The sequence below is a fragment of the Levilactobacillus yonginensis genome, assembly GCF_003946265.1.
GTDB lineage: Bacteria > Bacillota > Bacilli > Lactobacillales > Lactobacillaceae > Levilactobacillus > Levilactobacillus yonginensis.
Window position 1 is genome coordinate 1 of sequence record NZ_RHNO01000012.1, and the last position, 57671, is coordinate 57671.

The 57671-nt window shown below is 48.4% G+C and carries 57 protein-coding genes and 1 other RNA gene (1 of these 58 running past the window's edge); 50 read left to right on the forward strand and 8 right to left on the reverse strand.

Features of this window, described 5'->3' with window-relative positions; genetic code table 11:
- Positions 1 to 224, forward strand: a 224-nt coding sequence (locus EKM87_RS12530; RefSeq protein WP_225428413.1) for a hypothetical protein, incomplete at its 5' end; no start/stop codon positions are given.
- Positions 225 to 421: 197 nt separating this feature from the next.
- Complete coding sequence (locus EKM87_RS07450; protein ID WP_125683398.1) at positions 422 to 634, forward strand: hypothetical protein; 213 nt, start codon at positions 422 to 424, stop codon at positions 632 to 634.
- Positions 635 to 693: 59 nt separating this feature from the next.
- Here the strand turns inward: EKM87_RS07450 and nrdF are convergent, their stop codons facing one another.
- The 3 genes from nrdF to nrdH form a co-directional block, all read right to left on the reverse strand.
- Positions 694 to 1689 (reverse strand): class 1b ribonucleoside-diphosphate reductase subunit beta, encoded by a 996-nt coding sequence (nrdF, locus tag EKM87_RS07455; protein WP_125683400.1) that lies wholly within the window; start codon positions 1687 to 1689, stop codon positions 694 to 696.
- A gap of 45 nt (positions 1690 to 1734) precedes the next feature.
- Entirely contained in the window at positions 1735 to 3900 is a 2166-nt protein-coding gene (gene nrdE / locus EKM87_RS07460; protein ID WP_125683402.1) for a class 1b ribonucleoside-diphosphate reductase subunit alpha, read from the reverse strand.
- A 104-nt stretch (positions 3901 to 4004) separates the two neighbouring features.
- Complete coding sequence (nrdH, locus tag EKM87_RS07465) at positions 4005 to 4232, reverse strand: glutaredoxin-like protein NrdH (protein WP_125583309.1); 228 nt, start codon at positions 4230 to 4232, stop codon at positions 4005 to 4007.
- 199 nt (positions 4233 to 4431) lie between these two features.
- On the opposite strand from nrdH, the gene EKM87_RS07470 reads away from it, so the two are divergent.
- The 16 genes from EKM87_RS07470 to tsaD all read left to right on the forward strand — a co-directional run bounded on the left by EKM87_RS07470 (position 4432) and on the right by tsaD (position 16107).
- On the forward strand, positions 4432 to 5034 hold the full coding sequence (locus EKM87_RS07470; RefSeq protein WP_125683404.1) for a class I SAM-dependent methyltransferase: 603 nt from the start codon (positions 4432 to 4434) through the stop codon (positions 5032 to 5034).
- Between the two features lie 67 nt (positions 5035 to 5101).
- Positions 5102 to 5593 (forward strand): nucleoside deaminase, encoded by a 492-nt coding sequence (locus EKM87_RS07475; protein WP_164506456.1) that lies wholly within the window; start codon positions 5102 to 5104, stop codon positions 5591 to 5593.
- A gap of 192 nt (positions 5594 to 5785) precedes the next feature.
- Positions 5786 to 5872, forward strand: an RNA gene (gene ffs / locus EKM87_RS07480) — signal recognition particle sRNA small type.
- A gap of 291 nt (positions 5873 to 6163) precedes the next feature.
- Positions 6164 to 7933 carry a DNA polymerase III subunit gamma/tau gene (gene dnaX / locus EKM87_RS07485; protein ID WP_125683408.1) on the forward strand — a complete coding sequence of 590 codons (1770 nt, stop codon included), beginning with the start codon at positions 6164 to 6166 and terminating at the stop codon, positions 7931 to 7933.
- Positions 7934 to 7953: 20 nt separating this feature from the next.
- Positions 7954 to 8271, forward strand: a complete 318-nt coding sequence (locus tag EKM87_RS07490) for a YbaB/EbfC family nucleoid-associated protein (protein WP_125683410.1) — start codon at positions 7954 to 7956, stop codon at positions 8269 to 8271.
- A 22-nt stretch (positions 8272 to 8293) separates the two neighbouring features.
- Positions 8294 to 8893, forward strand: a complete 600-nt coding sequence (recR, locus tag EKM87_RS07495; RefSeq protein WP_125683412.1) for a recombination mediator RecR — start codon at positions 8294 to 8296, stop codon at positions 8891 to 8893.
- A gap of 11 nt (positions 8894 to 8904) precedes the next feature.
- Positions 8905 to 9156, forward strand: coding sequence for a YaaL family protein (locus tag EKM87_RS07500; protein ID WP_125683414.1), 252 nt, complete (start codon positions 8905 to 8907; stop codon positions 9154 to 9156).
- A 356-nt stretch (positions 9157 to 9512) separates the two neighbouring features.
- The gene (tmk, locus tag EKM87_RS07505) at positions 9513 to 10154 is read left to right on the forward strand and encodes a dTMP kinase (RefSeq protein WP_164506455.1); all 642 of its coding nucleotides are present in this window, start codon (positions 9513 to 9515) and stop codon (positions 10152 to 10154) included.
- 25 nt (positions 10155 to 10179) lie between these two features.
- On the forward strand, positions 10180 to 10509 hold the full coding sequence (locus tag EKM87_RS07510) for a cyclic-di-AMP receptor (protein ID WP_125683418.1): 330 nt from the start codon (positions 10180 to 10182) through the stop codon (positions 10507 to 10509).
- Positions 10510 to 10518: 9 nt separating this feature from the next.
- The gene (holB, locus tag EKM87_RS07515; protein WP_125683420.1) at positions 10519 to 11532 is read left to right on the forward strand and encodes a DNA polymerase III subunit delta'; all 1014 of its coding nucleotides are present in this window, start codon (positions 10519 to 10521) and stop codon (positions 11530 to 11532) included.
- A 28-nt stretch (positions 11533 to 11560) separates the two neighbouring features.
- Positions 11561 to 11899, forward strand: a complete 339-nt coding sequence (locus tag EKM87_RS07520; protein ID WP_125683422.1) for a DNA replication initiation control protein YabA — start codon at positions 11561 to 11563, stop codon at positions 11897 to 11899.
- A 9-nt stretch (positions 11900 to 11908) separates the two neighbouring features.
- Complete coding sequence (gene rsmI / locus EKM87_RS07525) at positions 11909 to 12790, forward strand: 16S rRNA (cytidine(1402)-2'-O)-methyltransferase (RefSeq protein ID WP_125683424.1); 882 nt, start codon at positions 11909 to 11911, stop codon at positions 12788 to 12790.
- Between the two features lie 5 nt (positions 12791 to 12795).
- Complete coding sequence (locus EKM87_RS07530; RefSeq protein ID WP_125683426.1) at positions 12796 to 13536, forward strand: acyl-[acyl-carrier-protein] thioesterase; 741 nt, start codon at positions 12796 to 12798, stop codon at positions 13534 to 13536.
- Between the two features lie 174 nt (positions 13537 to 13710).
- Positions 13711 to 14433: a tRNA (adenosine(37)-N6)-threonylcarbamoyltransferase complex dimerization subunit type 1 TsaB gene (tsaB, locus tag EKM87_RS07535; protein WP_125683428.1), complete on the forward strand. Its 723-nt coding sequence runs from the start codon at positions 13711 to 13713 to the stop codon at positions 14431 to 14433.
- Positions 14417 to 15001, forward strand: coding sequence for a ribosomal protein S18-alanine N-acetyltransferase (gene rimI / locus EKM87_RS07540; RefSeq protein WP_125683430.1), 585 nt, complete (start codon positions 14417 to 14419; stop codon positions 14999 to 15001). The genes tsaB and rimI overlap by 17 nt, the downstream gene beginning before the upstream one ends.
- A 62-nt stretch (positions 15002 to 15063) precedes the next feature.
- Positions 15064 to 16107 carry a tRNA (adenosine(37)-N6)-threonylcarbamoyltransferase complex transferase subunit TsaD gene (tsaD, locus tag EKM87_RS07545; protein WP_125683538.1) on the forward strand — a complete coding sequence of 348 codons (1044 nt, stop codon included), beginning with the start codon at positions 15064 to 15066 and terminating at the stop codon, positions 16105 to 16107.
- Between the two features lie 607 nt (positions 16108 to 16714).
- Here the strand turns inward: tsaD and EKM87_RS07550 are convergent.
- Positions 16715 to 17545 carry a hypothetical protein gene (locus tag EKM87_RS07550; RefSeq protein WP_125683432.1) on the reverse strand — a complete coding sequence of 277 codons (831 nt, stop codon included), beginning with the start codon at positions 17543 to 17545 and terminating at the stop codon, positions 16715 to 16717.
- 222 nt (positions 17546 to 17767) lie between these two features.
- The gene (locus EKM87_RS07555) at positions 17768 to 19720 is read right to left on the reverse strand and encodes an ABC-F family ATP-binding cassette domain-containing protein (protein ID WP_125683434.1); all 1953 of its coding nucleotides are present in this window, start codon (positions 19718 to 19720) and stop codon (positions 17768 to 17770) included.
- 470 nt (positions 19721 to 20190) lie between these two features.
- On the opposite strand from EKM87_RS07555, the gene EKM87_RS07560 reads away from it, so the two are divergent.
- The 4 genes from EKM87_RS07560 to EKM87_RS07575 all read left to right on the forward strand — a co-directional run bounded on the left by EKM87_RS07560 (position 20191) and on the right by EKM87_RS07575 (position 25431).
- Positions 20191 to 20829, forward strand: coding sequence for a redox-sensing transcriptional repressor Rex (locus tag EKM87_RS07560; RefSeq protein ID WP_125683436.1), 639 nt, complete (start codon positions 20191 to 20193; stop codon positions 20827 to 20829).
- A 363-nt stretch (positions 20830 to 21192) separates the two neighbouring features.
- Positions 21193 to 21477 (forward strand): co-chaperone GroES, encoded by a 285-nt coding sequence (gene groES / locus EKM87_RS07565; RefSeq protein ID WP_125683438.1) that lies wholly within the window; start codon positions 21193 to 21195, stop codon positions 21475 to 21477.
- Between the two features lie 57 nt (positions 21478 to 21534).
- Entirely contained in the window at positions 21535 to 23160 is a 1626-nt protein-coding gene (gene groL, locus EKM87_RS07570) for a chaperonin GroEL (protein WP_125683440.1), read from the forward strand.
- A 435-nt stretch (positions 23161 to 23595) separates the two neighbouring features.
- A complete protein-coding gene (locus tag EKM87_RS07575; protein ID WP_125683442.1) occupies positions 23596 to 25431 on the forward strand; it encodes an APC family permease in 1836 nt (611 codons plus the stop codon).
- A gap of 189 nt (positions 25432 to 25620) precedes the next feature.
- Here the strand turns inward: EKM87_RS07575 and EKM87_RS07580 are convergent, their stop codons facing one another.
- Both EKM87_RS07580 and EKM87_RS07585 read right to left on the reverse strand, forming a co-directional pair.
- Positions 25621 to 26427 (reverse strand): LrgB family protein, encoded by an 807-nt coding sequence (locus tag EKM87_RS07580; protein WP_125683444.1) that lies wholly within the window; start codon positions 26425 to 26427, stop codon positions 25621 to 25623.
- Between the two features lie 45 nt (positions 26428 to 26472).
- Positions 26473 to 26913, reverse strand: a complete 441-nt coding sequence (locus EKM87_RS07585; protein ID WP_125683446.1) for a CidA/LrgA family protein — start codon at positions 26911 to 26913, stop codon at positions 26473 to 26475.
- A gap of 343 nt (positions 26914 to 27256) precedes the next feature.
- Between EKM87_RS07585 and EKM87_RS07590 the strand changes: the two genes are divergently transcribed.
- A complete protein-coding gene (locus EKM87_RS07590) occupies positions 27257 to 28354 on the forward strand; it encodes a glycosyltransferase family 4 protein (RefSeq protein WP_125683448.1) in 1098 nt (365 codons plus the stop codon).
- Positions 28355 to 28580: 226 nt separating this feature from the next.
- On the opposite strand, the gene EKM87_RS07595 is transcribed toward EKM87_RS07590, so the two are convergent.
- A complete protein-coding gene (locus EKM87_RS07595; RefSeq protein WP_125683450.1) occupies positions 28581 to 29243 on the reverse strand; it encodes a YigZ family protein in 663 nt (220 codons plus the stop codon).
- Positions 29244 to 29338: 95 nt separating this feature from the next.
- On the opposite strand from EKM87_RS07595, the gene EKM87_RS07600 reads away from it, so the two are divergent.
- From EKM87_RS07600 to rapZ, 27 genes are all read left to right on the forward strand, one after another.
- Positions 29339 to 30652: a DEAD/DEAH box helicase gene (locus EKM87_RS07600; RefSeq protein WP_125683452.1), complete on the forward strand. Its 1314-nt coding sequence runs from the start codon at positions 29339 to 29341 to the stop codon at positions 30650 to 30652.
- A gap of 41 nt (positions 30653 to 30693) precedes the next feature.
- Positions 30694 to 31326 (forward strand): ComF family protein, encoded by a 633-nt coding sequence (locus EKM87_RS07605; RefSeq protein WP_225428415.1) that lies wholly within the window; start codon positions 30694 to 30696, stop codon positions 31324 to 31326.
- A 138-nt stretch (positions 31327 to 31464) separates the two neighbouring features.
- Positions 31465 to 32019 (forward strand): ribosome hibernation-promoting factor, HPF/YfiA family, encoded by a 555-nt coding sequence (gene hpf, locus EKM87_RS07610; RefSeq protein ID WP_125683456.1) that lies wholly within the window; start codon positions 31465 to 31467, stop codon positions 32017 to 32019.
- Positions 32020 to 32218: 199 nt separating this feature from the next.
- Positions 32219 to 34582: a preprotein translocase subunit SecA gene (gene secA, locus EKM87_RS07615; protein WP_125683458.1), complete on the forward strand. Its 2364-nt coding sequence runs from the start codon at positions 32219 to 32221 to the stop codon at positions 34580 to 34582.
- A 150-nt stretch (positions 34583 to 34732) separates the two neighbouring features.
- A protein-coding gene (gene prfB, locus EKM87_RS07620) for a peptide chain release factor 2 (RefSeq protein WP_125683460.1) occupies positions 34733 to 35849 on the forward strand; the annotation gives its coding sequence in 2 pieces (ribosomal slippage) (positions 34733 to 34804 and positions 34806 to 35849; 1116 coding nt in all).
- Positions 35850 to 35970: 121 nt separating this feature from the next.
- A complete protein-coding gene (locus tag EKM87_RS07625; RefSeq protein WP_125683462.1) occupies positions 35971 to 37125 on the forward strand; it encodes a PDZ domain-containing protein in 1155 nt (384 codons plus the stop codon).
- 4 nt (positions 37126 to 37129) lie between these two features.
- On the forward strand, positions 37130 to 37837 hold the full coding sequence (locus tag EKM87_RS07630; RefSeq protein ID WP_125683464.1) for a response regulator transcription factor: 708 nt from the start codon (positions 37130 to 37132) through the stop codon (positions 37835 to 37837).
- A complete protein-coding gene (locus EKM87_RS07635; protein WP_125683466.1) occupies positions 37834 to 39177 on the forward strand; it encodes a sensor histidine kinase in 1344 nt (447 codons plus the stop codon). The genes EKM87_RS07630 and EKM87_RS07635 overlap by 4 nt, the downstream gene beginning before the upstream one ends.
- Positions 39178 to 39360: 183 nt before the next feature.
- Positions 39361 to 40245, forward strand: coding sequence for a phosphate ABC transporter substrate-binding protein (locus tag EKM87_RS07640; protein WP_125683467.1), 885 nt, complete (start codon positions 39361 to 39363; stop codon positions 40243 to 40245).
- Complete coding sequence (gene pstC, locus EKM87_RS07645; protein WP_125683469.1) at positions 40245 to 41174, forward strand: phosphate ABC transporter permease subunit PstC; 930 nt, start codon at positions 40245 to 40247, stop codon at positions 41172 to 41174. Before EKM87_RS07640 ends, pstC begins: the two co-directional genes overlap by 1 nt.
- On the forward strand, positions 41174 to 42058 hold the full coding sequence (gene pstA, locus EKM87_RS07650) for a phosphate ABC transporter permease PstA (protein ID WP_125683471.1): 885 nt from the start codon (positions 41174 to 41176) through the stop codon (positions 42056 to 42058). The genes pstC and pstA overlap by 1 nt, the downstream gene beginning before the upstream one ends.
- Positions 42059 to 42107: 49 nt before the next feature.
- Positions 42108 to 42896, forward strand: a complete 789-nt coding sequence (gene pstB / locus EKM87_RS07655) for a phosphate ABC transporter ATP-binding protein PstB (protein ID WP_125683540.1) — start codon at positions 42108 to 42110, stop codon at positions 42894 to 42896.
- A gap of 15 nt (positions 42897 to 42911) precedes the next feature.
- The gene (gene pstB / locus EKM87_RS07660; protein ID WP_125683473.1) at positions 42912 to 43670 is read left to right on the forward strand and encodes a phosphate ABC transporter ATP-binding protein PstB; all 759 of its coding nucleotides are present in this window, start codon (positions 42912 to 42914) and stop codon (positions 43668 to 43670) included.
- 11 nt (positions 43671 to 43681) lie between these two features.
- Complete coding sequence (phoU, locus tag EKM87_RS07665; RefSeq protein ID WP_125683475.1) at positions 43682 to 44359, forward strand: phosphate signaling complex protein PhoU; 678 nt, start codon at positions 43682 to 43684, stop codon at positions 44357 to 44359.
- Positions 44360 to 44475: 116 nt separating this feature from the next.
- The gene (locus EKM87_RS07670; RefSeq protein ID WP_125683477.1) at positions 44476 to 44811 is read left to right on the forward strand and encodes a PspC domain-containing protein; all 336 of its coding nucleotides are present in this window, start codon (positions 44476 to 44478) and stop codon (positions 44809 to 44811) included.
- 1 nt (position 44812) lies between these two features.
- Positions 44813 to 45184, forward strand: coding sequence for a phage holin family protein (locus tag EKM87_RS07675; RefSeq protein WP_125683479.1), 372 nt, complete (start codon positions 44813 to 44815; stop codon positions 45182 to 45184).
- A gap of 90 nt (positions 45185 to 45274) precedes the next feature.
- The gene (gene hprK / locus EKM87_RS07680) at positions 45275 to 46210 is read left to right on the forward strand and encodes an HPr(Ser) kinase/phosphatase (protein WP_125683480.1); all 936 of its coding nucleotides are present in this window, start codon (positions 45275 to 45277) and stop codon (positions 46208 to 46210) included.
- A gap of 5 nt (positions 46211 to 46215) precedes the next feature.
- Complete coding sequence (gene lgt / locus EKM87_RS07685; RefSeq protein WP_125683482.1) at positions 46216 to 47079, forward strand: prolipoprotein diacylglyceryl transferase; 864 nt, start codon at positions 46216 to 46218, stop codon at positions 47077 to 47079.
- 15 nt (positions 47080 to 47094) lie between these two features.
- A complete protein-coding gene (locus tag EKM87_RS07690; protein ID WP_125683484.1) occupies positions 47095 to 48108 on the forward strand; it encodes an NAD(P)H-dependent glycerol-3-phosphate dehydrogenase in 1014 nt (337 codons plus the stop codon).
- A gap of 31 nt (positions 48109 to 48139) precedes the next feature.
- The gene (galU, locus tag EKM87_RS07695; RefSeq protein ID WP_125683486.1) at positions 48140 to 49045 is read left to right on the forward strand and encodes a UTP--glucose-1-phosphate uridylyltransferase GalU; all 906 of its coding nucleotides are present in this window, start codon (positions 48140 to 48142) and stop codon (positions 49043 to 49045) included.
- A 65-nt stretch (positions 49046 to 49110) separates the two neighbouring features.
- Positions 49111 to 50052, forward strand: a complete 942-nt coding sequence (gene trxB, locus EKM87_RS07700) for a thioredoxin-disulfide reductase (RefSeq protein ID WP_125683488.1) — start codon at positions 49111 to 49113, stop codon at positions 50050 to 50052.
- A 129-nt stretch (positions 50053 to 50181) separates the two neighbouring features.
- Entirely contained in the window at positions 50182 to 50820 is a 639-nt protein-coding gene (locus EKM87_RS07705; RefSeq protein WP_125683491.1) for an HD domain-containing protein, read from the forward strand.
- Positions 50821 to 51348, forward strand: coding sequence for an acetyltransferase (locus tag EKM87_RS07710; protein WP_125683493.1), 528 nt, complete (start codon positions 50821 to 50823; stop codon positions 51346 to 51348). It abuts the gene before it with no gap.
- A gap of 164 nt (positions 51349 to 51512) precedes the next feature.
- Positions 51513 to 53519: an excinuclease ABC subunit UvrB gene (gene uvrB / locus EKM87_RS07715; RefSeq protein ID WP_125683495.1), complete on the forward strand. Its 2007-nt coding sequence runs from the start codon at positions 51513 to 51515 to the stop codon at positions 53517 to 53519.
- 20 nt (positions 53520 to 53539) lie between these two features.
- A complete protein-coding gene (gene uvrA / locus EKM87_RS07720; RefSeq protein ID WP_125683497.1) occupies positions 53540 to 56410 on the forward strand; it encodes an excinuclease ABC subunit UvrA in 2871 nt (956 codons plus the stop codon).
- Between the two features lie 304 nt (positions 56411 to 56714).
- On the forward strand, positions 56715 to 57260 hold the full coding sequence (locus tag EKM87_RS07725) for an HdeD family acid-resistance protein (protein WP_125683499.1): 546 nt from the start codon (positions 56715 to 56717) through the stop codon (positions 57258 to 57260).
- A gap of 250 nt (positions 57261 to 57510) precedes the next feature.
- Positions 57511 to 57671, forward strand: partial view of an RNase adapter RapZ gene (rapZ, locus tag EKM87_RS07730; protein ID WP_125683501.1) — the 5' portion only. The gene runs 724 nt beyond the window's last position; the window shows 161 of its 885 coding nt (coding positions 1-161); it begins with the start codon at positions 57511 to 57513; its stop codon lies off the right edge, out of view.

Sequence of the window (57671 nt, forward strand, 5' to 3'; positions counted from 1 at the left end):
ATACCGCGGTGAAGCCGCTTAATCAAATCTACAAAAATTATAGTATTTCATCCGTCAACTTGACAGGGACTAGTACAAAGATGTACAATGATACTTTTTATCGTTACGGTTATGACGGCGTCAGAGATAATCGGGTAATCTTCGTAAGATTTTTCCTGGATGATGCTACTCATGGATCGAGAATTGATGTGAAGATGAACGGGCAACTACATCAAGCATATTAGGATTGATGCGAAAATTCCCCAAAAATAATCATATTAAAAACATGATTCTGGTTGTTTAAGAATCATGTTTTTAATTGTGCACTGGTGCCGGTTTGAATAAATTTATATCTTTGTTCTATTATCTTCTCGCGTGAATTTGAGAGCAGGTTTCGGCTGCTACCAATGAGCGGTCAAAATTCAGAAAGAAGTGATCTGATATGCGATTCAAGCAAGTATCACGTGAAGGTGATATGAAGTTTTACTATAAGCTTTTTAAGGCAGGCAAACAGTTAGTCAATGCCCCTATCGGAAAGTTAGCACTGACAAGTGCCGTTTTATTTACGATAGCGTTAGGCGGGGTCAATGCGGATACGGATACAACCGGAAGTGCTGATCCGACCTCAACACAAACGAGTTTTTTGGTTAAATGAATAAAAGCGCCGCAAACGATTGGTAATTTCTCAATCGTTTGCGGCATTTTATTTAGTGCTTATTTACTGGGATCTTGCGGATCAGCTGGCTCACCGATATTGTAGTCATCATCGTTCATGGCTTCAACGTTACCTAGGAGATAACCGTTCCCAACTTGGGAGAAGAAGTCGTGGTTGGCCGTCGACGTGGAAATACCGTTCATGACCACGGGATCGACGTCTTCAGCAGTGTCGGGGAACAAGGGATCTTGGCCCAGGTTCATCAAGGCTTTGTTGGCGTTATAGCGGATGAACGTTAGAACCTTGTCCGACCAACCAATTTGGTCGTAGAGGGTGTGGGTGTATTGTTCCTCATTCGCATAAAGCTTGTAAAGAAAGTCGTACATCCAGTCCTTCATCTGTTGTTGCTCGTTGTCCGTCAGTTCCTTCATGCCAAGCTGGAATTTGTAGCCAATGTAGGTGCCATGGACGGATTCGTCACGTAGAATCAATTTAATGATTTCAGCGACGTTATTTAGCTTGTTGTGTCCCAGGTAGTAGAGGGGCGTGAAGAAACCAGAGTAGAACAAGAAAGTTTCCAAGAAGACACTCGAAATCTTTTTCTTCAACGGATGTTCATCATCGTGATAGAGATCATAGATGCGTTTGGTCTTATTTTGGAGAAATTCTTCAGAATCACTCCATTGGAAAATTTCGTCAATTTCATCTGGCGTGTTCAGCGTGGAAAAAATGGTGGAATAGCTCTTCGCGTGAACGGATTCCATGAATTGGATGTTGTTCAGTACGGCCGTTTCGTGTGGGGTTCGGACATCCCGGCGCAGAGCGGCCATCCCATCTTGAGATTGGAGCGTGTCTAACAGGGTCAAACCCCCAAAGACGTGGCCCACGACCCATTTATGGTCGGTGTCCAGTGTGCGCCAGTCATCCAAATCGTTGGAAACGGGAATCCGGGTATCCAGCCAAAATTGTTCCGTGAGTTTTTCCCAGGTGGCCTTGTCGATTTCATCGGAAACTTGGTTCCAGTTGATTGCATTATAATTTTCAGTTCTTGCCATGATGCCACTCCTTTTTGCGGTCCGCTTTACAGGTGGGGGAGGTTCCTAAATAACACAACTCTCACACTGGTTGGCGCCGACTTCATTGTTGTCATCGGTAAATGTCCGGACATAGTAGATGGACTTGATGCCCTTGCGATAAGCATAGTTCCGCAAAATGCTGAGATCTCGCGTCGTCATCTTATCGGTACGGCCGTTTTTCCACTCGTACAGACCGGTTGGAATTGTCGAACGCATGAACAACGTTAGGCTCATTCCTTGGTCCACGTGCTTTTGGGCAGCGGCGTAAACGTCGATGACCCGGCGCATGTCGGTGTCGTAAGCAGACTTGTAGTAAGGCATGGTGTCGTTGTCCAGGTAAGGTGCTGGGTAGTAGATCTTACCGATCGTCTTTTCCTGGCGTTCTTCAATTCGGTTGATGATGGGGTGCAGACTAGCAGTCGTATCGTTGATATAGGAGATCGACCCGTTGGGGGCAACGGCCATCCGGTTCTGATGGTAGAGGCCATCACGCATGACGGCAACCTTAAGGTCAGCCCAGTCTGCAGGTGATGGTAACCAAACGTCAGCGAAGAGGTCCTGGACCTTTTCGTTGGTTGGTCGCCAATCCTGTTCCGTGTACCGGTCGAAGTAGGTTCCAGAAGCGTAAGCACTCTTAGCAAAGTTGTGGAACGTTTCGTGCTTTTCCTTAGCAATTTGGTTAGAGGCCTTTAACGTCCAATAGTTGAGTAGCATGAAGTAGGTGCTGGTGAAGGCCACGCTATCTTTGGAACCGTACATCATATGGTTCTTGGCAAAGTAGCTGTGCAGGCCCATGGCGCCTAATCCAATGGTGTGCGCGAGGTGGTTACCCTTTTGAATGGATGGCACGACGTCGATATCCGAATGATCGGTCACAAACGTCAAGGCCCGGACCATGGTTTCCACAGAATGACCGAAGTTTGGTGACGTCATCAGGTTAACGATGTTAGTCGACCCCAGGTTGCAGGAGATATCGGTACCGAGCTTGACGTATTCCTGCTGGTTGTTAACAGTTGACGGTGTCTGAACCTGCATAATCTCAGAACACAGGTTACTCATCACGATGCGCCCGTCAATGGGGTTCTCCCGGTTAGCAGTATCGATGTTGACGATGTATGGGTAACCGGATTCCTGTTGGAGCTTACCAATATCAGTTTCCAAATCCCGGGCCTTCATCTTCTTCTTGTGAATGTCGGGATTGGCGACCATGTTGTCGTACTCAGTTGAAATATCCACGTAGGAGAATGGCTTGCCATAGATTCGTTCGACGTCGTAAGGACTGAAGAGGTACATGTCTGCGTCCTGTTCACAGAGTTCGTAAAACTTATCGGGCACAGTGATGCCTAGTGAGAGTGTCTTGAGCCGAATTTTTTCGTCGGCGTTTTCCTTCTTGGCACTCAAAAAGGCCACGATATCTGGATGGAACACGCTCAGGTAAACGACCCCGGCACCTTGCCGTTGTCCCAATTGGTTGGAGTAGGAGAAACTGTCTTCCAGCAATTTCATGACTGGAACGACGCCTGAGGCAGCCCCTTCAATGTGTTTGATTGGGTCACCGGCCCCCCGTAAGTTAGAGAGACTGATGCCGACCCCACCACCGATACGGGAAAGCTGTAGGGCAGAATTGATGGTCCGACCAATGGTATTCATGTCATCAGTCGATTGAATCAAGAAACAGGATACTAATTCACCACGGCGTGAACGGCCAGCGTTCAAAAAGCTGGGGGTAGCGGGTTGGTACCGCTGATGAATGATTTCGTCGGCCAGGTCATGGGCCAATTGTTCGTTACCATCGGCGAAGTCTAAGGCGTTCATAGCGACCCGGTCAATAAAGTTTTCTAAGTAAAAATCATTGTCGTCAGTTTTCAGTGCATATTGGGCGTAGAATTTGTACGCTGCCATAAAGGATTTAAAGTGGAAATTTTGACCACGTAAGAAGGCGTACAGGTCTTCGATGAAGCTGAAGTCATACTGGTCAATGATGTGTTTTTCGACGTAATTATTGTCGACCAAGTAGTTGAAGCGGTCTTTCAATGAGGCGAACTTCTTGGTGTTGGGTTCGACATTTTCTTTGATGAAGGCTTGGAGCGCTTCTTGGTCCTTGTTTAACGGAATTTGGCCGTTAACGGGGATATTGATCTCGTTGTTTAAGTCGTAATACGTGACGTTCTTTAAGTCCTTTAGGCTCATACTAATCAACTCTTCTTTCTCTCAATAGGTGCGAAAAATCAAACAAAAAAGCGCCACCGTGAACAGACACGACGTCGCCAAGACGGGTTAGTGCCGAACTTAAATTAGCCCGCGATTTGGGTTAATTGATCAGGTCGGAAGCCATAAAAGGCTGGGTGACCGGGTGCTTCAATTACGGGAACCGCCTGGAAACCTTTTTCTTTTAGGTAAGTCACATATTCTGGATTCTGGTTAATATTACGTTCCTCGAATTCCACGTTGTGTTCGCTGAGAAAACGCTTTGTCATCTTGCACTGCATGCAATTGTTCTTTGAGTAAATCGTTACTTTCATTGTTGCCACATCCTCTAAATTTCATTATCAATGTGTTCAGTGTACACCAGATATGGAAAAATACAATCAAAAAAGACACCATATTTGGTAGTTGGAACATACAATAACTACTAAATGTGGTGTCTGAGCTGTTAAATTTATTTTGTTTGGCCTCGACCCGTTTTCTACGGTAAAATAGGTCTAAAAGGTGGCGGAAATATTGACTAATCATTATTATACACAAAATCCAGACGTTTTACACGAAGAACATCATTGGCCGTTTACTCTCTTAGGCAACGAATTGTTGTTTACCACCGACAACGGTGTCTTCTCGAAAAATCGCGTGGACTACGGTTCACGGGCGCTCTTAGCGGCCTTCAATGCCGACCAGACGCCGGCTGGCCCCTGGCTTGACTTGGGGACGGGATATGGTCCTATCGGCCTAGCATTGGCTAAGAAGTGGCCTGAACGACAGGTGACAATGGTCGATGTGAATGAGTTGGCGTTAGCGCTGGCTCGCCAAAATGCAGTGGCTAACCAAATTGAAAATGTTGAAATCAAGACGTCAGATATCTATGCGGACGTCACGGAGCGTTACGCGGCTATCCTTACTAACCCACCGGTTCGGGCTGGTAAAAAGGTGGTTACAGCGATGTTGACGGGGGCCAAAGAACACCTGCTACCAGGCGGAACATTGACCGTTGTTCTGCAAAAGAAGCAGGGGGCACCGTCAGCTGAGAAGACGATGAAAGAAACGTTTGGTAACTGTGCCATCATCAAGAAAGACAAAGGGTATTACATCTTAGAAAGCACACTGAATTAACTGTTAGCAATGAAAGGAGGCGGTCCGCGTGCGACAAGTCAGTTACAGTCCAATAGAACGACACTACATGCAAGAAGCACTCTTTGAAGCTGACCAGGCTGGCCTGATTGGGGAGGTGCCTATCGGTGCGGTCATCGTTCACGGTGATCAAATCGTGGGGCGTGGCCATAATCTCAGGGAACACGGAAATGATGCCACCATGCACGCGGAAGTCCGGGCCATTGAGGAGGCCTGTGCTACATTACATAGTTGGCGTTTAGAAGATTGCCAACTGTATGTGACGATTGAGCCGTGTCTCATGTGTAGTGGTGCCATTATCAATTCACGAATTCCGGTGGTCTACTATGGCGCCAGGGACCCCAAGGCGGGCGCGGTCGACAGCCTTTACGAGACGTTGACGGACAGTCGGCTAAATCACCGGGTGACGGTGTACGAGGGTCTGATGGCTAAGAGTGCTGGCGAACGCATGGTAAGTTTCTTCCAGGCAGCTCGTAAGCGACAGAAGGCGGCCAAAAAGGCCCGGAAAGCTGCTCAGCGGTCCCAGCAGGTTGAGGAGTAAGTGGGCTGCAGTGGCTGAAACGTGGTCGGTGAGGCAGCTGGTTCCGCTTAACCCCGTAAAAATAAGAATCCAAGCCCGGGATTCTCATTTTTACGATGTTAATGCTCACCAGCTAAGCGCCTCACCGACCACTCTTTAATAACATCCTAGACACTCCGCTAAAATCATGCTACACTAGTATTTGCCGTTAAGGCCTTGGAGCAAGGGTGGGCTTACGAATCGTGTCAGGTCCGGAAGGAAGCAGCACTAAGTTCGTTTCGCTTTGTGCTTCAAGTTTATGAGCTAATTCCAACTCCTAGTCCGTGGACTGGGAGTTTTTTTGTGCCTAATTTAGGGTGTTCAGCTATTTACCAGTGAAACTATCTATATGGAAGAAAAAATATTTTATTGTGGTAGCGGATACGGTTTGAGGCCCAACAGCGGTTGGCATGGAGACGGGGGGGATTCCCGAAATACTTGCGGTCAATCCGTGGCGGGGACCCCCGAAAAAGGCTATAATTGTTATCAGTGAATTTTAAAAATGTGTCACTTAAACAAATGATTTTAACCTCACGGAAAGGAACGGATTGCATGGCTTATCAAGCACTTTATCGGGTTTGGCGGCCCCAAAGATTTGACGACATGATTGGGCAAGAAGTGATTACCCGAACGCTTAAGAACGCGATTACCACGAATCAGATCAGTCACGCCTATCTCTTTGCCGGTCCTCGTGGAACGGGGAAGACTTCAGCGGCTAAGATTTTTGCCAAAGCCATCAACTGTCACCACCAAACGGACGGTGAACCTTGCAACGAATGTGAGGCGTGTCGGGCAATTACCGATGGGACTTTGAACGACGTCATTGAAATTGATGCGGCGTCTAACAACGGGGTCGAAGAAATTCGTGACATTCGGGATAAAGTAAAATACGCGCCAACGGTTGCCGACTACAAGGTATACATCATTGATGAAGTCCACATGTTGTCGACGGGGGCGTTCAACGCCTTACTGAAGACCTTGGAAGAACCGCCCGCAAATGTCATCTTTATTTTGGCGACGACGGAACCGCACAAGATTCCGGCAACGATTATTTCCCGAACGCAACGGTTTGATTTCAAACGGATTGCAGCGAGCGATAGTTACGATCGGATGATCTACATCCTGAAACAAAAGGATGTAACTTACGATGACCAGGCTGTTAAGGTGATTGCGAAGGCGGCTGAAGGTGGTATGCGGGATGCCCTGAGTATCCTGGATCAAGCGTTGTCCTTTGGCGACAACGAAATCACCCTGGATAATGCCCTCTTAGTTACAGGGAGCGTTACCCATGAACTCCTGGCGACCTACGTCCAACAGGTACTGGTCGGGGACACCAAGGCAGCATTAGCGACCCTACAGTCCGTACTGGAAGCCGGTAAAGATGCTGAGCGCTTTACCGAAGACGTGATTGGCTACGCCCGTGACTTATTGCTGTACCAGCAGGCACCACAATTGGTGGAAGAAGCAGAAATGGGCAGTGTCAGTGATGACTTTAAAGCCTTAGCGGAAAAGACGCCAGCCCAGACCATGTACGCTATGATCAATGAGCTGAACGCGATTCAGCAGCAGATGCGGTTTACGACCCATCCGGACGTTTATTTAGAAATTTTGACAATTAAGTTGGCTGAAATTGGTCGGCAATCGGGGACACCGGTGGCGACGCCGACAGCTGCGACACCCAATGCAGCCGCGCCAAGTGCACCGGCGCCCGCCGCTACTGAGGCGCAGGGAACACCAGCCGTGGCCGAGTTGCAACATGAAATCGATCAGCTACGTTCTGCGGTCAAGCACCTTGAACAAGCGCCCGCACCGACTAAGGCAGCTGCTCCGGCTAAGCCCCGGGTCAATAAGTCTGCACCGGCTAAGGAAGTCAACTTAGCTAAGATCTATCCCGTTCTGGGGAGTGCCACGCGAGAAAAGCTGAATCAGTTGCAGGAGGCTTGGCCAGACTTATTGAACAGTTTATCAGTCACTCAGCGGGCCGTGATGAAGGTTTCGCAACCCGTAGCGGCAGCGGATTCAGGCGTGATTGTTGCCTTTGACTACTCATTCTTGTATCAACGGGCAACAACCGATAATGAGCTGACGGATGCCTTAGAAAATGGGTTGGACCGCATGATCGGTGCCGCTCTGCCGGTGGTCTTTGTACCAAAGGATGAGTGGCCAGTTATTCGAAAGAATTACTTGACGGCGCATAAGGCTGAGTTGCAAAATAACGCAGAGGGTGAACCGGAAGAACCGGCGACACCCGCAGCCAATCCAGTTGTGACCAAGGCGGAAGAATTATTTGGTAAAGAGATTGTTGATGTGAAAAAAGATTAAATTTTGGAAGGATGATTAAAATGCGGAACATGGGAAATATGGGTAGCATGATGAAACAAATGCGCCAGATGCAAAAGAAAATGGAAGAGGACCAAGCTAATTTAAACGCCCAAAGCTTTACTGGGACGTCTCCTGATGATTTAGTGCAAGCAACCTTTACTGGCGAACGGAAGATGACTGATCTGACGATCAAGCCAGAAGCCATCGATCCTGATGATCCTGACATGCTGGCTGACTTAGTGTTAGCAGCTGTTAATGATGCTTTGGGCAAGGTTGATGACACGACGAAGCAGACCATGGGGAAGTACACGCAAGGCATGAACATCCCTGGTATGTAATTAAGAAAGGACGTTGTGAGGCATGCAGTACCCAGAACCAATTGCACAACTGATCGACAGTTACATGAAGTTGCCGGGAATTGGCCAAAAGTCCGCCACACGACTTGCCTTTTTCACGATTGATATGCAGGAAGACGACGTGACGGCCTTTTCAAAGGCGTTGGTTGCGGCCAAAAAGGATCTTCACTTTTGTTCGATCTGTGGCAACATTACCGAAACGGATCCGTGTGTGATCTGTGCTGACAAGACGCGGGATCAGTCCCACGTTTTGGTGGTTGAACAGGCCAAGGACATCATGGTCATGGAAAAGATGAAGGAATATCACGGCCTGTATCACGTCCTCCACGGGGTTATGTCGCCGATTGAGGGTAAAGGTCCTGAGGATTTGAATATTTCTAGCCTGATCAATCGGTTGCAACAGAATCCTACGATCAAAGAAGTGATCATTGCCACTAATGCAACGCCTGAAGGTGAAGCGACGGCGATGTATCTGTCACGTTTGATTAAGCCGGCCGGTATCAAAGTTACCCGGTTAGCTCACGGCTTATCCGTGGGGAGTGACATCGAATACGCTGATGAAATGACGTTGTTCAAGGCCGTAGAAGGCCGAACGGAAATGTAGGAGGTCTCCCGATGTTCGGAAGAAAGAAGCGCCAACTTCCTCGGCTCAAGGCGGCTTACGATGATCAGCTTTTAGCAACCATCGATGCTGCGAAGGACCGTTGGGACCATGCGAAGCAAACGGAAGAAGCCATTGCCGATGCGGACAATCAAATGACCGCGAATACGGCATTAGCGCGGCAGACGTACTTGTTTTTATACCGGGAAGCCCGTCGGCGCAAAGTCCGGGGCAAGCACATTTCAGCCGCTATTTTCCGCGACTAATAGGGCAACTAGTTGAAGAGTAACCAAATGGAGGTCGAGACATGTAGTCTCGGCCTCTTGATATCTAGAGGACATGTTAGGCAAAACTTATTGTGAGTGATCTCTTGGGTAGCGCTTTGAGATCGGTCTTGAGGTGACAACCCAGCTATTTAGGTGAAGTTTTAACAATTTGATGCTGAAAATGCCAAATTCAGTTAGATTAGCTAGTATGGGACGTATAATCTAGTCGTTGCTGGACGCTGGCTAAAATAACTTCTAATTTAATAGCTAAACTGTGATAAGCAATGGATGCAAATAGACATCAATTCTGAATTCAAGTACAATATAACTATCAATCAAAAATGGGGTCGAGTATCTTGTCAGGAACGTTTATTAGCTTTGAAGGACCAGATGGTGCGGGAAAAACGAGTGCACTGAAGGCAATAACGGCGCAGATTACACCGCTATTGGGTGACCGGTTGACGATTACCCGGGAACCAGGGGGCAATCCCATTTCCGAGAGTATTCGCGCGGTTATTTTGGATCGAAAAAATACGGCCATGGACTATCGGACCGAAGCCCTGCTGTATGCAGCGGCGCGGCGACAACATTTAGCCGAAACGATTCTACCGGCCTTGGCTGCCGACCAACTCGTGCTTTGCGACCGGTACGTTGATAGTTCCGTTGCCTATCAAGGAGCGGGGCGTCAGATCGGTGAGCAAGCCGTCGCAGAGATGAACAATTTTGCGACCGATGGCTTACTGCCTGAATTGACGATTTATTTCGATGTGCCTGCCGAGGTGGGATTACAGCGTATTCAGGCGCACCGTCAACCCGACAAGGTTGATCGACTCGACGTTGAACAAACGGCCTTTCATGACCGGGTGCGGGCGGCCTACCTGCGTTTGCAGGCAGCCCATCCAGACCGAATCAAGCTGATTGATGCGACGCAATCACCGGACCAAGTGGTTCAGGAATCGCTAGCATTGATCAAGCAAACAGCCCGCAGGTATTTTTAACCGGCATTGAGGGAGGAAATTCACAATGAAATTACTAATCGCTATCGTCCAGGATAAGGACGCTAATCGGCTAAGCAATGAGTTTATTGACCATGACATTCGGGCAACCCGGCTGTCCACTACTGGTGGGTTCTTAAAGTCTGGTAACACGACCTTTATGATTGGGTTAGAGGACGAACGGGTGGATGAAGTTCTGGATATGATCAAGGCAGCCAGTCACACGCGGCAGCAATTTATGACCCCACCGGTTAATTTGGATGCGCAATTGGACAGTACGTCAGCGTACCCGGTTGAAGTTCAGGTCGGTGGTGCGACGGTGTTTGTCATGCCAGTTGACCAATTTCACCGCTTTTAGGGGGCCGAGATGACTGAAGAATCCGTAGTGGCTACGGCCCAACGGCTTCAACCGCAACTGGTAAGCCACTTTATGCATCTGATTCAGCAACAGCATCTGTCCCACGCCTACCTCTTCAACGGTGCCGATGGGACTGGGCGGCAGGTAGTGGCCCGAACGATTGCCATGCGCCTGTTTTGCCAAAACATCACGGCTGAGGGCTTGCCTTGTGGGCAGTGTTCCGAGTGTCGGCGGATTTTAGCAGGCGACCACCCCGATGTGGTCACGGTGATTCCAGACGGGCAACGAATCAAGGTGGACCAGGTTCGGTACCTCAAGGCCGAGTTCACGAAGAGTGCGGTTGAGGGGAACCAGAAGATCTTTATTGTGGATCAGGTCGACCGGATGACTACGAGTGCGGCCAATAGCTTATTGAAGTTTATTGAGGAACCCGTGGGCAATACGGTAGCCTTATTATTGACGGCTAACAAAAATTTGATTTTGCCCACGATTCTGTCGCGAACACAGGTGGTTGATTTCTTGCGAGTGGCACCACAAGCGTTGGCTAGTGCCTTAGCTGACGCTGGAATTGCCCCCAGCCAGCGCTACTTGTTAGCTACGTTGACGGAAAGTGTGCAGGCAGCACAGGAGCTGACGACCGATGACTGGTTGAAGGATGCTCAAACCAAAGTTGGCCAGTGGTTTACGGCTTGCTGTCAGGGTGATGAGCGGGCGTTTGTCCGCGTGCAATCCGAGTTGTTACCCTTGGCGTTGAATCGTGATCGACAAGGAGTGCTCCTAGATATGCTCGTGCAGGTTTGGCACGATGCATTACGGCAACAGGCTGGTGAAGCAGGCGACCAATTAGCATTTCCACAGGTGGCGCAGGCCAGCCAACAGATAGCGCACCAGTTGACCATTGATCAGTTAGTTACGATTATGACATTGACGCTGGCAACTCGCAGTCAATTAGCGGGGAACATGAATTTTCAAACAATTTTAGAAGCCTTAACTTTACAAATCTTAGCGCAGGTAACGCGTTAAAATAAGGTTAGCACTGGAGGGTGGCAGTTTGGATAAACAGGAAGTATACGATCAATTTAAGAGTCTTGAAGCGCAGTTGGACCAAATGTCGGCCCAGTTCTCTGACTTACAGGCAGAGATGACCAAGGTCTTTGAGCAGAATGCGGAATTAGAAATTGAAAATCAACATCTGCGGGATCTGGTCAGAGAACTCCAGCGCACCTTGCCGGAAGACCCAGAGACCCCCCAGGGACTATCGAAGTCCCGGCAGATTCTGGAAAAGTTGTATGAGGAAGGGTTTCACGTGTGTCGGGAATTTTACGGGACACGGCGTAAGCAAGACGAGGAATGTGCCTTTTGCTTAGAAGTTATTTATCGTGATCAGTAGGAGGCAATAATGGAACGACGAAGAAGTTTTCAGCGTGACGAAGAAGGGCATTTATACCTGGTTCCCACGCCAATCGGTAACTTGGATGACATGACGTTTCGGGCAGTTAAGACGCTGCAGAACGCGGATCTGATTGCTGCAGAAGACACACGGAATACGCAAAAGCTGCTCAACCATTTTGAAATTGAGACGAAGCAAATCAGTTTTCACGAACACAACACACAGGAACGCATTCCCCAACTAATTGCGAAACTGCAAACGGGGATGGATATTGCCCAGGTCAGTGATGCGGGGATGCCGTCCATCTCTGATCCAGGCCATGAACTAGTGAATGCCTGCATTGAAGCACACATTCCGGTGGTGCCTTTACCAGGTGCTAATGCTGGTTTAACGGCACTCATTGCCTCCGGTTTAGCCCCACAACCATTTTACTTCTACGGCTTTTTGGATCGGAAGCCCAAGGATCAACGAGCTGAAATTGATAGTTTAGCTCAGCGACCAGAAACGTTGATTTTCTACGAGGCACCACACCGGTTAAAGAAGACGTTGCAGAATTTAGCAGATGGTTTTGGTGATGATCGACCAGCTGTTTTGTGTCGGGAGTTAACCAAGCGCTATGAAGAATTCCTGCGCGGTTCCTTAGCAGAGTTGGCCGATTGGGCCGCTAACGATACGGTACGGGGCGAATTTGTTGTCCTGGTTGGCGGGAATCCTGCGCCCACCACGACTGCGACCACTGCTGTTGACCTAAGCGAACCCGTTGAAGTGCAAGTTGATCGGTTGATTGCGGCCGGCGACAAGCCAAACGCTGCCATTAAAGAAGTGGCGAATCTTCGAGGGGTTAAGAAGCAAGAAATTTATCGCCAATATCACCATTTAGACAAGGAGTGACCCAGGTGGCCGCAAATGAGTTTTCCGAAAAACATCGTGTCGTTTACTATGAGGTAGACGACACGGCCCACTTGACCCTCGCCATGTTGATCAATTTATTTGTATTGGTCTCCGAGGATCAGAATACTGCACTGAACCTGACCACCGATTTTATTAAGAGTCAGGGCGTGGGCTGGGTCGTTACCCAGTACCATATTCAAATCGATCGGCTCCCACAGACGGGGGATGAGGTGACGGTTAAGACTCGCGCCACTTCATACAACCGGTATTTTGCCTACCGGGAGTACTGGCTATTCGATGCCGCTGGTCAGCAACTGGCCTATGGTGAGGGTATCTGGGTAACGATGAGTTATGAGAACAGAAAGATTGCGACGATCCCTGACGCCATCATGGCACCATACGCCAGCAAACAACAGACCCGCTTGCCACGGTTACCACGACCGGACCGGGCTGATGCAACGCTGACGGGGGTATTTAAGCCGTACACGGTGCGGTATTTTGACATCGATAATAACGGCCACGTGAACAATGCGCACTACTTTGAATGGATGCTGGATGCGTTGCCAGCTAATTTTCTGCGACAACAGCAGCCAACAGACGTCAAGATTCGGTTTGAAAATGAGGTTCAATACGGCCATCAAGTGATCAGTGAGGTTCGCCGTTCGACAGCTACGACGACACAACACACCGTTAAGTTGGGAACGACCACGGCGGTGGAAGCAACGGTAACTTGGGAAAAAGCCTAAACTTGGAAAATCAGGCAGGTAAGGTGTAGCCACGGCAGCTTTGTGGTAGTATAGTAAACTGATAAAGACAGTCAACGGAAAAATCATCCGGGCGTTGAGCGGTGACGCCGGTTTTAGCGTTTCCGGAGTTTTAAAAGTTATGGCGAAACACAGTGAAGGGGAACGTAAGCAATTATGAAGATTTTAGCAATTGATACATCAAATCGACCACTGAGTGTTGCCGTCTTAGATGACAGCACGGTGTTAGCTGCCATTACGGTAACCGTTCACCAAAAGCATGCAGAGTACTTGTTACCCGAAATTGAACGTTTGATGGGGATGGCAGGGTTAAAGCCAGCCGACCTAGACCGCATCGTTGTGGCAGCTGGTCCGGGATCTTATACCGGAATCCGGATTGCCGTGACAACGGCCAAGACACTAGCCACGACGTTAAATATCGACTTAGTAGCCGTATCGAGCTTGGCCACACTGGCGGCTAATGTGCCAGTCGAAGGGGCCTTGGTGGCACCACTATTTGATGCCCGTAATCAGAACGTCTTCGCCGGTTTATACCGGATCAAAGACGGTCAACCGACAGCGGTCATTGCAGATGCCCATACGAATATTACGACTTTCTTAGAAGCTGTTAAGGAGTATGCAGAACCCGTCTGGTTCTTAGGGGATGCTGACCACTTCACGGAATTGATTAACACGACTGTGTCAGCCGCCACACCACGAATCAGTCCCTGGTTGAATTTGCCACAAGTGGCGACGATTGGCTTACTGGGCCAGCAAATGACTCCCGTGAAGGACGTTGACCGCTTTGTGCCCAACTATCTTCGTTTGACGCAGGCTGAAGCTGAATGGCGCGCTAAGAACCCGAAAGAGGACGTCGAATCATATGTTGAAAAAATTTAAAGTCTGGTATAAAAATGTATTTGGAAGTCGGAATGAACTCGCTCGCGAAGAGGCCATGGATGTGAAAAATCACCGGGTCGAGATTCGAGATGTCACTTATTTTGTGGCGAAGGCGTTGTTTACTGATATTCCAGAAATGATTGAGATTGAAAAGGCAGTATACGCCGGTAAGGCACCGTGGGATTCAACGGCGTTTGCCAATGAGTTACGGCGTGAGAAGGACCGGCTGTATTTAGTTGTGCGGAAGAATGATCGGCTGTTGGCCTTTATCGGCAGCACGTTTGACGACCGGACGCGTGACGCGCATATTACTAATATCGCCGTCTTACCGGAGTTTCAAAGTCGGGGCTTAGGTCGTTTCCTGTTAGGCGTCATGATTAAGAAGGCACGCCAGATGGGTTACAAGTCCGTGAGCTTAGAAGTTCGGGTCTCGAACCAAAATGCCCAAAAGCTATACCGTGAGTTGAACTTTGAACAATCCGGTATTAAGCGGGGGTATTACTTCGGTGATCACGAAGACGCTGCTGATATGACGTTGTATTTAAATGATGAATCTGATCCAGACTAAGGCGAGTTGGCGCTTGGCCGCTCGTTTTTTTTGTGAGAGCAATTGGGAATTTGAAAGAGGGAGTGAGTCCAACGGATAAGCGAAATTTAATTTTAGCATTTGAGTCGAGTTGTGACGAAACGAGTGTAGCGGTGATTGAAGACGGCCATAAAATTTTGTCCAACATTGTGGCAACTCAAATCAAGAGTCATCAACGCTTTGGCGGTGTCGTGCCGGAAGTTGCCAGTCGCCATCACATTGAAGAAGTGACGTTGTGTATCGCTGATGCTTTGAGCGAAGCCCAGGTAGGCTATGATGATTTAGACGCCGTGGCTGTGACGTATGGTCCCGGTTTGGTCGGGGCTCTGTTGATTGGTGTGACGGCTGCTAAGACGGTGGCCTTTGCCCACAACTTACCTTTGATTCCAGTTAATCATATGGCAGGGCACATCTATGCGGCCCGTTACGTGGAACCAATTGAATTTCCAGCCATGGCTCTGTTGGTTTCAGGGGGGCATACCGAGTTGGTTTACATGCCAGCTGAAAATGAGTTTGAAATCATCGGTGAAACGCGGGACGATGCTGCCGGTGAAGCCTATGATAAAGTTGGCCGGGTCATGGGTGTGAACTACCCAGCCGGTAAGACGGTTGATGAATGGGCCCACCAAGGCCACGATACGTTCAAGTTCCCCCGGGCAATGGAGAAGGACGACAACTTCGACTTTAGTTTTAGTGGGTTGAAGAGTGCTTTCATCAATACCACGCACCATGCCGATCAGATTGGCGAAAAGCTGAACAAGCAGGACCTGTCCGCTAGTTTCCAACAGGCAGTCGTTGACGTTTTAGCCGAGAAGACCCAGCGGGCGTTGGCCGACTATCCCGTTAACCAGTTGATTTTGGCTGGTGGCGTGGCTGCCAACCAGGGGCTACGTGAACGTTTGGAACGCGACTTGTCCAGCAATCCCACGACTCATCTGGTTAAAGCACCCCTGAAGTTGTGTGGCGATAACGCTGCTATGATTGGGGCGTTTGCCTACGTGGCGTTTAAGCACGGCGTCTTTGCCGACGCAACGTTGAATGCTGATCCTAGTTTGGAATTTGACTGGGTAGCTGATCCCGTTAAATAAGGATTGGGTATTGGTGTTTAGTCAGACATAGCGGAAAATTGCCGCCTTACCGTTCGCCAAATTTGGACCGGAACGCGGTGGGAAGGACGGGACAAGCCAAAAGGCGGTCTTGCCCCTCGCTTGAAGCCGCAAAGCACGTCTTCAAGCCGCCATTTTCAAGAAAATCACTTGAAAATCCCACGGCTGAGTCCAAATTTGACTCACTCTCGGCTACCCAGTGGCGCGCCAATAATATTTCGTAAGTGCTGTCATGTAGGTATTTAAGTTAGCTTAATTTCCAAGAACCCGTTTAACCGGAGGGGGTCAGAGGTGGAGCCAGCTGTGTCGACGATGTAAGCCGATTTCGGCTTACACCGTGGGACGTGTTTGGAGACTGGTGGTTTTCCAGGCTTCAAACCGAGCCGAAGGACCGCTTCTCAGGCCGGAGGCGTTCCCCACAGCAGGCGGAATCTCTGACTGCCGCAGGTTTAAGTCTATAGCGCTTTACTAGTCTTGGTTTGATAACGGTTTTCGAACTTTCAGTCTTTAACTAAGAATACAATGGCACTGCAAAAGGGACGGTCACATTTAATGTGACCGTCCCTTTTGCAGTGCGTTATTTTTAGGATTAATTGTGTTTGCCGATAATGAAGGCATAGCCACTATCCATATGTGAGTCACTATAGGTAGTCCGGTACGTACTATCGACGATGTTAAGTCCAATTCGGTAGTTTTTAGAGAGGTGGTTTAACTTGTTGGTCGTGTACCCGTAGGAAGCTAAAATCGCTTTTACTTTCTGGACGCGGGTCTTCACGGGTGTATTTTTACTGGCATTCAGGTAAGTGATTACTTTTGGAAATTTAACGATAGTATACTTGGTCAAATCAGGTTTGACAGAATATGGTGATGGGGCAATGTCAGGGAAGTAGCTCGCATTAGTTATTGCAGCAATATCTGTCATTTTGAGTGTGACTTTGTTATTTGGAAACAGCTTGATGATTTCGCGAGTTATTTTTTGTGAGGGCGATTTTTTGAGATAACTAAGGTAGTCGCCATTATTTACAAAGAAGTCTAAGCGTAAATAATTTGATTGAAGTTCTTTCTTGCCAAATCCTAATTCTAAGTTACCATGCCAGACGTATCCCGAGACTAAGTCAGTATGTTTTTTATTGTGGCCAGTGATGTAAGTATACTTAGCGGTGGTCTTGCCGTGCTTTAGTATTTCGCTACCACGTCCGTACCAAGAGTTGTTGGGATAGTCTTTCAAATAGAACTTAACCTTGGTGTGTTTGGCGTTCCAAACTGCAATCGATTTTTTGGGATATTTAGCACGATTAATGGTGGTCTTTTGCCAAAAAGATTGTTTTTGAATTGAATACTTAGCCTTAGCTGAGCCAGATTGTGATAGCCCAAATATTGTGATAATGGCAATAAGTGCAGCAACTAGCAACTTTTTCATGGTAGTGTCCCCCCTAATTTTTGGTTCCCCGGAATCGCTGTTCAATGCATTATATCATGCTTAAGAAAGCGCTTTCTAAAATTATCAGCTATTGTTGGCTAGAAAATGGAAAGGGGACAAGAAAGGAGTAATCGCTCTGTGGCCCTGGAAAATTGAGAATTAAAAAAGGGCCTGAGATATTTGTCTCAGGCCCTAATGCTATTTGGTTTAAACTAAAGCGCGTTAATCCTCAAATTCCTCTAACGCCAGGCTTTTTTCAGTCCAGTCAGTTTCGGTACTGTCGAGTTCCGTTGTGATTCGGTTCAGGTCAGCCTGAAGATCACCAAGTTTGCCGGCGTCGTTAAAGTTTTCTGGCGCGCTCATTTGGGTTTCAACTGCGGCCTTTTGCTTTTCTAAATCGCCAAGTTTTTCTTCAAGAGCATCTACCTGCCGGCTTAATTTCCGTTTGGCCTTTTGCTGTTCCTTTTGTTGTTGATAGTCGACCTGCGTCTGCTTGGGAGCTGTGACTGTTGGATGAGCAGCCTCTGCTTCAGCTGCTTCTTTGGCAGCGTAAGCGTCCTGCTCAGCCTTCTTGGAGACATAGTAGTCGTAGTCGCCCAGGTAACGGGTCGTTCCTGCCGGTGCCAGCTCAACAACTTGCGTGGCTACTTGGTTGATGAAGTACCGGTCATGGGAAACGAAGAGAATGGTGCCATCGAACTCGTTTAGGGCGTTTTCCAACACTTCGCGACTGTCGATGTCCAAATGGTTCGTCGGTTCGTCTAGCATTAAGAAGTTGTCGTGGCGCAGGGCTAGCTTGGTTAGCAGAAGTCGGGCCCGTTCCCCACCACTGAGGCTGTGGACGGATTTGTCGACGTCACTTCCGGTAAACAGAAAGCTACCCAGAATTGAACGAATATCGCCTTCTGGTGTGGTGGGATGATCATCCCACAGCTCATGCAACACGGTTTTCTTATCATGGAGAGTTGCTTGATCTTGATCGTAGTAGCCAGTGTCCACACCGGTACCAAAGATAATCTGGCCCTGAATGGCCGGAATCCGGCCGAGAATCGTTTTCAAAAGAGTCGATTTTCCAATCCCGTTGGGACCAACAATGGCGACAGCCTGATGTTTCTTGATATCCAGGTTAACGGGCTGACAGAGGATCTGATCATCGTACCCGACTGCGCCGTTAACGACATCCAGAACCACGTTACCGCTCTGACGGGTGGGTTTAAAAGTGAACCGAGCAACTTTTTCATCACCCTCAGGTTTGTCCATCTTGTCCATTTTCTCCAACTGTTTTCGGCGAGCTTGGGCCCGCTTGGTCGTGGAGGCCCGAACAATGTTTTTGTTCACAAAGTCCTCAAGTTTACCAATTTCGGCCTGTTGCTTATCATATTCCTTCCATTCTTGGCGGAGCCGTTCAGCCTTGGATGAAATGTAATGGGAATAGTTACCAGGGTAGTGAACCAGGCCGCCATGGGCCATATCATAGACGTCGTTGACCACGTGATCCAGGAAGTACCGGTCATGGGAAACGACCAGAATAGCGCCCGGATAACCCTGTAGGTAGCCTTCCAACCAGGTTAAAGTTTCGACGTCCAAATGGTTGGTGGGTTCGTCGAGGATCAAGAGGTCGGGGCGTTCTAGCAGGAGTTTAGCGAGAGCAAGCTGGGTTCGCTGGCCACCGGACAATTCATTAATCGGTTTATCGTAGTATTCCTCACCAAATTCAAAACCGTGCAGCACGCCGCGAATCTCGGCCTGATAGCCGTACCCGTTTTGGTCGCTGAAGTCTTGTTGTAATTGGTCGTAAGTGGCACTGATCTGTTGAAACCGGTCCTCGTCTGCAATGACGTCAGGGTTACTCATTTCGGCTTCCAGTTCGTGAATCCGGTTTTCCATGGCACGGAGTTTTGCGAAGACACTCAACATTTCGTTCCAAACGGTTTTGGTGGAGGCCAGGCCAGCATTTTGTGCTTGGTAGCCCATCGTCAGGCCACGTTTGGTAGTAATCTGGCCAACGTCAGGCCGAGTTTCGCCAGCAATCATCTTAAGTAGAGTAGATTTCCCCGCACCGTTGCGGCCAACTAGGGCGACCCGGCCGTGTTCAGGAACATCCATACTGACATTCTCAAATAAAACGGTGGCACCAAACCGCCGCGTCACTTGTTGCACTTGTAATAGAATCACGTTGAACCAACCTCCTTAATGTTCGAAAATTCAATTTTTAATTTTGGGAAGGACTGTCAGCAGGTAATTACCACTGCTGGTAAATTTAATGATGACTGAAGACTTGAGTCACTTAATTAGTTATGGCAAATTTATTAAAGTTAGTGAAGAATTTGAATGTGACAAGTTGAGACTTGATCAAGCGCTTTCCGGTGATTAATTATGGGTCGCAATCAGCGAGTAAACCGCGGCGGGACGCTACCAACCGTGGGGGCTAATCACAATGGTCACCGATACAATCTATTCTATCATATTCTGACCCTAGACCGAAATTTGAAAAAAATTGTGAAAAATATTTGCAATTTGTTTCACAAGGCGAGTGGTTATGCTATAATCTTTAGGAAAGTTAATTTCACAATCGGATTGTATTTAAAGTGTATGTTGTCATTTACGGAGTGACAACGAGTGCTATTGATTAGGAGGGCCCTCATTTGACAGACCAAAAGATTCCCCGCGCAACAGCTAAACGGTTGCCAATTTACTACCGTTACCTGAATATTTTGCTGGACGCGGACAAGACACGTGTTTCATCGACCGAGCTATCAGAGGCCGTTAAAGTTGATTCTGCAACTATTCGGCGTGATTTTTCCTACTTCGGTGCCTTAGGTAAGCGAGGTTACGGATATGATGTTGAAAGTTTATTGAAGTTTTTCAAGAAAATCTTGAATCAGGATCGGTTGACTAACGTTGCTTTGATCGGGGTTGGTAACTTGGGCCACGCGCTATTGAACTTCAACTTCCACCAGGACAGTAACGTTCGGATCAGTGCGGCTTTCGATGTGAATGAAGACATCGCCAACACCATTCAGAGTGGGGTACCAATCTATCCGATGACTGATCTACGGACGCAGTTGGAAGAACAACAGATTGAAGTGGCAATTTTAACTGTGCCATCTCCCGTTGCGCAAGAAGTCACGAATAACGCCATCGCTGGTGGTATCAAGGGTATCTTGAACTTCACACCATTACGGATCACGGTGCCAAAGAATATTCGGGTGCAAAACGTTGATTTGACTAATGAGTTACAAACGTTGATCTACTTCTTGGAACACTATAACGATAAAAACTAATTGACTCGGATTGAATTGGGTCACTTAGGTGAGGGGAAGCTGTGATAAAATCATGGCTTCTTTTTTTGCGTGTTTTTGAATACCGAGCCAATGCTAGCTATGTAATCAGCCTTAACTGGTTTAGCACGTTTAAGGCCCACACCGGGTATGATTTTGCGTCATAAATAAAGGGAATCGACAATCGAATAGTTAATTTTTCGCGAGCTTTCACGGGTGCCAAGGCATTTCCGGAAACGGTTGCAAAATAGTTTGTCAAATTCCTTGATTTTTAGCGAAAAAAACCATATATTAGATATTGTGATTAGCACTTATGTTAGTCAAGTGCTAACAGTGCTAAAAAGTAAGTTTATTGGAGGGATTCAAGTGTTAAAACCATTAGGAGACCGCGTCATTTTGGATCAACCACAAGAAGAAGAAACCACGGTTGGTGGCATTGTTTTGGCAAGTAATGCTCAGGAAAAGCCTTCAACGGCAAACGTTGTTGCTGTTGGTGATGGCCGTGTGTTAGACAATGGCGATAAGGTAGCCCCAACTGTTAAAGTTGGCGACAAGGTATTGTTCGACAAGTATGCCGGCACGGAAGTTAAGTACCAAGATTCGACGTACCTTGTTTTACACGAAAAGGACTTAGTCGCAGTTATTGACTAACCTTTCCCACTGATACAGAGCATAATTAAAAATTTTAGTATGAGGTGAATTAGAATAATGGCTAAAGAATTAAAGTTCTCTGAAGACGCACGTAGCAAGATGCTTGCTGGTGTAGATAAGTTGGCGAACACCGTTAAGACCACCTTAGGACCTAAGGGTCGTAACGTTGTTTTGGAACAAAGCTACGGCAACCCAACCATCACAAACGATGGTGTGACGATTGCTAAATCCATCGAATTAGACGACCATTTCGAAAACATGGGTGCCAAATTAGTTTCCGAAGTTGCTTCCAAGACCAACGATATTGCTGGTGATGGGACGACGACCGCAACTGTTTTGACGCAAGCCATCGTTAACGAAGGTATGAAGAACGTCACTGCCGGTGCCAACCCTGTTGGTATCCGTCGTGGGATTGAAAAGGCAACGAATGCTGCCGTTGAATCTCTGCACAAGATGTCCATCGACGTTAAGACGAAGGAAGATATCGCCCAAATCGCTTCGATTTCTTCAGCAAGCAAGGAAACTGGTTCCTTAATTGCTGACGCTATGGAAAAGGTTGGGAACGATGGGGTTATTACGATTGAAGAATCCCGTGGTGTTGATACCAGCTTGGACGTTGTTGAAGGGATGCAATTTGATCGCGGGTACATGTCACAATACATGGTTACCGACAACGATAAGATGGAAGCTAACCTCGACAACCCATACATCTTGATTACTGACAAGAAGATTGCCAACATTCAAGACATCTTGCCTGTCTTACAAGCCGTTGTTGAACAAAGCCGTTCACTCTTGATCATCGCTGATGACATTACTGGTGAAGCTTTGCCTACGTTGGTTCTGAACAAGATGCGGGGAACCTTCAACGTCGTTGCTGCTAAGGCTCCTGGCTTTGGTGACCGTCGTAAGGCAACCTTGCAAGATATTGCTATCCTGACTGGTGGGACTGTCATCACTGATGACTTAGGTCTTAACTTGAAGGACACGACCATTGAACAATTAGGTCAAGCTCAAAAGGTTAATGTTACCAAGGATTCAACGACTATCGTTGAGGGTGCTGGTTCTAAGGACCAAATCGCTGAACGGGTTGCTGAAATCAAGGGTCAGATCGATGAAACTTCATCTGATTTCGACAAGGACAAGCTCAAGGAACGTTTGGCTAAGTTAGCCGGCGGGGTTGCTGTTGTTCGTGTTGGTGCCGCAACTGAAACGGAATTGAAGGAACGGAAGTACCGGATCGAAGATGCTTTGAACGCTACCCGTGCCGCCGTTGAAGAAGGTTTCGTTGCTGGTGGTGGTACTGCCTTGATCAACGTTATTGCTGACGTTGCCAAGGTTGAAGCCGAAGGCGATGAATTGACCGGTGTGAACATCGTTCTGCGTGCCTTAGAAGAACCAGTTCGTCAAATCGCTCAAAACGCTGGGGTCGAAGGCTCCGTCGTGGTCGAACATTTGAAGGGTGAAAAGCCAGGCGTTGGTTACAACGCTGCTGACAACAAGTACGAAGACATGGTTAAGGCTGGTATTACCGACCCAACCAAGGTTACCCGTTCTGCTCTGCAAAACGCTGCCTCCGTTTCCGCATTGTTGTTGACGACTGAAGCTGTGGTTGCTGAAAAGCCAGAAGACCATCCAGCACCAGCTGCACCAGCTGCTAACCCAGGTATGGGCGGCATGATGTAAGCTTCATCAATTAATTGATAATTAAGACGTCGATCCGTTGTGGGTCGGCGTTTTTTGTATGGGTGAACCGCTAAAAGTGGTCGACCAAGTGGTGAGGTTTTTTCAGAGGCCCACCGGGGGGCGTTTTTATCCAAAGACACCACGGTGCGTGTGGTGAACTTGGGTGGCGAACTTGAGTGAATCAAACGCCGCTAAATCAACCTTTGGGGGTAGCAATAAATCAAAGTGAAAAACAACCCTTTATTTCTCTCACGCTTTGCCGGATAATGGAAAAGTTCGGTTGCCAAATCTTCGGTTGCGAAGTCAGAGATTTGTGGTAATGTTTACCTAGTTGTAGTAGAATTACGTCTGCATTCGAACTTGAATTAAATCAAGCAATTATACGACGGGTGAATGCCCGTCTTCATTATTTATGGAGATAAGGAGTAAATAGTCATGTGGCGTTATTTAAAGCGGGTTTTAATTGGAAAACCCCTCAAGACCATGGACGAAGGCGGTCAGGCGCTAACCAAGTTTAAAGCGCTGGCTCTCTTGTCGTCTGATGCGTTATCTTCCGTGGCTTATGGTACTGAGCAAATCACCACAGTCCTAATTACCTTGTCAGCGGCTGCATTGATGTATCAATTGTGGGTTGCTGCACTGGTCTTAGTTCTGTTATTTGCGATTACGCTTTCTTACCAGCAAATTATTCATGCCTACCCATCTGGTGGTGGCGCCTACGTTGTAGCCAGTACGAACTGGGGGCAATCGGCAGGATTGATTGCCGGTGGTTCCTTGCTCGTTGACTACATGTTGACCGTGGCGGTTTCCACGACTTCTGGGACTGAAGCCATTACGTCGGCAATTCCGGCGCTATATCCGTATTCTGTATGGGTATCAGTCTTAATTGTGATTGGCATTATGTTGTTGAACCTGCGGGGGATGCGTGAATCGGCAGCGTTTCTCACGGTTCCCGTTTACCTGTTCATCCTGATGATTATTGTGATGATCGGGGTTGGGTTCTACAACATTGTGACGGGTAACATCACGTATCACGCGGCGGCCTCGTTTAACGGTCCCGTCCAAGGCATGACGTTATTGCTGTTCTTCCGGGCCTTCTCGTCCGGGTCTTCTTCCCTGACTGGGGTGGAAGCCATCAGTAACGCTGTGCCTAACTTCAAGGAGCCCAAGCGTCACAACGCGGCGGCGACCTTGGCAATTATGGCGGGAATCTTGGCCATCTTCTTCGCTGGGATTACGTTCTTGAGTTACTACATGGGGATTCGGCCACAAAGTAACCAGACGGTCTTGTCTCAAATCGGGACCGGCGTCTTCGGTCACGGTGTCTTCTATTACATCCTACAGTTGTCCACGGCGATGATTTTGGCAGTGGCAGCCAACACCGGGTTCTCAGCCTTTCCAATCTTGGCTTACAACCTGGCCAAGGATAAGTTCTTACCGCATGCTTACCTGGACAGAGGGGACCGGTTAGGTTACTCTAACGGAATTATTTCTTTGGCCGTTGGCGCAATCGTTCTGATCTTTATCTTCCATGGGCAAACGACTTTACTGATTCCACTGTACGCGGTCGGGGTTTTCGTGCCATTTACGTTGTCACAATCAGGGATGATTATTCACTGGTTCAGAACGCGTGAGGGGTTCTGGTTAGGCAAGGCCTTCATCAACTTGATTGGGGCTCTTATTTCCCTGGTCCTCGTGGTCTTCTTACTGTTCTTACACTTTGGCAACGTTTGGCCATACCTGATCATCATGCCTTTGATTCTGCTGTTGTTCTACCGAATCAATCAGCATTATCACAACGTGGCTAAACAGTTACGGGTCGCTGCTAAGGAAAAGGCCGACATCCATCAATACGATGGGGCAACGGTCATTGTCCTGGTCAGCAACATCACCCGGGTAACGTCTGGTGCCATTAATTACGCACAGTCCATTGGGGATTATGTCATTGCGATGCACGTGTCCTTCGATGAAAATCCTGAGAAGGAGCACAAGACAGCTCAGGAATTCAAAGAGGAGTTCCCAGACATTCGGTTTGTGGATATCCATTCCTCCTACCGGTCGATTGCGACGCCAACGTTGCGGTTCTGTGACGTGATTGCGAAGCGGGCGGCGGAACGGAACTTTACGACTACGGTCCTGGTTCCACAATTCGTTCCCCGGCACCCTTGGCAAAACGTCTTGCATAACCAAACTGCGTTACGGTTACGGACGATTTTGAACTCACGGGAAAACATCATTGTTTCGACTTATAATTATCATTTAAAAGAGTAGTTGTTGAACTGAACTGTTGATTAGCAGGTCAGTCGGCGACACCATTAAAGGCATTGGGACTTTCGTCTCGGTGCTTTTTTTGTTGGATTGAAACGCTGAAAAAGTCCGTCTCAGAAAGTGGTTGGGCAATAATGGGACAACAAAAAAGGTTCTCCCGGTTGGGGGAGAACCTTGCGTAAATGTTGAATTTTAACGTAGGCCAACCAGTGAAGCAAATTGTGGTACCACCAAGTCGACGACGATTGAGATAACGACGACGGCGATGGAGGCCATGGATCCCTGAATGGATCCCAGTTGTAAGGCTTTCGCTGAACCGACCGTCTTCCCAGCGGTTCCTAATCCTAATCCGGCACCGATTGGGTCGTTGTTGATCCGGAAAACTTTTACCAGCCAGTCACCTAAAGCGTAGATGATGACGGCGTTTAGGATACAAACCATGGCGGTAATGGCCGGGTTCCCACCGATAGCTGCCGCAATTGGCATTGCGATGGCCGTAGTGGCCCCGGTAGGCAGTAATGAAGCCAACGTCCCCTTGGATAGTCCGAAGAGCTTACCAGCCTCGTAAATGATGAATAACGAGATGACCAGTCCAACGACCAGTGAGAGGACAATTTCTAACCAGAAACGCTTGACGATATCATTCCGTCGATACAGAGGAATGGCAAAGGCAATGGTTGCTGGGTTTAAGAACCAGAAGATGATATTTCCTCCGGGGAGGTAGGCCGACTTGTAAAAAGTGGCAGTGTCCGTGCCAAAGGCTTTGGCGAGGAGGAAGAGGATAAAAATCCCTAACACCATCCCCACGAAGAGGGGTTGGAAGATAAAGAATCCGTTACTAATTTTAAAGAGCCATTGGCCGATTAAGAAGACGACCAACGTGAGAAAAATCCCAAAAACAGCGTTACCCGCAGAGGCACCAGTGGCTGTTTTACTTAGGCCATCGCCTAGCCACTTGCCCCAAACCGCCATCTCGGCGGCAACATTTAAGCTGATCATAATTCTCCATCCTTTTCTGTTGAGTGTTAATCGTTGTCAGGCAAATTATTGGTCGATATCGGTATTTCCGTGGAAGACGTGCTTCCGAATCCAAATAAATCCGGCCGTGGTGTAGGCGATGACGACCAGCATCACAATCGTTGCAATGATAACCACGATGATGATCTTAACGCCTTCAGCTTGCAGTACTTTTAGACTGGCAGCCAGCTGGATTCCTGAGGGAACGAACAGAAAGGCAATTAAACTGATTAAGAAGTCCCCAAACTTCTCAACATTCCGGAGCTTCACGATGTGGGTGGCTAGTAGGACGTAGAGGAGAATCAGTCCGACCACTGGCGTGGGCACCGGAAAACTAGCAGGAAACAGAGGGGAAATAAGGCTGGAAACGAACAGAATAGCAGCGAAGATACCCATTTGAATCAAGATGGGAGAAGCTTGTTCTTTTTCTGGAGCTTCTGCTGATGAAACTTTTTTATTAGCAGCCATTGAAAACTCTCCTTTCAATTGATGACCTGGTTGCACGACAATCCCCAAAATTTAGAGGGCAAGCCTGTTCTGAAGTGAATGCATAATTGTATTATATGGGCTGTAAGCGCTTAAAACAAGCGTAAATATCGTATTCACTATACGTTTATAAGTATTAATTATTATCCGTGTGATAAATCACAAATGCCGTTATTGTAGACTGGCGCCCAGTGGGGATGGGTGGACCAAAGTTGCGGCACTTTTCACAAAAAAACTTTTTTTACAAACTAAATGGTGGTTGTGTTTAATTTACGAGATTTGTATAATTAGCAAAAGAACCATTAGGAAAGAATGAGGACACTTTATGAAATTTGAGATTATTGTTAGCTTGTTTGCTACCATGATTATCTCCGCGGTCCTAACCCCGTTTGTACGCCGCTTTGCGTTTCAAATTGGTGCGGTGGATAAACCGAATCAGCGCCGGGTCAACAAGGTTCCCATGCCGACGTTGGGCGGCCTAGCTATCTTTATTGCGTTTACTTTTTCAACGATGTTTTTATTGCGAGATCAAATGCCAACACAACAGCTGTGGGGGCTGTTCGGTGGCGAATGCATCATCGTCGCTGGTGGGATGATCGACGATGTCTTCGAACTGAAACCACGACAAAAGGTGATGTTTCAGCTGTTAGCGGCCATTGAAGTTTACTTCGTGGCGGGTATCCGGATGCGGTATCTAACGTTACCATTTGTGGGTGCTTGGCACTTTGGCTGGTTATCGTTGCCCATTACGTTGTTGTGGATCGTTGCCATCGTTAATGCCATCAACCTGATCGATGGGTTAGATGGGTTGGCAACGGGGGTCTCGATCATTGCGTTAACGACGACTGGGATTACCGGGCTGTTCTTCTTGAACGTCGCGAATACCTGGGTGGCAATCATGATTTTTGCGCTAGTTGCTGCTATGGTGGGTTTCCTGCCTTACAACTTTTTCCCAGCCCGTATTTACTTGGGGGACACAGGGGCGCAGTTCATTGGATTTATGATTGCCTGCTTCTCCCTGTATGGTTTGAAAAACGTGACCTTCATTTCCGTGATCATTCCGGTGATCATTCTGGGTGTTCCCATCACGGATACGGTGTACGCCATGATTCGCCGGATTTTGAATCGGCAACCCATTTCTCACGCGGATAAGCACCATTTGCATCACCGCTTGATGCAATTGGGATTGACGCACCGTCAGACGGTTTTGGTAATTTACGGGATTGCGTTAATTTTCTCGTTCATTTCACTGTTGTACCCGTTGTCCACAATTTGGGGGTCGGTCCTGTTGACCATCGCAATTCTGATTGGCTTGGAGCTATTCGTTGAAGCCATCGGACTAGTGGGGTCGGACCGACAGCCACTCTTACACTGGATCAACCGAGTCGTTAAGAAGTTAACGTCGAAGAATTCGGAAAGATAGGGATAAAGAGTGGGCCTAAAGGCGGTTAGCTGGCGAGCATTAACGGTGATAACCGAAAAATCCCGGTCCTGGATTATTTGGTTATCAGTGTTAAGCGGAGTCAGCTGCCTTTGGGCGCACGTTTCCACCACATAAAAATTCGCCAACACAAAAGGAGCCAGGGGAAAAATCCCCTGGCTCCTTTTACGTGGAGTCGCATATTAATACCGCTAGCGTTCAGGTAAGCTTAGTCGATCGAACGGCTACTGGCGTTGATTTCGACAGGCACTTCATTGTAAGCGATGTCGCCCAGTTCAACGGTTAGGCGGTCACTTAACAGATTAGTGATCGCGGTTTGCGTGGCGGTCACGGCGTCCAAATCAACGGCAATGGTGACCGCGACCGCAGACGTGTACGCGGTGTCCAAAATACTGATCTGATTTTCAGTCAGGTAGTGGTTAAGGCGGTCGTAGTTGGGATAGTCCACGGTAATCGTCATGGCTTGCTGCCGGACGAGTTTGACGACGCCGACTGCTTCAATTCCAGTAGAGGTGGCGTTGCTGTAAGCCCGAATCAGGCCCCCGGCCCCCAGCTTGATGCCGCCAAAGTAACGGGTGACCACACCAATGACGTTGTGCAGGTGGTTACGTTGGAGCACCGTGAGAATGGGAACACCGGCGGTACCGGATGGTTCGCCGTTGTCGCTTTCTCGTTGAATTTCATCGTGTTCACCGACCATGTAGGCCCAACAATGATGGGTGGCTTTCGGTTCTCGCGCGGTTACCGCAGCAATGAATGCTTTAGCTTCATCTTCGCTGGATACACGACCGAGGTCGGCAATGAACCGTGATTTTTTAATTTCGAGTTCGTGATTGCCACTTGCTTGAATGGTTAAGTAGTCAGTTTCCATTGGCAGACACCTTTCTTCTAAAATAAAGTTAGTTTAAAAAAATAGCGGCTCCCTTCACGTAGTTAATCAGTAAAGGCAGGAAGGGAGAGCTTTTCTTGGATAATGATGAACAATTCTTTGGGCGGTGGGTCCCGTCTTCAAGACCCCCTTTGGAACCGTTGGCAAACCGTGAGGCAATTGAGCAGAGCCGCGGTTCAGCGCAGTGTACCCGCTGTGGGCACAGGCTAACTGTAGCTGATCAGCTGCCGAACGGGGCACTGTATTGTCGGCAGTGCTTACAATTGGGTCGTTTGACCACGCACCATAAATTATACACTATTCCGGAACCCAATCAGTTTCCGATGATGACGGAATCGCCATTGACCTGGTCAGGGCAGCTTAAGCCACAACAGGTGGTGGCTGCAACAGCGATACGTGAATTAGTGGCAACTAAGCGGAATCAGTTATTGTGGGCGGTCACCGGCGCTGGTAAGACGGAAATCCTGTATCCGGCACTAGCTTGGGCGTTACAGCAAGGCTGGCGGGTCGCCTGGGCATCGCCACGGGTGGATGTTTGTTTAGAACTGGCGCCGCGGTTAGCCCGGGCCTTTGCTGGGGTGCCACAAGCGGTCTTACATGGGAAACAGGAACATTCTTATACCTACCGGCAGCTGACAATTTGTACCACGCACCAGCTTTTGCGGTTTCAGGCCGCCTTTGATTGGCTGATTGTGGATGAAGTCGATGCTTTTCCGCTGACCACAAGTCCAATGCTACAACGTGCTGTGAAACAAGCTCAGAAGCCTAGCGGGAGTCATATTTTTTTGACGGCAACGCCGGGTCCTCATCTACAAAAGTTAGTCGCACAACGAAAAATAGCCGTGACCTACGTGCCCTTACGCTATCACGGCTACTTGCTCCCACAGATGAAGGTTCATCTGTGCTGGCAGTGGCGACAGCGTTTGCTGAAGGGACAGCTACCTGGCCAACTCGTTCGTCAATTACGTGAGTATCAGCGGACGGGACAGCGTTTTCTCCTCTTTGTTCCCCATATCGCGGATTTGCCACCAATTGCAGCAGCCTTGGATCAGGCAGGGGTCGTTGGTGGGGTGACGGTCCACGCTGCTGATGCCGAGCGAGCTGAAAAGGTTCAGGCGATGCGTGATGGTCGTTGTCAGTTTTTGGTGACGACCACCATTCTTGAACGAGGGGTGACGTTTCCCAACGTGGCCGTGGTTATTTTGGGTGGGGATGATGCCGTCTTTTCAACGGCAGCCTTAGTCCAAATTGCTGGTCGAGCTGGCCGCCACGCTGCGCATCCACGGGGTGAAGTGACGTGTTATTGTCAGAGCCAGTCACGAACGATTCAGCAGGCACGTGCCATGATCAACCATTTGAATCGGCAGGGACGTCAGCAGGGTGGTCAGTGATGCCGTTGTGTGTATGGTGTAATCGTGCTATTTCCCAGACGGTGACTCTTACGCAACTACTCAGTTGGGGACAATTTCCAGTCCAGGAGGTTTGCGAAGCTTGTCAGGAACGACTAACGCGCATCACGGGTAGTTGTTGTCCACAATGCGGTCGTCAGCAGCGTGCTGCCACTATTTGTCATGACTGTGAACGTTGGCACGATGGGGTAGTCAATCGGGCACTATTTCAGTACGATGCTGGTTTCAAGGCGTACATGCAACAGTACAAGTTTCAGGGAGACTATGCGTTACGAGTCGTGGTGCAAGCGGCGTTAGCTCAAGCTTTACAGCGAACGACTTATGACGTGTTGGTTCCGGTTCCAGTGGATGCAGCAACCCGGCAGGACCGCGGATTCAATCAAGTGACGGGGTGGCTGACCGGCCAACCCTTTTTTCAGGTACTGGAAGTGGTTGCCGACCATAAAGAACGTCCCCAGTCTGCCAAGACGCGAGCCGAACGATTGGTTACACCACAACCGTTTTCATTAGCTCCGAATGCGTGCAAGTTGCTGCATCAACGACGTGTTTTGCTCCTAGATGACGTCTACACAACAGGACGGACAATTCGGCATGCCATTGATCAAATTAATTTGAGCGGAGCGAAAGCGGTTACTAGCTTGACTTTAGCGCGTTAAATTGTGATTAATTTACTTAGATTAATTGTTTATGAGAGGGCTTTCTATTATAATAAATGTAAGCAAAGCATATTAGAAGAGTGGTCCTTCTAATGCTAAGCAAGCCAAGTATCTCTTGGCTGAAGGGAGAGAAGTTTTATGCTCACATTTAATATTCGTGGTGAAAACATCGAAGTTACTGACGCAATACGGGATTACGTTGAAAAGCGTATCAGCAAGTTGGAGAAATATTTCGACAACAACGTTGAGGCAATTGCGCATATCAACCTGAAGGTCTACCAAAATAAGACAGCGAAGGTTGAAGTAACAATCCCACTCCCATACTTGACATTACGGGCAGAGGAAACCTCTCCGGACTTATATGCAAGTGTTGACCTGGTTACGGACAAGTTGGAACGTCAGATCCGCAAGTACAAGACTAAGGTTAACCGTAAGTCCCGGGAAAAAGGTTACAAAAACCTCGACTTCTCAGCTGAAACGCCAGACGCCGATTCCGACGATAATGGTGAGTTAGAAGTTGTCCGGACCAAGCGGGTTTCTTTGAAGCCGATGGATAATGAAGAGGCCGTTCTGCAAATGGACATGTTAGGTCACGACTTCTTTATCTACGAAGATGCTGAAACCAATGGTATTAGCATCGTCTACCGCCGGAATGACGGTCGGTACGGTTTGATTGAAGCCGACGACGAGTAATGTTAAATCAACTAACGAAGCACTGCGAGCTTGCAGTGCTTTTTTAGTTATAATTCGAAGAAGAAAGCGGTTACCCTTGCGTTGACCACGTCTTAAAGTTTCATCTTGGGTTGGTTAGTGGTAAAATGTAGGTTGATTTATTGTAAATAAATGGGTAACTTTAAATAGACTTATTAAATGTACTGAAGGGAATTCTCACATGCCAAATATTTTGAAACGATGGGTCGAAAGTGATCGCCGGACTTTACGACGCCTCAGTAAATTAGCGGACCAAGTTGGTTCTTACGCTGATGAATACGAACAACTTTCAGACGATGATCTGAAGGCGAAAACGCCAGAGTTCAAGCAGCGCTACCAAGACGGCGAAACTTTAGACGATTTACTGCCTGAAGCCTTTGCTGCAATTCGTGAGGGCGCACGGCGGGTCCTCGGTCTCTATCCATTCCACGTGCAAATCATGGGGGGAATTGTGCTTCACGAAGGGAACATCTCCGAAATGAAGACCGGTGAAGGGAAAACCTTGACCGCCACGATGCCTGTCTACCTAAACGCCATTGCCGGCAAAGGGGTTCACGTTGTTACGGTTAACGAATACTTATCCGCCCGTGATGCCACTGAAATGGGTGAACTGTATTCTTGGATGGGCTTAACGGTTGGCTTAAACTCCGCTGAAAAGTCACCGGAAGAGAAGCGTGAAGCCTACAATGCCGATATCACTTATTCGACCAACGGGGAAATCGGGTTCGATTACCTGCGTGATAACATGGTCGTCTACAAAGAAGACATGGTACAGCGTCCACTGAACTTCGCGATTGTCGATGAAGTTGACTCCATTTTGATCGATGAAGCACGGACGCCATTGATTATTTCTGGCCAATCCGAAGGCACGAGTGCCCTGTACCAACGGGTAGATCGCTTTGCTAAGACATTACATGAAAAAGATGACTTTAAGATCGACTTGGAATCTAAGACGGTTGCTTTAACCGATCAAGGGATTGAAAAAGCCGAAAAGTACTTCAACTTAAAGAACCTGTATGATACGGACAACACGGCCTTGACCCACCATTTGGATCAAGCGCTGCGGGCCAACTTTATCATGTTACGTGATAAAGATTACGTGGTTCAAGACGGTGAAGTTCTGATTGTTGACTCCTTTACTGGACGGGTTATGGACGGTCGTCGTTACTCAGACGGGTTGCACCAAGCCATTGAAGCCAAAGAAGGCGTTGAGATTCAGGAAGAAACCAAGACGATGGCCAACATCACCTACCAAAACTTATTCCGGATGTACAAAAAGCTTTCCGGGATGACTGGTACGGCGAAGACCGAAGCCGAAGAATTCCGGGAAATCTACAACATGGAAGTTGTTTCCGTGCCAACCAACAAACCAGTTGTCCGGGTCGACCAACCTGACTTGTTGTACCCAACCTTGGAATCTAAATTCGATGCCGTTATTCGGGAAATCAAGGACTTGCATGAAAAGGGCCAACCAATGTTGATTGGTACCGTAGCAGTTGAAACTTCCGAATATTTGTCCGAACGGTTGGATCAAGAAAAGATTCCTCACGTGGTCTTGAACGCCAAGAACCATGCGAAGGAAGCCGATATTATTCAAAACGCCGGTCAACGTGGTGCCGTTACGATTGCCACCAACATGGCTGGGCGGGGGACCGATATTAAATTGGGACCCGGCGTTGTCGAAATTGGTGGGTTAGCCGTTATCGGGACTGAACGACATGAATCACGGCGGATCGATAACCAACTTCGTGGCCGTTCAGGTCGTCAAGGTGATCCTGGTATGACCCAGTTCTACCTGTCCTTGGAAGATGATTTGATGCGTCGGTTCGGTTCAGACCGGGTCAAGAGTTTCTTGGAACGGATGAACGTTGACGGTGAAGATGCCGTTATCCGGAGCCGCATGATCACGAAGCAAGTTGAATCCGCCCAAAAGCGGGTTGAAGGGAATAACTACGATTCCCGGAAGAATGTGCTGCAATACGATGACGTGATGCGTCAACAACGGAACGTTATCTACGGCGAACGGAACCAGATCATTAACCAAGAAGAATCTCTCAAGTGGGTTCTGATGCCAATGATCAAGCGGACCGTTGATCGCGTGGTTGACTTGCATACGCAAGGCGACCAAGCAGATTGGGACTTAGATACGTTACTGGACTTTGGGATTTCCGCAATGGTTACGCCTGAAAAGATCAGTTTAGACGCTCTGAAGAACAAGACGGCGGACGAGATCAAGGAATTCTTTATGGGCTTGGCCAACGACGTCTACGCCGAAAAGCAAAAACAACTTTACGATCCAGCACAAATGTTGGAATTTGAAAAGGTTGTGCTGTTGCGGGTCGTAGACTCTCACTGGACCGATCATATCGATGCCATGGATCAATTGCGTCAATCAATTGGCTTGCGTGGATACGGGCAATTGAACCCATTAGTTGAATACCAACAAGATGGGTTCCGGATGTTTGAAGAAATGATTTCAAACATTGATTACGATACTACCCGGTTATTCATGAAGTCTGAAATTCGACAAAATATTACCCGGTAAACGGGAACGTGACGAGGCGGGAAGAGATTCCAGCCTCGTTTTGTCTTAACCGATGGGAATCGGTTATGGCATGAAAATGAATGTTGGCTTGTTTTGACCTAGGCAGGTCACCAAACCAACTGAAAATAACTTTAAAGGAGCCAATGCACAATGGAATTAAGCGATGCAAAACGTGAAATTGCGACCATGCGCAGTCAGTTAACCGGCTTTAGGGGGTCGCTTTGACTTTGATGCTTTAAATGAAAGCATTAGTGTCAATGAGTCCCAAATGGCTGAACCCAATTTTTGGGACGATGCACAGGCGGCACAACGATTGATCGATGAGACCAATGAAATGAAGAAAAAGGTCGACGAATATCAGAATCTCGCTAACCAAATCGATGACCTCGAGGTGGCGCTGGAGCTACTCCAAGAGGAACCAGATGCAGATATGCAGGCGGAGTTTGAACAGGACTTTGCGACGGCACAGAAGGCTCTCCAGCAGTATAGTCTCAACATGCTACTGAACCAGAAGTATGACCGTAACAACGCGATCCTGGAAATTCATCCCGGGGCCGGGGGCACAGAATCTCAGGACTGGGGTGACATGCTCATGCGGATGTACACGCGTTGGGCGGAGCAACATGACTTTAAAGTCACGGTATTGGACTACCAGCCGGGCGACGTTGCTGGGTTAAGTAGTGCCACTTTGCTGATTGCTGGGCACAACGCCTACGGTTATCTGCGCTCTGAAAAGGGCGTTCATCGCTTGGTTCGTATCTCACCATTTGATTCAGCTGGGCGGCGTCACACATCGTTTGCTTCCGTTGACGTCCTGCCAGAATTGGATGATTCTGTGGATGTTGAAATCAATCCGGCAGACTTGAAGGTTGACGTTTACCGGGCATCCGGTGCCGGTGGACAACACGTCAACAAGACGTCTTCCGCGGTTCGGATCACCCACTTGCCTACTGGAATCGTGACCCAAAGTCAGGCGCAACGGTCACAGCTTCAAAACCGCCAAACGGCAATGGGGATGTTGCGGGCTAAACTCTATGAACGGGAAGAGGAAAAGAAGGCCGAGGAAAAGGCCAAGCTTGAGGGCGACCAAATGGACATTGGTTGGGGCTCCCAAATTCGGTCATATGTTTTCCACCCGTATACCATGGTCAAAGACCACCGCACCAATTATGAAACAGGGAACGGGCAGGCCGTCATGGACGGGGACCTGGATCCTTTTATTGATGCTTTTCTACAGTGGCAATTGAGTCAGAAGAATCCGGATTAATGATTTAGCAAAATCTGATTATTAAGATAATGGTTGCGCGGGTAACACGAATGTCGTGTTGCCCGTTTTTGTTTCATGCTATACTGGGGACAGCTATTTTTTCAGGAAGGATGTCGATTTCATGCGGACATTAATTGCGCTGGGGAGCTATTTGCTCCAGCCGCTGTTGTGGCTTGCCATTATTCGGGTCTGGTTGACCAGTAAGTCACGTATTAAAACTGAACGTCGTAGTTTTGGAAGTGCGGTGTACAGTGATCATTATGAGTTGCGGCATATGTTAACTCAGGGCTTGCTCCTGGGAGCGGGACTTTCGCTGCTCAACTTTTTGCTTGGATTTAGTTTGCCACTATTGTGGATTATCATTTATGAGGTTTTGGGTTTAGTCACCCTGTTGCTACTGCCAACCACTGTTTTACCAGTGACCTTAATCGTGGTGACGACCTTGCTAACGGTTCTGGCAGGGCCTTACATAACGGATAAGCCCGATTTGTCGACTGTTGGATTGAGTTGGCACGGGGTGGCTCACCTCAATTACTTATGGTTATTGGCCATCTTCTTCATGCTTTTGGGGCACTGGTTGGCGAACTACGGTGGCCGCTTTGTGAGTCCCAAGATTTACGCCAAGCAGCGGGGGAAGCGAATTGCTGGCTATCCGTGGCGTGAGCTGTTGGTGCTCCCAATGGTGACGCTAGTGCCAGGTGATTGGTTTACCAGTCAGCTGAGCTTTTGGCCAGTACTGAATATCCACGGTCAAACGTACGCCATTCTGGTAGTCCCATTGTTGCTGGGGCTAAGGTTCACGATTTTTCGGCAAGTGCCCCGCGAAGTCTATCGTCGTTTAGCCCGTAAAATGGTATGGCTCGCTGCATTGAGCTTGGTTTGTTTGGGCTGGACGGCCTGGCGCCCACAAGATTTGCCGGTCGGATTAATCGTCCTGTTAGTTGGTTACGGACTAGTCCTATGGCAAGCTAAACGTTATGATGAACGCCAACAATTCTGGTATTCTCAAGTCGATGATGGCGTTCGTGTCTTAGCCATCCGTCCCCGCACACCCGCAGTCAAAATGGACTTAGAGGCGGGGGACATCATTTTAGAGTGTAATCATCAAGCAATTAATAGTGAAACGAGTTTTTATGAAGCCTTATTAGCTAATCCAACGTATTGTCATTTACGGGTGCGTGATGTTCAGGGGGAACTGAAAGTGACCGAAACGGCCATTTATTCAGGCGCACCACATGAGATTGGCATCGTCCTATTCAGAGATCAGGAGGGGTAAACCTATGAGTAGAGTCTTAGTCGTCGATGACGAGCCTGCCATCGTGACGTTGCTACAATACAACCTGGAACAAGCAGATTATCAAGTTGTGACGGCAATTGACGGTGAGCAGGCCTTAAACCTAGCGTTACATGAGAAGTTTGATGTCATTTTGTTAGATTTAATGTTACCTAAGATGGATGGCGTGGAAGTGACCAAACGTTTGCGCCAGGAAAAGATTAGTACGCCCATCATTATGATTACGGCTAAGACCAGCGAATTCGATACCGTTTTTGGGTTGGAATTAGGTGCTGACGATTACATCACGAAACCGTTCAGTCCTCGTGAGGTCATTGCACGAATGAAGGCAGTCATGCGGCGGTACCACGATGACGAGCCACAGGCGACGACCCCAACGAAGGTCGATCACCGGTTGCAAGTCGCTGATTTGACGATTGATCAGGATAAGTTTCAAGTTAAACGGGGAACGACGCCCATTGATTTGACGCCTAAGGAATTTGAACTTTTGCTTTTCTTTGCGAAGCGGCCGGGTAAGGTTTGGAGCCGTGAGCAGTTACTAGAAGGTGTTTGGGGATTTGACTACAGTGGGCAAACCCGGATGGTGGACATTCACGTGTCCCACCTGCGCGAAAAAATTGAGCTCGACCCGAAGCATCCAGTTCTCTTGAAGACTGTGCGAGGGTTTGGCTACACGTTTGAGGCGCAGCCATGATTCGCCGTCTAACGACAGCCTTGTTGATCACGGGTGGCTTGAACATCCTGTTAGTGTGGTTGGTTGATTCGCCACACTTAGGCTTGGCATTGCTGGTGGCCTGGTCCTTAGCAATTCTGGAAACGGTCGCGATTGGTTATCTGATCAGGTGGGGGGATCAGCGGATCTCAATCCTCACGAACAAAGTTCAGGGGATTCGCCGTGAGGAGACACCTGCCCACGTGCTCTTGTCACCGCATGATCCGTTTTATCAATTGGCGTTGCAGATCAATTATCTGCAGACCCAGCAGCGGAAGGTGCAACGCCAAATGGCCGGGCAAAATCAAGAGTTTGCCACGCTACTAGATTATCTACCCATCGGGGTGATGGTCATCGATCGCTATCGCAAGGTTGAGCTAGCTAACCCGGCGATGGAACAGTTCTTACAGCATCGAATTTCTCCACGACGGCACCTGTTTACCCAGGATGTCCGACAGTTCGAGCTGGCCAGTCTCATCAACTCGGCGTTAAGCGAACGACAAACGCAGCATAAGACTTTAAAGCTACCGGGGGTTACCGCCGATCGAACCGTCGATGTTCGAGCAGTGTATACGGCAACCTCTCAGGATTATTTTCAGGTGTTGGTCTTACTGTACGATGTGACGGAGGTCTATGCCGTTGAACAGATGCAGATGGACTTTGTGTCGAACGCTTCTCATGAGCTGAAGACACCAGTTACAGCGATTTCAGGGTTTGCCAAGACGTTGTTAGCGGGAGCAAAGGATGATCCGGAGAAGTCCGTTGAATTCCTAAAGATCATTGACGAACAGAGTGAACGCTTAGTTGAGTTGATCAACGATGTATTGACGATTTCCCATATTGAATCGGGGAATGCTGTCGAGGCAACCGCGGTTCCCGTTGGTCAGATGGTGGCCAATCAAGTCCGGTTATTGGCGCCATTGGCGGGTGTGAATCAGGTGACTCTGGTCAATCAGGTACCCAATGACTTAATTGAAACGACTGACCGCAGAAAGTTTGACCAGATCTTGAAGAACGTGCTGGGAAATGCCATCAAATATAATCGGCCACAGGGGTCGATTACGATTTCAACGACTAAGTCGGGACGGTCGTGGGCGTTGATTATTGCCGACACGGGTGTGGGGATTTCTCCCCAGGATCAGTTAAGGGTCTTTGAACGATTCTACCGAGCAGACGTGTCTCACTCGAACCAACTAGTCAGTGGGAGTGGCCTGGGCCTCGCAATTGTCCGGGAACTCGTGGAGTCATTGAATGGTAAAATTGATTTACAAAGCGCAATTGACGAAGGAACGACGGTTACGATGACCTTTCCTGTCGACTAGCGTTGCCCCAACGGGACTCACCAAAGTGGTGAATCCCGTTTTTTATTTTGCGTAATAATTCCTAATATTGGGTTACATTTACACAACCTTTACAATACGTCTACCAGACATTTACATTCGTTCGCTATACTTACTTTTGAAATGGTTGAGCCGCGACGCTCAACCGATAGGAGGTCAAGCGGTATGTCTAAAAAACGCTGGGTACAAGGACTCGTTCTGGTTGTCTTACTAGTCTTAGGAGTCTTTGCTTATCAAACGCGTCAGGTCAGCCACGCGGGGGAATCCATCACCGCGGTTGGGTCGACAGCTCTGCAACCCTTAGTGGAGGCGGCAGGGGAACAGTATACGGGAGAACACTTAGGAACGTTCGTAAACGTCCAGGGTGGGGGTACTGGAACTGGTCTTAGCCAAATTCAAGAGGGTGCTGTGCAGATTGGTAATTCCGATCTGTTTGCCGCTGAGCAAAAAGGCATCCGTTCGACTGAACTGGTTGACCACCGGGTAGCCGTGGTCGGCATTACGCCAATCGTCAATAAAAAAGTGGGCGTCAAAAACTTATCGACTAAGCAATTAATCGGGGTATTTACTGGTAAGATCACCAACTGGCAACAGGTAGGGGGAGCTAACCTCCCCGTTGTTTTGATCAATCGGGCTCAGGGAAGCGGAACCCGGGCAACGTTTGAGCAATTTGGCTTGAACAAAAGTCGCTCAAAGACGGCGCAGGAACAGGATTCCTCGGGGATGGTGCGGTCAATTGTGGCCACCACTCCGGGCGCAATCAGTTACGTGGCGTTTTCCTACGTGGACAAAACGGTCCAAGAACTGGATTTGAATCACGTCGCCCCAACGGAGGTCAACGTGACCACGAACAAATGGCGAATTTGGTCCTATGAACACTTGTATACCAAGGGACAGCCAACCGGGTTGACCAAGAACTTCATTACGTATGTTCAGTCACCAGCAGTTCAAAAAACGCTGGTCCGTCAACTGGGTTATTTGTCACCTGATCAAATGCAAGTTGAACGGAATGCACAGGGACACGTTAAACAGTTGGGAGGCACGAAGTAATGAAAGCAACGCAACAGTTAGAACAACAATTAAAGCGGCGTTCTAAGGCCGCCAAATTGGAAATCTGGGGGCGGGTCGTTAGCTTCTCAGCACTGCTCTTGATTGTGGCCGTCGTGGTTGCCATCATCGGGTTTGTTGCCTCTAAGGGGATTGCGACGTTTACGAGCAATCACGTTAATCTCTGGGACTTTCTAACCGGTAAGCAATGGAATCCTAACATTACGGATGCTAATGGTAAGCCCGAAGTTGGCGCATTACCCATGATTGTGGGGTCCTTCTTAATCACAATTTTATCAGCGTTAGTGGCTACGCCCTTTGCAATTGGAACGGCAGTCTTTATGAATGAAATCTCTCCCAATAAGGGAGCCAAGATTTTACAACCCGTTACGGAATTGTTGGTGGGAATTCCCTCAGTAGTGTATGGATTTATTGGGTTGTCCGTGGTGGTCCCCGTGACGCGGGCCATTTTCGGTGGGAGTGGTTTCGGGATTCTCTCAGGAACCTGTGTGCTCTTCGTGATGATTTTACCCACGGTAACGTCCATGAGTGCCGATGCGTTGAAGTCGGTTCCTCGTTATTACCGGGAAGCGTCACTAGCCTTGGGCGCGACGCAATGGCAGACCATCTATAAAGTAGTCCTCCGGGCGGCAACGCCGGGACTAATGACGGCGGTAGTTTTCGGGATGGCTCGGGCCTTCGGTGAGGCTTTGGCCGTACAAATGGTTATCGGGAACGCGGCGTTAATGCCCAATAGTCTGGTGTCACCATCATCGACGCTGACGTCTGTCTTGACGACGGGAATTGGGAACACCGTGATGGGCTCCCTACAGAACAATGCGCTCTGGTCATTGGCACTCGTTCTCTTACTGATGTCCTTAATCTTTAACTTAATTATTCGCTTGATTGGCCGAAAGGGGCGCTTGCAATAATGACTTCTAAAAAACAAAATCAGCTAGCCATTGGTGCTCTTTACGGAATTGCCGGGTTAGTTGTCCTGATTCTGCTTGCGCTATTGGGGTACATCTTAGTGAGTGGGATGCCTAAATTGAGTTGGCACTTTCTAACTTCTCCAGCCAAGGCGTTCTTGTCTGGCGGTGGGGTGGGAATCCAACTGTTCAATTCCTTTTACCTCTTGATCCTGGCGATGCTGATTTCATTTCCCATTGCTTTGGGTGCGGCAATCTACCTCTATGAATACGCGAAGGATAACTGGGTGACTGCCACGATTCGAACGGCCATTGAAATTCTAAGCTCACTGCCATCGGTGGTGGTTGGGTTGTTTGGTTTCCTGTTCTTCGTGGTGAAGTTACGGTTGGGCTTCTCCATTCTTTCTGGAGCCTTTGCGTTAACCTTCTTCAACCTACCGTTGTTGACGCGGAGCATTGAGGATTCACTCCGAACAATCAGTGACGTTCAACGCGAAGGTGGTTTGGCGTTGGGGTTGTCGCGTTGGGAAACGGTGACCCGGGTCATCTTGCCAGCAGCAGTGCCCAGTATTTTGACCGGTGTTATCTTAAGTGCCGGCCGGGTCTTCGGTGAAGCTGCCGCTTTAATTTATACGGCGGGTCAAAGCGCCCCAGCGTTGAACTTTGCCGACTGGAATCCATTCAATATCTCCAGTCCATTGAATCCGATGCGGCCAGCTGAAACGTTGGCAGTCCACATTTGGAAAATCAATTCTGAGGGCATCATGCCGGACGCGAAAGCCATTTCGTCTGGGTCGTCCGCTGTTTTGGTCCTGGCAATCTTGCTATTTAATTTCGCCGCCCGCTACCTAGGTAAGCGGCTGTACAAGCGGCTAACATCTGCATAAAGGAGGGCACGCCATGTTTGTGAATAACGACGTCAGAAAGTCTGAAGAAATGTTAGAACGACACGTCACCCAACCAAGTGAGGCGGGGCACCCCATTATTCTGTCGACCGAGGACCTGCACGTGTATTATGGCAAAAAGGAAGCCCTGTTCGAGGGTGACCTGCAATTTGCCAGTAACCAAATTACGGCGTTGATAGGGCCTTCGGGTTCCGGTAAATCCACGTTCTTACGGTCCTTGAACCGAATGAATGATCGAATTGCGACGGTGACTGGGCGCATCATGTATCGTGGCGTGGACATTAACCAACCGGCCGTGGACGTCTATGAGATGCGTCGGCGGGTGGGGATGGTGTTCCAACGCCCTAATCCGTTTGCCAAATCAATCTACGATAACATCGCGTTTGCTTTACGCCTGCGTGGGGTGACGGGCAAACACGAGTTGGATGAAATTGTAGAAACATCCCTCAAACAGGCAGCACTTTGGGACCAGGTCAAGGATGACTTGAACAAGAGTGCCTTGGCGCTGTCCGGGGGACAAGCGCAGCGGTTATGCATTGCCAGAGCGATTGCCGTCAAACCCGATATTTTGTTGTTGGATGAGCCGGCAAGTGCTTTGGATCCCGTGTCAACCGGTCAGCTGGAAGACACGTTGTTGGAATTGAAGGAGAATTACACCATTATCATCGTGACGCACAACATGCAACAAGCGGCCCGAATCAGTGAATACACGGCATTTTTCAATCAGGGGCGGGTGTTGGAATACGACACCACGAGCCAAATATTTACGAATCCACAGGTTCAGGTCACGAGTGATTATGTTTCGGGGAACTTCGGCTAAGAGGAGGAAAAGAACATGAGTAAGGAAATTTTGACGACACAGGACCTACATCTGTATTATGGGGATAAGGAAGCTTTGAAGGGAATCAACCTGAACTTCGATGAGAAGGGCATTACCGCGTTGATTGGACCATCCGGTTGTGGGAAGTCCACGTATCTGCGGACACTGAATCGCATGAACGACTTGATTCCCAACGTGACTATTACGGGAACCATTAAATTTAAGGACCAGAATCTCTATTCACCTAGTGCGGATACGGTTGAAATTCGGAAAGAAATTGGGATGGTCTTTCAGCAACCGAACCCCTTTCCATTCTCAATCTATGACAACGTCATTTACGGCTTGCGAATTGCCGGTGAGAAAGACAAAGAAAAACTGGATGCTGTGGTTGAAAAATCCTTGCGGCAAGCAGCGGTTTGGGATGAAGTGAAGGACCATTTGCATGAAAGTGCGTTGGCCCTTTCTGGTGGGCAACAGCAACGGGTCTGCATTGCACGAGTGCTCGCCGTTTCACCAGAGATTATTCTGTTGGACGAACCGACCAGCGCACTGGATCCGGTGTCCAGCAGTCAAATTGAAGCAACTCTCTTGAATTTACGGAATGATTATACGATTATTATCGTAACCCATAACCTCCAGCAAGCCTCGCGAATCGCTGATCGAACAGCGTTCTTCATGAATGGTGAGCTGATTGAGGTGGATCAAACCAAGAACATTTTTATGAATCCCGCCAAGAAACAGACGGAAGACTACATTAGTGGGCGCTTTGGCTAAGGAGGTAACTTATGCGAAGATTATTTGATGATGAGTTAGCAGATTTAGACGCTGACTTTACAGAAATGGGGATGCTGGTTAGTGAGGTCATTCAGCAATCGGTAGATTCTTTTACGAATCGGGATGCCGTGGCCGCCCAGCATATTATTGATACTGATCATGAAATCAACCAACGTGAAATTGCGTTGGAAAAGAAGACGTTTGAGATGATTGCCCTGTACCAGCCAGTGACGACTGACTTGCGAGAAATCGTTACGATTTTAAAGGCCGTCTCAGAACTGGAACGAGCAGGGGACCACGCGAGAAACATTGCTCATGCGACCATTAAGTTTGGCTCCAAGCAGAAGATTCCGGTCCTGGAAGAGTTAATCGACCAAATGGGCCAGTTGGGCACGCAAATGATCAAGGATGTCCTGACGGCTTACGTGAACAAGGATGAACACGAAGCTCGTAAATTAGCAGACATTGATCGTAAGTTGGACCAATTGAATCATCAGGTTAGAGCAGATAGCTATCAACAAATGCGGCAGGACCCAGTCTTTGAAACCGGTGCTTCCATTTACCTGAACGTGGCCCAAGATTTGAGCCGCATCGGGGATTACGTGACAAACGTGTGTGAATGGATCGTCTATCTGAAATCTGGGCAAATCATTGAATTGAATCCAGCCAACCAGGATTCAACGGACTAAACGTTAACCAAAACTGAAGATTTAGATGAACGACCACTGGAAACTTGCTTTCAGTGGTCGCTTTCGTTATTCTTGCCGTAATAGGAAATCAATTTTACAAAAGGAAGTGTCCGTCGATGGCAGCAAAAAAACGTTTTGTTCGTTCCCGTACGAACCGATTAGTTGGTGGGGTATTGGGCGGAATCGCCGAATACTTTAATTGGAATGCCAACCTCTTACGGCTAATTTACGTGTTAGTTTCTCTCGCGATTCCGACCCACGGAATCTTGGGATTATTAGTGTATGTGGTCGTCATGACCTTCATGCCGCTGGATGATTCTCGACCTGTTGGGGGACCCAGCTTGCGCGACCTCTTTCGGGGGGGAACAGACGCCGCACAGGATTCTGGTCGCAAAGTGATTCATGATGTGACTGAGCAGGATATTAAGAATCAGCACAAGGATGGTGAGTAGCGTGGGCTTTTGGCGACGAATATTCTTTAATGCCCTAATATTCCTGGCTCTAGCGGGGTTCTTTCAAAGCTCCTGGGCAGGGAGCCTGCAAAACTCCTTCGTAGTATCTAGTGTGTGGGTCGCCATTCTGGCGAGTCTGGTGCTCGCGTTGTTGAATGCAGTCGTCCGGCCCATTCTATTCGTATTATCACTCCCAATCACTATTTTGACCCTCGGGTTGTTCAGCATTGTCATTAATGCGGCCATGTTGGAGCTGACCTCGGCGTTGGTAGGGAACAGCTTTGCCTTCACCTCGTTTGGGACGACCATGATCATCGCGGTGGTAATGGCGCTTTTCAATACAATTATTAGCGATCACTATGCTCGAGGATAAGTTGACTCGCAAACGAATTAATTTGGTAGGAGTCGACCCCGTAAAGTGCTAAAATTAAAGTAGTTTACTATGCAGTAAGGAGGAGCGCCCATGACAGAGAGTGTCACAGTGGCCGACCTCGTCAAGGTGAACCGGTTGGATATTTATTCCGGTGAAGATGACTTGGACCGACCAATTACCACCAGTGATATTTCACGTCCCGGTCTGGAATTGACCGGTTACTTTAATTATTACCCAGCTCGACGAGTGCAGTTACTTGGAATTACTGAAACGTCGTTTGCTAAAGGGATGAGTCACGAGAAATTGTTGGATGTCATGCGGAAAATGTGTCAACCTGAAACACCCGCATTCGTGATTTCTACGCAGTTGGATCCGCCAGAAGAGTTGAAAGAATCCGCTAAGGAAGCTGGAATTCCCATCTTAGGAACGAAGCTGACAACTTCGCGGGTCCTCAGTAACATGACTAACTTCTTAGAAGGTAAGTTGGCGGAACGTCAGTCAGTTCACGGTGTTTTAGTCGATATCTACGGTGTTGGGGTCATGATTACTGGTGACTCTGGTGTCGGGAAGAGTGAAACGGCGTTGGAACTGGTTAAACGGGGCCACCGGCTGATTGCCGACGACCGAGTTGAAGTTTACCAACAAGACGAACAGACCCTGGTAGGGGCGGCACCGGCCATTCTTAGCCATCTGTTGGAAATCCGTGGGATTGGGATCATCGATGTCATGAACCTCTTTGGTGCTGGCGCAGTGCGTTCTGAAACGGATATTGACCTGATTGTGCACCTGGAAGCCTGGCACGATGATAACCACTTTGATCGCTTAGGTAACAACAGTGAGTCACAACGGTTCTTTGACGTTGTTGTGCCTAAGATTACGATTCCAGTTAAGACTGGGCGTAACTTAGCAATCATTATTGAAGCGGCAGCCATGAACTTCCGGGCCCGTTCCATGGGATACGATGCAACAAAGGTTTTTGATGAGAACTTAAAGCGCTTAATTAAAAAGAACGGAAATAACTCATAAGGGAGATGGGCGTTATCTTTTCACCAATCGTGGCGGCGCTTAACCCCATCGCCATTCATTTAGGGCCCATTGCCGTTCACTGGTACGGGATTATCATTGCTGCGGGCGTTGTTCTCGCAGTCACGTTAGCGGTCCGTGAAGGTCGGCGGCGGGGAATTAATCCCGATGACATCTACGACATGATTTTGTGGGCGTTACCCGCAGCATTGATTGCTGCGCGGCTGTATTACGTCGTCTTTAATTGGAACTACTATGCTAAGCACGCCAGTGAAATCATTGCGATTTGGGATGGTGGAATTGCCATCTATGGGTCCCTGATTGGGGCTGGAATCGTCGTGGTTATCTTCTGTCGGTCACGGTTTATTCCAACCTGGCTGATGTTGGATGTGGCAGCGCCAACCGTAATTTTAGGCCAAGCCATTGGTCGGTGGGGGAACTTCATGAATCAAGAAGCCTATGGTCGCGTGACCAGTCTGGCGTTCTTGCAGGGGTTGCACCTACCTAACTGGATCATTGGACAAATGTTGGTCAACGGGATGTACCGCCAGCCAACGTTCCTCTATGAGTCCACTTGGAGTCTCATGGGGTTCGTTGTCCTAATGAGCTTACGTCACTATCCTGGGTTATTTCGCCAGGGTGAGGTGTTCCTTGCCTACGTGATGTGGTATTCATTTGGTCGGTTCTTCATCGAGGGTATGCGGACGGATAGTCTGTGGCTGTTCCATCTGTTACGCATCTCACAAGCCTTATCAGTTGTGTTGTTCGTGGGAGCCCTGATTATTTGGATCTACCGGCGGCGAGAAGCTAATCCACCGGTAGCCTACCTTGACGGGAATCCGTTTCGAGAAAAAACTAAACTTTCTAAATAAGGAGAATCCATTACTATGTCAGAGAAAATTGCAGTACTCGGTGCCGGTTCATGGGGGTCAATTTTAGCGAGCGTCCTGGATGAAAATGGGCATGATGTTCGGTTATGGTCGTACAACCCTAAGCAGGTTGAGGAACTGAATACGCAGCACACCAACTCACACTACATCAAGGATTACACGTTCTCACCTTCATTAGTAGCTTACTCCGACCTAGCCAGCGCTCTGGACGGGGTTGATGCCATCTTATTCGTGGTGCCAACCAAGGCTATCCGGTCCGTTGCTGGAAACGTTGCGGCAATTCTGAAGGAAAAGAATTTACAGCCCCAATTGATCCACGCTAGCAAGGGAATCGAGCAGAAGACGTACAAGCGGCTCTCACAAGTATTGGAAGAAGAAATTCCTGAAAGTAACCGCAAAGGGGTCACGGTATTGTCCGGACCTAGTCACGCTGAAGACGTTGCACGTAAGGACATTACGTTGGTCACCGCGGCTAGTGCGAACCCAGAATCAGCTAAATTTGTTCAAAAATTATTCATGACACCATACTTCCGGGTTTACACGAACTCTGACGTTATCGGTGTTGAAATCGGGGCGGCTCTGAAGAACATCATCGCTTTAGGGGCTGGTGCGTTACATGGCTTAGGCTATGGGGATAATGCTAAGGCTGCGCTGATGACTCGGGGCTTGGCCGAAATTTCTCGGTTGGGCACGTCGTTCGGGGCTGACCCAATGACTTTCATCGGGTTATCCGGTGTCGGCGATATCATCGTGACCGCAACGAGTTCTAATTCACGGAACTGGCGGGCCGGTGATGAACTAGGCCGCGGTGAAGCGTTAGATGATGTCATCAACCACATGGGTATGGTGATTGAAGGCTTAGCTACGACCAAGGCAGCTTACGAGCTATCAAAGGAACGTGGCGTTTCAATGCCTATCACTGAAGCTATTTACCAAGTTATTTATGAAGGCAAGGACATTCGGCAGGCTATTTCAGATTTGATGCAACGTGAAGGCCGTTCTGAATTTTAATTGCAGGGGATACGAGGAAGGATTTTGAACTATGAGAAAAGTTAGAAAAGCAGTGATTCCAGCGGCGGGTCTGGGGACCCGTTTCTTACCAGCCACCAAGGCATTAGCCAAGGAAATGCTACCAATCGTGGACAAGCCAACGATCCAATTTATCGTTGAAGAAGCACGTAAATCAGGAATTGAAGACATCGTCATCGTTGATGGCAAGTCAAAGCGGTCAATCGAAGATCACTTTGATTCCAATCCTGAACTGGAAGCTAATCTGGAGGCTAAGCATAAGGATGAACTTTTGCGTCAGGTTCAGGAAACTACTGGCATGAATCTTTACTTCATTCGCCAGCCTTATCCTCGTGGCTTAGGTGATGCGGTTTTAACGGCGAAGGCCTTTATTGGGGACGAACCGTTCATCGTTATGTTGGGTGATGACATGACTGACAGTAAGGTACCACTGACTAAGCAACTGATCGACCGTTACAACGAAACGGGTGCTTCCACGTTGGCCGTGATGCGGGTGCCTCACAAGGACACTGCCAAGTATGGCGTCATCAATCCTTCAGAAGAAACGGAACCAGGTTTGTACAACGTTACGAACTTCGTTGAGAAGCCACAGCCAGATGAGGCACCAAGTGATTTGGCGATCATTGGCCGGTACCTGTTCACACCAGAGATTTTTGAAGCATTGGAAAACACGCCGGTTGGTTTAGGCAACGAATTACAATTGACGGATGCCATTGACCGACTCAACCAGACACAACGAGTCTTTGCCCACGAATATAAGGGCAAACGATTTGATGTCGGTAACAAGTTCGGTTGGATTCAAACCAACATTGAATACGGTCTGCAACACCCTGAAACCAAAGATCAACTCCGGGCCTACATCAAGGAACTCGGAACGAAGTTGACCGCAGCTGATGAAAAGGCAGCCAAGTCGAAATAGGTGACAAACTTACTTTTAAATAGTAAAGTATCATTTAGGCTAAAGAGCAGAAGGGAGCGTTACACGTGAAAAACTATGATGTTATTGTCATCGGTGCGGGTCCTGGCGGTATGACTGGGGCGCTATATGCGTCACGGGCTAACTTGTCAGTCCTGATGCTCGACCGGGGAATTTACGGTGGGCAAATGAACAACACCGCTGCGATTGAAAATTATCCTGGGTTCAAGTCGGTCCTCGGACCAGACCTGGCAAAGGATATGTATGATGGGTCAACCCAGTTCGGCGCTGAATTTGCGTACGGCAGTGTTGAATCTATTGAAGACCACGGCGACCATAAGGTTGTGAAGACTGATGATGGCGATTACTCAGCCAAGGCAGTCATCGTGGCAACGGGCTCCGAGTATAAGAAACTTGGTGTCCCTGGTGAAGATGAATTTGGTGGCCGAGGCGTTTCCTACTGCGCGGTCTGCGACGGTGCGTTCTTTAAGAATCGTGAAGTCATTGTTGTTGGTGGGGGAGATTCTGCGATTGAAGAAGGAATCTACTTAGCCGGTTTGGCTTCTAAGGTGACGATTGTGGTTCGGCGTGATCAACTCCGAGCACAAAAGATCATCCAAGACCGGGCCTTTGCCAACGAAAAGATTGAATTTGTTTGGAACACGAACGTAACGGCCATTTTGGGTGACGAGATGAAGGTTACGGGCGTTGCGACTAAGAATAACCAGACCGGTGAAACCGGTGAATTAGCAGCTAGTGGGGTCTTCATTTACGTGGGGACTTTACCAATGACCGACGCCTTCAAGGGCTTAGGTATCTTGGACGAAGCTGGCTGGATCAAGACCGATGATCACATGGCAACTGCCGTTCCTGGTATCTTTGCTATTGGTGACGTTCGGCAAAAAGACCTGCGGCAGATTACCACGGCCGTTGGTGACGGTGGTATCGCTGGTCAAGAAGCCTTCAGTTATTTGGAGACTTTAAAATCAAAGGCGGCTTCCGCCCAATAACATGTTAAACTTAGCGGAGACGACCTCATCGGGGTGGTTTCCGCTTTTTTGTCGGCAGGATTTCTAAGAGCTGCTATTTAATGGCAGCTAGCGGCGATGAAAACTAAATTTTAAGGGAGCTGAGCAAACGTGGGAATGAATCAATTTTTACAGAGTTTAAGTGACTTGGAGACAATTGACCGGGCACCGGGGTACTTTAAATTTGAGCAACATTCCGTGGCTGCTCACTCATTCAAGGTTGCCGAAGTTGCACAATTCTTAGGAGACGTGGAAGAGCAGGCTGGTCACCAGGTAAACTGGCGCTTGCTGTACGAAAAGGCTCTAAATCACGATTATACTGAACGGTTTATCGGAGATATTAAGACACCCGTGAAGTACGCGACCCCCGAGTTACGCACGATGCTGGCTGATGTGGAGACTTCCCTGACTGCCAATTTTATTCATAATGAAATTCCCAAACAGTTTCAGGCGGCCTACACTCGGCGCCTGGGTGAGGGCAAGGACGACACGTTGGAAGGACAAATCCTTTCGGTTGCAGATAAAGTAGACTTGTTGTACGAGTCCTTTGGCGAGATTCAGAAGGGCAATCCAGAACCCGTCTTCACGGAAATTTATCGTGAGAGTTTGTCAACGATTCTAAAGTTCAAACAAATGCCGTGTGTGCGTTATTTCTTATCGGATGTTTTGCCTGAGATGTTGGCCGCTGACTTCAGTGACCGGCAAAAGCTGGCGCAATTAACGGACCACTTATTGGAGGATAATGATTAAATGAAACTTGCTGAAGTTTGGAATCAGAGTTTGACCGGGGCTACGGTGCGGCCATTAACGCATGCGGACGACGATATGATCTATGCGTTTCAAGCGGCTCATCCGGCCTATTTTGACCATTTTCAAGACCATCCAGTAACCCGTCAGGAGGCTATTCAGGACGTCACGGATATTCCGTTGAACGCTTTGCCAGAGCAGAAGGCCTACCTGGGAGTTTTTCAGGATGAACAGTTAGTGATCCTGGTAGATCTGATTATCGATTATCCATTGCCAAGTTTGGTGTGGTTGGGGATGTGGATGCCGGCTAAGACTTTGACGACAACGGAGGCGGCCGCATATTACCGCAGTTTGGTAGCGGTACTCCACGAGGCTGGTGCCGTTCAACTTCAGCTTAGCGTCTTCATGGGTGATCGGCAGATGAAACAATTCTGGGAAGACTTACAACTCACTGCTGTCCAGACGACCAGTGTTGTAAAAGGGGACCGAACTGCCAACATTACCATCTATCAGGATAAATTCTCTCGATAGGACGCCTGAGTGGCGAAAGTATGTTCGGTATGGTAAAATATTTGAACGTGATGGGAAGCGCTCCGTTTCCCATTTTTCTGATGAAATTAACTAGACGGCTGGGGATTAGTTGTTCGGCAACGGCGCCAGCCCATTAATAATTTGAGGTAGGGAGGTTACCATCTATGATCGACCGACAAACGGACAAAAAATTTGATCTGGTGTCAAAGTATCAGCCAACGGGGGATCAACCTGAAGCGATTCGTCAATTGACCCAAGGCATTGAGGGCGGTGAAAAGGCGCAGATTCTCTTGGGAGCTACCGGGACCGGGAAGACTTTTACGATTTCTAACGTTATCAAGAACGTTAACAAGCCTACGCTCGTGCTGTCCCATAATAAGACGTTAGCGGGCCAATTGTACGGGGAATTCAAGCAGTTTTTCCCTAACAACGCGGTTGAGTACTTTGTGAGTTACTATGATTACTACCAACCGGAAGCGTACGTGCCTTCGAGTGATACGTACATTGAAAAAGATTCATCTATCAACGATGAAATCGATAAGTTACGACACTCGGCAACGAGTTCCTTGCTGGAAAGAAATGACGTCATTGTGGTGGCCTCGGTTTCCTCTATTTTCGGGTTAGGGGACCCCACTGAATATAAGAATCACGTGGTTTCCTTGCGAGTTGGTCAGGAGATTGAGCGGGATGCACTCCTGCGTAAATTGGTGAATATTCAATTCGAACGCAACGACTACGACTTTCAGCGGGGCCGGTTCCGGGTTCACGGTGATGTGGTCGAAATCTTCCCGGCGTCACGGAATGACCGAGCGCTACGGGTTGAATTCTTTGGCGATGAGATTGATCGCATTCGTGAGGTTGATTCACTGACTGGCGAAATCGTGGGCGACCGTGAACACGTTGCTATTTTCCCGGCAACCCACTTTATGACCAACGATGACATCATGGCCCAGGCTACGAACGGTATCGAGGGTGAACTGAAGGACCGGGTCACTGAACTTGAAGGTGACGGTAAGTTGCTTGAAGCACAACGCCTGAAGCAACGGACTACGTACGATGTTGAAATGATGCGGGAAATGGGCTACACGAGTGGGATTGAGAACTATTCTCGCTGGATGGATGGCCGCAAACCTGGTGAACCACCATATACCTTACTGGACTTCTTCCCGAAAGACTTTTTGTTGGTCGTTGATGAATCTCACGTGACGATGCCACAAGTCCGGGGGATGTACAATGGTGACCGCGCTCGGAAACAACAGTTGGTGGACTACGGTTTTCGATTGCCGAGTGCTTTGGACAACCGGCCACTGAAGTTAAACGAAGTGGAACAACACATTAATCAGGTCGTTTACATGTCGGCCACACCGGGACCTTACGAGCATGAGCAAACGGACCACGTCGTTCAACAGATCATTCGACCGACCGGGTTACTGGATCCAACCATCGAAGTTCGCCCAATTATGGGGCAAATGGATGACTTAGTTGGTGAAATCAATGCGCGCGTTGAAAAGAACGAGCGAACTTTCGTCACGACCCTGACCAAAAAGATGTCTGAAGATTTGACGGATTATTTAAAGGATTTAGGCATCAAGGTGGCCTACTTGCACTCCGACATTAAGACGTTGGAGCGGACTGAAATTATGCGTGACCTGCGTTTGGGTAAGTACGATGTTTTGGTCGGAATTAATCTGTTGCGGGAAGGAATCGATATCCCCGAAGTTTCCTTGGTAGCGATTTTGGATGCGGATAAGGAAGGTTTCTTACGGAACGAACGGTCACTGATTCAAACGATTGGTCGGGCGGCTCGGAACTCCCATGGGGCAGTCATTATGTACGCGGACTCCACCACGGAATCTATGCAGGCAGCCATTGATGAGACGGCTCGCCGGCGGAAGGTTCAGATTGCTTATAACAAGGAACACGGCATTACGCCAACGACAATTATCAAACCAATTCGTGATTTGATTGCGGTCACTAAGAAGAACGATAATGGTGATGAGAAGGATGACTTCGTTGCCAGTGACTTTGAGGATATGACCAAGGAAGACCAAGAGAAATTGATTGCCCGGTTGGAAGACGAAATGCGTGCGGCTGCTAAGAAGCTCGACTTTGAGCAGGCCGCTTCGTTACGGGATACAGTTATGGATATGAAGACCGAAATTGGTGATTAGGTCGGTGAGGAGACAAGCAATTGGCAAATGATAAAATTGTGATTCACGGGGCACGGGCCCATAATTTAAAGGACATCGACGTCACGATTCCGAAAAACAAGTTGGTCGTCATCAGTGGGTTGTCAGGTTCTGGGAAGAGTTCCCTCGCCTTTGACACCCTCTACGCTGAAGGTCAACGTCGTTACGTGGAAAGCTTGTCGTCATACGCACGGCAGTTTTTGGGACAAATGGATAAGCCAGATGTTGACTCCATCGATGGGTTAAGTCCGGCTATCTCTATTGACCAAAAAACCACGTCTAAGAATCCTCGGTCCACCGTGGGGACGGTCACTGAAATCAACGATTACTTACGTCTGCTCTGGGCCCGGGTAGGAACGCCTATCTGTCCGAATGACGGTACGGAGATCACGAGTCAAAGTGTTGAACAAATGGTTGACCAGATTCTGGACCTGCCGGAACGGACTAAACTTCAGATTCTTTCGCCCATTGTGCGGGGGAAGAAGGGGCAGCACAAAAAGATCTTTGAAAAGATTCAGCGTGAGGGCTTTGTCCGGGTTCGGGTCGATGGTGAGACCATGGACTTAGATGACGTGCCTGAATTAAACAAGAATCAAAATCATGATATTTCAATTGTGATTGATCGCATCGTGGTTAAGTCTGGTATTCGGTCCCGGTTATTTGATTCTTTTGAAGCAGCCCTGCGGTTAAGCGGTGGATATGCGGTGGCCGATTTGATCGATGGAGACCCCATGATTTTTTCTGAACACTACGCTTGTCCAGTCTGTGGGTTCACAGTGGGTGAATTGGAACCGCGGCTGTTCTCTTTCAACGCGCCATTTGGCGCTTGCCCAGACTGTGATGGTTTAGGGGTCAAGTTGGAAGTCGATTTGGATTTAGTTGTTCCAGATCGGACTAAGACGTTGCGCGAAGGAGCTTTGGAGCCTTGGAATCCGATTAGTTCACAGTACTATCCTGCTTTATTGGAACAGGCTTGTGATGCCTTTGATGTTGACATGGATACGCCATTTAAGGATTTGTCCAAGACGGACCAAGCGATGGTTTTATACGGTTCTCAGGGCAAGGAGTTCCACTTCCACTATGAAAATGATTTCGGTGGCGTGCGCGACATTGACGTGGCCTTTGAAGGGGTTATTCCCAACGTTAACCGGCGTTACCATGAAACAAACAGTGAATTTACCCGGGACGTTATGCGTAAATACATGACGGAGCTAACCTGCCAGACTTGTCACGGTTACCGGTTAAATCGCCAAGCCTTGAGTGTTAAGATCAATCATCAACACATTGGTGAGGTTTCCAACTTGCCTGTGGATAAGGAGCTCTCGTTCTTCAAGGACCTTTCCTTTGGTGAACAAAACCAGGTGATCGCGCAACCTATTTTAAAGGAAATTCGGGACCGGTTGACGTTCTTACGGAACGTGGGCCTGGACTACCTGACACTGAGTCGCTCTGCCCGGACATTATCTGGTGGGGAAGCACAGCGGATTCGGTTAGCTACGCAGATTGGGTCCAATCTTTCTGGTGTGTTGTACATCCTGGATGAACCATCCATCGGATTACATCAACGTGATAACGACCGGTTGATTGCCTCGTTGAAGCAAATGCGGGACCTTGGTAACACCCTGATTGTGGTTGAACATGATGAGGACACGATGCGGGCTGCAGACTATATTGTTGATATCGGTCCCGGTGCTGGTGAGAACGGGGGCCACGTGATGGCTGCTGGTACGCCGAAACAGGTGATGCGGTCACGCAAATCCTTAACGGGTCAGTACTTGGCGGGTAAGCAGTATATCCCAGTTCCCTTGGAACGCCGTGAAGGTAATGGCAAAGAGATTCGGATAACTGGCGCCGCCGAGAACAACTTGAAGGACGTTACAGTAGATTTTCCTCTAGGTGAATTTGTGGTCGTGACGGGGGTTTCTGGTTCAGGTAAGTCAACGTTAGTGAATACAATTTTGAAGCGGGCGTTGGCGCAAAAACTGAATAATAATTCAGAGAAGCCTGGGAAGTACCAGAGTATCGCGGGTGTGAAGAACATTGAACGGCTAGTCGATATCGACCAGAGTCCAATTGGCCGGACCCCTCGCAGTAATCCAGCCACCTACACAGGTGTGTTTGATGATGTGCGGACCCTCTTTGCCCAGACCAATGATGCTAAGCTGCGTGGTTATCAGAAGGGACGTTTCAGTTTTAACACCAAGGGGGGCCGTTGTGAGGCCTGTCACGGTGATGGTATCTTGAAGATTGAAATGAACTTCTTGCCAGACGTTTACGTTCCTTGTGAGGTCTGCCATGGCACACGCTACAATTCCGAAACCCTGGAAGTCGAATACAAGGGGAAGAATATTTCAGACGTTCTGAACATGACGGTCAGTGAAGCTTTGAAGTTCTTTGAAGCGATTCCTAAGATCACGCGGAAGCTGCAGACGATTCAGGACGTTGGTTTAGGTTACGTAAAGTTGGGCCAACCAGCCACGACGCTATCTGGTGGTGAGGCGCAACGGATGAAGTTGGCTTCCGAACTGCACAAGCAACAGAATGGGAAGAACTTCTACATTCTTGATGAACCGACTACCGGGTTGCACACTGACGACATCAAGCGGTTGTTGGTCGTTCTCCACCGGTTGGTAGATAAGGGCAACACTGTTCTGGTGATTGAGCACAATCTGGATGTCATCAAGACGGCCGACCATTTGATTGACTTGGGTCCTGAAGGTGGGGAAGCCGGCGGTAACGTCGTTGCTACCGGAACACCTGAAGAACTCGCTGAAGTAACGGACAGTTATACTGGGAAGTACCTAAAGCCCGTCTTAGAACGGGACAAGGCCCGGACGTTGGCTGATCAAAAACCAGTTAAAGCTAAAAAGTAATGAAAGACTGGTCGGTGGAACCGTTCACGGCTAGCTATTAAATGGGTGAAGGGCCTGGGACAAAAGTCTCAGGTCCTTTCTTATCGCCAAGTTTACCCTGTTGAAGCGGGTACCAGCCGGCGGTTAGGTCTGCTTAACCTTGAGCATCAATACTCACGGGTCAATTGCCATCCTTAGTGTTAAGAATGTTTAATGTAAGGTATAGGGGTGATTTTTTTGCCCCACAACTTGTGAGAAACGGCGAAAACCAGTACAATGGTTGAAACCAGTCGTCAAATGACTGAATTTGTGAGGAGATGCAAATATGTTTGATATGAATCGGTCCCGTTGGGGATTTGACTGGAGCGAGTTTATTCTCGGCATTTTATTTTTAGTTGCCGCCTTTGGCTTCTTTCGCTCACCAAAAATTGGTCTTACCGGATTAGCTATTATCTTTGCCTTCATGGCGTTGCTGAGTGGGTTGACCACAATTGCTGGGTACAAGAAACTACGTGAGGTAACTGGGATGCGAGCAAACTTTGCGTTAGCATTCGGTATCTTAGACATCTTAATTGCAGTTGTGTTCTTCTTTGATATGGACAGCGCCATCGTTTCATTGGGCTACCTATTTGCCCTGTGGTTTATCTTTGATTCCGTTGAACGGTTAGTCGTGGCTAGTCACTTGCGTCGCTTTGGTGGCGGCTTCTACTGGCTGTCCATCGTTTTGGACGTTGTGACGTTAGTTGTGGGAATCATGTTGTTTGTCCACCCAGTAGTTGCAGCCCTTTCCCTGAACGTCTTATTAGCCTTCTTCTTCGTGATTTTCGGTGTGAACGCTATCTGGATTGCGTTTGCTCGTAGTCGGTCTTAGACCTGCTAATATTGTCAATTAAAGCTAGTGTGAGATCATTCGTTGTGGTGATCCGCACTGGCTTTTTTGGTGGTGTCATTATGGATTGTCGACCAAGGGGGATGACTGGATTTAGGGTACGCAGATTTTAAAGAATGTTCGGTATTTTTCGACTTTTTCCGGGTTAATTTGTAGGAATCATTAGGAAAAGACACACCCGGTGTGTTATACTGCTAAAAGATTGTTTCAATTTAGGAGCAGGAGGAGAGCCATGACTGAAGAAATCCATTTGGTAATCATTACCGGGATGAGTGGGGCCGGTAAGACGGTCGCCATGCAAAGTTTTGAAGATTTAGGCTATTTTTGTATTGATAACATGCCCCCTTCGTTGCTGCCAAAATTCTGGGACTTAGTTCGAGAGTCCGGTAAGTT

Bases quoted from the DNA above. Each gene is read 5' to 3' on its own strand.
- EKM87_RS07450 (WP_125683398.1), top strand. From the start codon at position 422: ATGCGATTCAAGCAAGTATCACGTGAAGGTGATATGAAGTTTTACTAT.
- nrdF (WP_125683400.1), bottom strand. From the start codon at position 1,689: ATGGCAAGAACTGAAAATTATAATGCAATCAACTGGAACCAAGTTTCC.
- nrdE (WP_125683402.1), bottom strand. From the start codon at position 3,900: ATGAGCCTAAAGGACTTAAAGAACGTCACGTATTACGACTTAAACAAC.
- nrdH (WP_125583309.1), bottom strand. From the start codon at position 4,232: ATGAAAGTAACGATTTACTCAAAGAACAATTGCATGCAGTGCAAGATG.
- EKM87_RS07475 (WP_164506456.1), top strand. From the start codon at position 5,102: ATGCAAGAAGCACTCTTTGAAGCTGACCAGGCTGGCCTGATTGGGGAG.
- dnaX (WP_125683408.1), top strand. From the start codon at position 6,164: ATGGCTTATCAAGCACTTTATCGGGTTTGGCGGCCCCAAAGATTTGAC.
- EKM87_RS07490 (WP_125683410.1), top strand. From the start codon at position 7,954: ATGCGGAACATGGGAAATATGGGTAGCATGATGAAACAAATGCGCCAG.
- recR (WP_125683412.1), top strand. From the start codon at position 8,294: ATGCAGTACCCAGAACCAATTGCACAACTGATCGACAGTTACATGAAG.
- EKM87_RS07500 (WP_125683414.1), top strand. From the start codon at position 8,905: ATGTTCGGAAGAAAGAAGCGCCAACTTCCTCGGCTCAAGGCGGCTTAC.
- EKM87_RS07510 (WP_125683418.1), top strand. From the start codon at position 10,180: ATGAAATTACTAATCGCTATCGTCCAGGATAAGGACGCTAATCGGCTA.
- holB (WP_125683420.1), top strand. From the start codon at position 10,519: ATGACTGAAGAATCCGTAGTGGCTACGGCCCAACGGCTTCAACCGCAA.
- rsmI (WP_125683424.1), top strand. From the start codon at position 11,909: ATGGAACGACGAAGAAGTTTTCAGCGTGACGAAGAAGGGCATTTATAC.
- tsaB (WP_125683428.1), top strand. From the start codon at position 13,711: ATGAAGATTTTAGCAATTGATACATCAAATCGACCACTGAGTGTTGCC.
- rimI (WP_125683430.1), top strand. From the start codon at position 14,417: ATGTTGAAAAAATTTAAAGTCTGGTATAAAAATGTATTTGGAAGTCGG.
- EKM87_RS07550 (WP_125683432.1), bottom strand. From the start codon at position 17,545: ATGAAAAAGTTGCTAGTTGCTGCACTTATTGCCATTATCACAATATTT.
- groL (WP_125683440.1), top strand. From the start codon at position 21,535: ATGGCTAAAGAATTAAAGTTCTCTGAAGACGCACGTAGCAAGATGCTT.
- EKM87_RS07575 (WP_125683442.1), top strand. From the start codon at position 23,596: ATGTGGCGTTATTTAAAGCGGGTTTTAATTGGAAAACCCCTCAAGACC.
- EKM87_RS07580 (WP_125683444.1), bottom strand. From the start codon at position 26,427: ATGATCAGCTTAAATGTTGCCGCCGAGATGGCGGTTTGGGGCAAGTGG.
- EKM87_RS07585 (WP_125683446.1), bottom strand. From the start codon at position 26,913: ATGGCTGCTAATAAAAAAGTTTCATCAGCAGAAGCTCCAGAAAAAGAA.
- EKM87_RS07590 (WP_125683448.1), top strand. From the start codon at position 27,257: ATGAAATTTGAGATTATTGTTAGCTTGTTTGCTACCATGATTATCTCC.
- EKM87_RS07595 (WP_125683450.1), bottom strand. From the start codon at position 29,243: ATGGAAACTGACTACTTAACCATTCAAGCAAGTGGCAATCACGAACTC.
- hpf (WP_125683456.1), top strand. From the start codon at position 31,465: ATGCTCACATTTAATATTCGTGGTGAAAACATCGAAGTTACTGACGCA.
- secA (WP_125683458.1), top strand. From the start codon at position 32,219: ATGCCAAATATTTTGAAACGATGGGTCGAAAGTGATCGCCGGACTTTA.
- EKM87_RS07625 (WP_125683462.1), top strand. From the start codon at position 35,971: ATGCGGACATTAATTGCGCTGGGGAGCTATTTGCTCCAGCCGCTGTTG.
- EKM87_RS07630 (WP_125683464.1), top strand. From the start codon at position 37,130: ATGAGTAGAGTCTTAGTCGTCGATGACGAGCCTGCCATCGTGACGTTG.
- EKM87_RS07635 (WP_125683466.1), top strand. From the start codon at position 37,834: ATGATTCGCCGTCTAACGACAGCCTTGTTGATCACGGGTGGCTTGAAC.
- EKM87_RS07640 (WP_125683467.1), top strand. From the start codon at position 39,361: ATGTCTAAAAAACGCTGGGTACAAGGACTCGTTCTGGTTGTCTTACTA.
- pstC (WP_125683469.1), top strand. From the start codon at position 40,245: ATGAAAGCAACGCAACAGTTAGAACAACAATTAAAGCGGCGTTCTAAG.
- pstA (WP_125683471.1), top strand. From the start codon at position 41,174: ATGACTTCTAAAAAACAAAATCAGCTAGCCATTGGTGCTCTTTACGGA.
- pstB (WP_125683540.1), top strand. From the start codon at position 42,108: ATGTTAGAACGACACGTCACCCAACCAAGTGAGGCGGGGCACCCCATT.
- pstB (WP_125683473.1), top strand. From the start codon at position 42,912: ATGAGTAAGGAAATTTTGACGACACAGGACCTACATCTGTATTATGGG.
- phoU (WP_125683475.1), top strand. From the start codon at position 43,682: ATGCGAAGATTATTTGATGATGAGTTAGCAGATTTAGACGCTGACTTT.
- EKM87_RS07670 (WP_125683477.1), top strand. From the start codon at position 44,476: ATGGCAGCAAAAAAACGTTTTGTTCGTTCCCGTACGAACCGATTAGTT.
- hprK (WP_125683480.1), top strand. From the start codon at position 45,275: ATGACAGAGAGTGTCACAGTGGCCGACCTCGTCAAGGTGAACCGGTTG.
- lgt (WP_125683482.1), top strand. From the start codon at position 46,216: ATGGGCGTTATCTTTTCACCAATCGTGGCGGCGCTTAACCCCATCGCC.
- EKM87_RS07690 (WP_125683484.1), top strand. From the start codon at position 47,095: ATGTCAGAGAAAATTGCAGTACTCGGTGCCGGTTCATGGGGGTCAATT.
- galU (WP_125683486.1), top strand. From the start codon at position 48,140: ATGAGAAAAGTTAGAAAAGCAGTGATTCCAGCGGCGGGTCTGGGGACC.
- EKM87_RS07710 (WP_125683493.1), top strand. From the start codon at position 50,821: ATGAAACTTGCTGAAGTTTGGAATCAGAGTTTGACCGGGGCTACGGTG.
- uvrB (WP_125683495.1), top strand. From the start codon at position 51,513: ATGATCGACCGACAAACGGACAAAAAATTTGATCTGGTGTCAAAGTAT.
- EKM87_RS07725 (WP_125683499.1), top strand. From the start codon at position 56,715: ATGTTTGATATGAATCGGTCCCGTTGGGGATTTGACTGGAGCGAGTTT.